Below are 57,671 nucleotides of genomic sequence, written 5' to 3' on the forward strand. Positions count from 1 at the left end.
AGAAGCTAGCGACTTTACAGCCAGATTAAATCTGAGAAATCTACCACCCAACCAACAAATCTTTTATCGGGTGAAGTTCCAAGATTTAAATGCAGATACCTATAGTGAACCTGTAAATGGTAGTTTCCGTACACCGGCTATCACTGGCAGAGATATATTATTTGTGTGGGGTGGAGATACTGCTGGTCAAGGTTGGGGTATAAATCCCGACTTTGGGGGTATGAAAATTTACGAAACCATGCGCCAACTACAACCAGACTTTTTTGTTCATTGTGGTGATACAATTTACGCTGATAATCCCATTGTTGCCGAAAGAACTCTTGATGATGGCACAATTTGGAAAAATATTACTACAGAAGAGAAATCAAAAGTTGCTGAAACCCTCAAAGAATTTCGTGGTAACTATCAATACAACTTGCTAGATGAAAACGTTAAGCAGTTTAACGCTGAAGTTCCTATGCTAACGCAGTGGGACGACCATGAAGTTACTAATAACTGGTATCCTGGGGAAATACTCAATGATGCCCGTTATACAGTTAAGGATGTGAACTTGCTAGTACAAAGAGCAAGACAAGCATTCTTAGAATATATGCCCATTGCCTACACAACAAATAATACAGACCAAGCTAGAATTTATCGCAGTTTCAATTATGGCCCATTGTTAGATATTTTCATGTTAGATGAGCGTAGCTATCGAGGGCGAAATACTCCCAATAATCAGCCAGTACCCGGTAAAGATACTGATATGTTGGGTAAAAAACAAATCCAATGGATCAAACGCCAATTGCTAACATCTAAAGCTACATGGAAAGTAATTTCTAGTGATATGCCATTAGGATTAATAGTCAGAGATGGTAGTACAGACTTTGAAGCTTGGGCTAATGCAGATAATGGCGTGCCTTTAGGTAGAGAATTAGAATTAGCTGACTTACTGCGATTTATTAAACAGAGAAATATCAAGAATGTTGTGTGGATAACTGCTGATGTTCATTACGCAGCAGCCCATTACTATAACCCCAACAAAGCACAGTTTCAAGACTTCAAACCTTTCTGGGAATTTGTCGCCGGGCCTCTCAACGCCGGAACATTCGGGCCAAATCAATTAGAAAATACCTTTGGGCCAGAATTAATATTTCAAAGTCTTCCTGCCGGTACAGCAGCAAATAGACCCCCAAGTGAGGGTTTACAATTCTTTGGGGCAGTCAAAATTGATGCTGTTTCCAAACTGATGACTGTGTCACTACGTAACTTAGTAGGGGAAGTAGTTTACAGTGTAGATTTACCACCAGAAGCGTAGTTAAAGCCCAGATGAATTATAGCAGTTGAGATATGTTAAGCGATCGCTCTTGGAGATGAGGGCGATCGCTTAATTTTAAGTTCTTACGTTCAAAATTTTACTCATCATCGAATCCTTACCACAATCGCCTAATTGAATAGACATCCAACGCAACATCAGCACTGATAATGGGAATGTCCTCTGTAATTGCCTGTGCAATTAACAAACGGTCAAATGGATCTCGATGATGAAACGGTAGGGTGGCAACAATTGCAAGATGAGGCATTTGTATGCTTAGTAAATCAATACTATTCTGCTGTATCTGCTGTTCAACAAAAGTTTGAAGTGGTAAATTGAAACTCAACTTGCCAAGGCTGCATTTGATTGCCATTTCCCAAACACTGGCAACGCTTAAACATTTCTCGTTGTACTCCCCTTCAATCAACAATTTTGCAGTACTACTAAGTTGTGGACTATCAATGACAAACCAGATAAATGTATGAGTATCAAGCAGAAATTTCATTCCATATATTCCTTAAAATCCTCAAGCGGTTCGTCAAAGTCCTCAGACATCCAGACTTGCCCTTTAGCACTACCAGCTTTAGCAGGACGACGCTTTTGTACTGATGCAACTAAAGCCAGCTTTACTACAGGTTGATTATCTTTGAGGATGATAATTTCTTCACCCTGCAAAGCAGCCTCAACCAACCGCACTAACTCTTCTGATGCTTCTGCAAGGGGTATTTGCACGATAAACTACCTTTGAAAACTATATCCTTATTCTATGTCTTAACACGATATTACTTAAATTTGCGAGATATAAAACACGATAAAAAAGCCACAGCAAATGTTTATACACAAACTGCGGCGATAATATGTATTGATGTTGATATCAGTGTGAGTTTTTGTCAGTTCGTCTGTATCTCAATTGGCTATTTTTCTAGATGATGAAATAGGTAATATTAGTGTTTAGCCCCGATTTTTAGTACCTATCTCTACATCAAAATAGATAGCAAATAATTGAGAATTACTATAAACTAGACTTAACTACATCACTTATGCCTCATCGTAGGGTTCTAAGTCTAAGAGATGGATGTAGGGTTCTACTAGTTCAGGACGCTGAAACGCGATCGCTCGCAGTAGATGCCAGTCATTTAAACCCTCAAAAGCATTGCTATAATTATCCATTTCTAGACGAGTAGCTAGTTCATCTACCTCTGCTGCGGTCATGGCAGCGATTTCTTTCTTGGAAATGCTTAGAGTTGTCATCATGCTTGCCCCTCCCATATGCAGCATCCACACCCAGCACGGGTTAGGTCGCACTAAAATAGTGCCACTGAATCTATATTACTCACTAGATGGCATGGATTTTCTAAAATTTTTCAGGATTTACACTATATTTTGTCAAAGATTTGTAACCCAGACTAAACAATTCTGTTCAAAATAAAATTCCGTGCCACGTCTAACATTTGCAAGTTGATTTCATGTCCTGTATCAAATTCATGATATTCGGCTACAACCCCCAAGGAAGCTACCGTGTCCCTGGCTGTGGCAGCAGCTTGTAATGGTACAACCTCATCGCGTCGGCCGTGCATAATTAAAATTGGCGGCAAATTACTCTTGGTTGAGAGGGCATCAGGATGTAAATAACCACTCATCACCACTAAGCCAGCTAAGGGCAATTTTGAGCCGACATCTAAAGTCATAGCCCCCCCTTGGGAAAATCCACTCAACACAGTCCGGGATAAGGGTACGCCTGTACTAGCTTCTAAAGACAGCAAAAACTTTAATAAGATTTCCCGACTTTCTTGTAATCCTTGATAAATATTCTCAACACTCAAGTCATACCATGCCCTTCCCACAGGAGAATGGGGAAAAGGAAAAGGTGCATTGGGCAGTACAAAATGATAATTAGGTAAATTGATATGGGGTACTAAACCTGCCACATCTTCAGCGTTAGCTCCCCAACCATGCAATGTCACAACTAACCCTGTGGGTGGTTGGGAATTAGCTGGGGGAAGGGTAATGTATTGCAAAGACAGAGGCTTACTCCTGAAATTTAAACTCTACTGATAGATTTTATCTCTTTAATTTAAGAGGGAACAGGGAACAGGGAAAGTCTTAGTCAAATAGGAATTACAGTAAATTTCAATATTTGCAACGGGTTCAGGCAAAATATAGCATCACAATTATCCCACATGGTCTTGAAGTGAACCCAGGGTTATGTAAAAATTGGGGTCTTTGGCATCTGAGGAATTGAGACATGGCGCGTCTAGCACTGCTGAGTGTATCTAACAAAACTGGTTTAATTGACTTAGCCCGTAGCTTGGTGGAAGAATTTGGATTTGATTTAATCAGCAGTGGGGGAACAGCCCAAGCCCTCAAAGATGCGGGTATACCTGTGACAAAGGTTTCTGATTATACAGGTTCACCAGAAATTTTAGGGGGACGGGTGAAAACTCTCCATCCCCGTATTCATGGTGGGATTTTAGCCCGGCGGGATGTACCTGAAGATGTGACGGATTTGGAAAATAACCAAATTCGCCCGATTGATTTGGTAGTGGTGAATCTTTATCCTTTTGAGGCGACGATCGCTAAACCAGGGGTAACATTAGCAGAAGCGGTGGAAAATATTGATATTGGTGGCCCAGCAATGTTACGGGCATCATCGAAAAATTTTGCTCATCTGACGGTATTATGTGACCCAGGGCAGTATGACGAGTATTTAGCAGAATTGCGGCAAAATAACGGCGAAGCATCCCTACAATTCCGGCAAAAGGCAGCTTTAAAAGGATTTTTGCATACAGCAAGTTATGATCAAGCGATCGCTTCCTATCTGGCTGAACAATCTGCTACATCCCTACCGCAACAATATAATCTCAACGGCACAGAATTACAATCTCTGCGTTACGGTGAGAACCCCCATCAACCTGCGGCTTGGTATCAAAGCGGCACTACCCCCACAGGATGGGCGGCAGCAACGAAATTGCAAGGTAAAGAACTCAGTTACAACAACTTAGTAGATTTAGAAGCTGCCCGTCGGATTATTACCGAATTTCCCGATACACCAGCCGTTACCATTATTAAACATACCAATCCCTGTGGTACAGCATTAGGCAATACCTTAGTAGAAGCTTACCAAAAAGCTTTTAATGCTGATTCTACCTCTGCCTTTGGGGGAATTGTTGCCCTCAACCGTACCATAGATGCAGCCACAGCCACCGAACTCACAAAAACGTTTTTAGAATGTATAGTTGCACCTGATTGTGATGCAGAGGCGCAAAAAATCCTCTCTAAAAAATCCAATGTGCGGGTTTTGACTTTAGCAGATTTGAGCAGTGGCCCTAAAACTCTAGTCAAACAAATTGCCGGTGGTTTCTTAGTGCAAACTGCCGATGACTTGATTGCAGATACCAGTAAGTGGCAAATTGTCACCGAACGTCAACCCACACCCGACGAATTAGGGGAAATGTTGTTTGCTTGGAAAGTTTGCAAACACGTTAAATCTAATGCCATTGTACTCACAAGCGATCGCACTACTCTAGGTGTAGGTGCGGGGCAAATGAACCGCGTCGGTTCAACCAAAATCGCCCTAGAACAAGCCGCAGAAAAAGCCCAAGGCGCAATTCTCGCCAGCGATGGATTTTTCCCCTTTGATGATTCTGTCAGAACAGCCGCCGCCGCCGGTATCACTGCCATTGTACAACCAGGAGGAAGCTTACGTGACCAAGATTCTATTAAAGCCGCTAATGAATTGGGTTTGGTAATGGTATTGACTGGTGTACGTCACTTTTTACACTAAGCATGGGGCATGGGGCATGGGGCATGGGGCGTATCAATTCAAAATTCAAAATTCAAAATTCAAAAATTTTTCTGCCTCTGCTCCCCTGCTCCCCTGCTCCCCTGCCCCTCTGCTCCCTTGTCTCCCTCACTTTGTCCACTTTATAAAGTGTCACTTATAACACTAGCTTTTATATCAACGCAGTGCTATTCTCTAGGGGTGTGTGAGGAGCAAGTTGAAAAATTAAGAGTGCTTGGAGTGGAAACACGGTAACACTTCCAAGCACTTTTTAATGTTTACCACTAATCAGCTAATTCTAAACCCCTACCCCCTGCCCACAAATTTAGGTTTTTTACCAAGCAGTGAGTAATGACTCTCAGACTAACGAAAGAATCATCGTTTTACTAACCCCTACACCCCTACACCCCTACACCCCTACACCCTGCCCCCTGCCCCCTGCCCCCTGCCTCTACTCACAACCACGCCCTGTCATATTGTATTGGCCAATGTTTCTCATAGCCTAGTTGTTTAGCGGCTAAGTGCGGCCAGTAGGGATTGCGGAGTAGTTCACGTCCTAAAAGTACCATGTCGGCTACACCATCACGAATGATTTTATCTGCTTGTTCGGGGGAGGTGATTAAGCCAACTGCACCGGTGGGGATGTTGGCGGCTTGACGAATACGTTCGGCAAATTGACTCTGATATCCTGGTTTGACGGGAATGTTGATGCCGGGTATGATTGCTCCTGAAGAACAATCGATCAAGTCTACACCCAAAGATTTTAGTTCTTTACTTAAGGTAATACTTTGTTCAATATCCCACCCTTTATCTACCCAATCTGTGGCAGAAATGCGGACAAATAAAGGGTGTGTTTGTGGCCATATTTCTCGCACGGCTGTGACGACTTCTCGCAAGAGGCGAGTACGGTTTTCAAAGCTACCTCCGTAATTGTCTTGGCGTTGGTTGACTAGAGGTGAGAGAAATTGATGTAATAGATAGCCGTGGGCTGCATGAATTTCTATAACTTTGAAACCAGCTTGTAGGGAACGTTGCGTAGCTTCAACAAAGGCTTGAATAACTTGTTTAATTCCTTGTAGACTTAAGGCTTCGGGTACTGGGCTATCTTTACTAAATGCGATCGCACTACTCGAAACTAATGGCCGCCAACCTTCTTGAGATTCATCTAATACTTTTCCGCCACGACTCGGTTTAGCAGTGCTAGCTTTTCTCCCGGCATGGGCTAATTGAATCCCAGCTACAGCCCCAAAATTATGTATCAATCCCACAATTTTCGCTAAGTATTCTATATGATCATCTGACCAAATTCCCAAATCTTGAGGACTAATTCGGCCACGAGGTTCTACAGCCGCCGCTTCTGTAATAATTAAACCTGCACCACCCACCGCACGAGATACTAAATGAACCAAGTGCCAGTCGTTAGCAAATCCATTCGTACTGGAATATTGACACATGGGTGACATGGCGATGCGGTTGCGAAAGGTGACTTCACGAAGTTTGAACGCTTCAAATAGGTGTGCCATTGATACTAATTCCGTCTCTGGTTTGGTGAAAAATTAGGAATGGAATTGTTGGTGTTACACCGCAGGCATTGATATTTACAGCACTTTTGAAGTAAGTCAGGTACACCATGAGTATTAAGTAATAAGTAATAAGTAGTGAGTAATAAGTAAATTTCTGACTCATTATTGATTACTCATTACTTTTTTCAATCAATTGCTGTACCTCATAAACATCGAATCTGCTGTAGTTAATCATCACTCAAAAATTACTCTCCCCCTTGTCTATCTTAGTATTAAGTAATAAGTAATAATTAGTGGTTAATAAGTAAATTTTTTACTCATTACTCATTACTCATTACTCATTACTCATTACTCATTACTTTTTTCAATCAGTTGCTGTCACTCATCAACATCGAATCTGCTGTAGTTAGTCATCACTCAAAAATTACTCTCCCCCTTGTCTACCTTGTCTCCCCAGTCTCCTCTATGCTCCCTAACTTTTTCTACTACCAGCAGACTATTGTGGTGATGACATTCCCAAATATCTCGGTTTTCTTGTTCTTGATTTATTAGTAAGTATAAATTCTGTGGTAATTGGGAATTTTCACAAATTCCATATATTGCCGCCGATAACATTTCTCTTTCAATTTGTCCAAAAAACATAGCTACAATCTCCCTTGCTCAAGGATGCTGAATTTTCTCTCGGAAATTTGCTGGTAATTACAACAATTCTTAATATTCAATTAATATATATTTCGGTCAAAAAATGTTATCTAGACAGTATTGGAGTCTAAATCTAAAAACACAATTGTGATGAGTTATCCTTTATATTACAACCTGATTTTACTTTTGATAGCATTAAGAACAATCACAATTTTAAATATTTAATAAAAAAAATATCGAAAATGTAGGGTGCGTCAGCATGAATAACTTCTGGGTATAGTTAGGTTTTCTCAAACTGAAGCAACCTAGCAACCTTTTCCCTGTTCTAAAGAAATTGTTCAGCAAGCCCTAAATAAAAATAAAGGACAAGAATTATACTCTTGTCCTGGATAATCAAAATAGCAAATGGTGTGTCGAATACGTAAGATGCGCCTGATGATATCAAAATTGCGTGGTCGTGTTTTCATAAAATGATTAGCGACCAATACCGATGAATTTATCATCGGCTTGCTTTCCAGAAGGAAAAGCTGTTACATCAAATAAATATACCTCATCATAGTCATAATTGCGAAACCAAACCCCGCTTTCTCTGAAAAAGACGCTTCTCAATCCTGTAAATATTAGCGATCGCCTGCCTGTGAAAATCCTTTAGAATGGCAATAACCTACTGAGATATCAAGAAACACAGGGGTATAGGGGTGTAGGGGAAGAAAAAAGTTTTCCTCTGATATTTTGCTGAGGTACAGTCGCGCTAGTCAGAGGCTTAAAGGTTTTCGGGTGGTGTGGGTGAGTGCTGCAACGAGGATTAACTGGCACTTTTATCCTAACTCTGATGAAATAGTGGTTTATGAGGGAATACTAACATTAGCTCATCAGTTATACACATCTTTGAGGCGTAGCAGTTATGTCAGAACTCAACATCAGTCAATCTGTAGCTCATTCCTTAGCCAGATATCGTAACCATTTGGAGTTTAACGGTTATCATGTTGAGGAAGATGACGAATTACTGTTTTGTCGTCATCCTAGAAAGCATAATTTAATGATTAGAAATATTGATGGTAGAGGAGTATTAATCAGAACAATTTATTCCTGTGAACCAGAGATTAAAAGAATACATCTTTTAGAGTATGTTAACGAACTAAATTCAGAATTTATCTTCATGAAAGCCTATATTTATGGAGAAGAAAATGATTTGTTTCTAGAAACTTTTTCTGAAGGCGAATATGATAGAACCAATTTTTCTATTATGTTAGAAAATATTGAATACGATATGGAAGTACTGATTAACCACAAGTTAACCAAAGATTACTTACAATAAAATTATCACCATAATTTAGTGCAGAATGGTGAAGAATTAACGGTGATCATGTGAACTGCTGGATCTAATTCCCCAGGATACGCTATCAGGACTAATAACTGATAACTGATTCAACACCATTCTAATTTTCATGTCCTAGGTGGTTGGTAGTGATAGAGCCAATCTTGAAACTCATCATCTTTGAAGTGCGATCGCGTAGTGTTTTCTGGGGAGACGCCCTCAAGGTTATAATACCGCATTTCGCCTATGGCACTCCGAGCTTGAATGACACTTGTACGCTGGATGCGCTTTTGTTCATAGTTAGTTAAAGCCTCTGTCAAACTTGCAGCTTGAGATAAACACCCTTGCAATTCGCAGACATCTTCAAAAGTGCTATTTGCTCCTTGTCCTATCGCTGGAGCCATTGGGTGTGCTGCATCACCTAATAGTGTAACTCTGCCTTTGCTCCAGTGAGTTAACGGAGGGCGATCAAAAATTGGCCCTTCCCAAATTTGTCCGGCTGGTGTCGCTTCTACCACAGTGCGGAAGGAATCATCCCAGCCTGTTAATTCCTGGAGAATGCGCGCTTTCACTGCTTCTGTATTTGGGGAAAGCTGATAATCTGGTGTAAATTTACGACTAATCCAACTGGTGTAACCTTCTCCCACGTTGAGAAGATACATAAACTGTTGATTACCTTTGACAAATACTAAGTCATAGGCATTAAATAATTCATGGTGATATTCAATTACAGCACGCCAACACATACTGCCAAGATAATTTAGCTTACCTTCGTTACATAAATGTTCTCTGATGGTGGAATGTACTCCGTCTGCGCCAATCAATAAATCTGCATATACTGTTTTGCCATTGTCAAAATAAATTTCTACACCACTTTCATCCTGTTCAAACCCAACGCAACGATGATTGAGGTGAATAATTTCTGATGGTAATCTAGCAACTAAGGCTTGTTGTAATCGCCACCACCAAACAGTTAATAATGGCTGTCCGTATTTTTTTAAGAAAGTGCTGGAGTTAGTTCTGATGGTTTCTCCGGTAATACTTTTGAGAATTGTCTGGTGAACTGGACAACCTGACTTGGTAAGAGTGCTAATAATTCCTGGTGATATGACTTCCAAACAATTCAAACCATTAGGCGCAAGTCCCAAACCAGTCCCAGCCGGACGGAAATCTTGAGCCTTTTCATATACTTGCACATCTAGACCCAGATGGGAAAGAGCGATCGCCGCAGCTAAACCACCAGGGCCAGCACCAATAATTGCAACTTTTTGTATCAATAATTGAGGATTTATATTTTTTGCAGGCATTTTTTTTATCATCACTATATTTGGAACATTAATTAAAAATGTTGTAAAAATTCAGTTCCAAAAGAGAGATAATGAAAGAGATTATTTAATATTGCATTAAAGTATATTTCTGGAAAATTTATCTACCATGAGTAATAAATCTAGCAATGAAGAATTGAAAATATTCAACCCAGAGGAGGTAGAAATCTCATTATTGGTCAATAATGCTTCTCTCTCATTAACAATAGAACCCCGTGTAACTTTACTGGATGCACTGCGAGAAAAAATAGGTTTAATGGGGACAAAAAAAGTGTGCGATCGCGGTGAATGTGGTGCTTGTACAGTATTGGTAAATGGTCGCCGTATTAACTCTTGTATGACCTTAGCTATTATGCACACAAACAACGAAATTACGACCATAGAGGGATTATCTCAAAACGGCGAACTTCACCCCATGCAAACAGCATTTATTAATCATGATGCCTTTCAATGTGGTTACTGTACCTCTGGTCAAATAGTTTCAGCCGTAGGGATGATTTGCGAAAACGTACCGCGATCGCAAACAGAAATACGCGAAAAAATGAGCGGAAATTTGTGCCGATGTGGTGCTTATCCCAATATTATTGCAGCAATTCAAGAAGTGATAGAAGGAATAGAAGATGCAGCCATTTAGTTATGCCAAAGTAGTCAATAAAGACCAGGCTATCAAGACATTAACACAAGACCAAACTGCTGCATTTATAGCAGGTGGTACAGACTTATTAGGCTTAATGAAAGATAGAGTAAAAACGGTCAATCAATTAATTGATATTAACAGTTTACCATTAGCTGATATTGAAATTTCCGCCGCAGGAGTTCGCATTGGGGCATTGTGTCGGCTAACAGATGTGGCTTTGCATCCTCATATTCAAGAACACTATCCAGTAATTACCCAAGCCATCAATCAAAGCGCATCACCACAACTAAGAAACATGGCGACAATAGGCGGTAACTTACTGCAAAAAGTCCGTTGTCCCTACTTTCGTGATCCAGCTTTCCCATGTAATAAACGTACCCCAAATATAGGTTGCTCTGCCATGAACGGCTACAATCGGATGCACGCCATTTTCGGCACAAGTCAAAATTGTATAGCCGTCCATCCCTCAGATTTAGCAGTAGCTTTAACAGCATTAGATGCTGTAATTTATATTCAAAGTGCTGAACAAGAACGCCGAATTTCCATACATGACTTTTACTTATTACCGGGAGAAACACCACACAAAGAAACACTATTACAACCAGGAGAATTAATTGTAGCAGTGGAAATCCCCAAAACCAATTGCAGTAACAAATCCCAATATTTAAAAGTCAGAGATAGAGCAGCATATGAATTTGCTTTAGCATCTGTAGCCATTGCCATAGATACAGAAGAAAACATAATTAAAACTGCAAAAATAGCCTTGGGTGGAGTAGCCACAAAACCCTGGCGATTGTGGGAACTAGAAGAACTTCTCCAAAATCAACCCCTCAATGCCAACACATTCACCACCGCCGCAGAACTAGCAACCAAAACAGCCAAACCCCAACAACACAATCAATTCAAAATTGAACTAGTCAAACGTATTTTAATTCGCGCACTCAACAACAATTAAACTTACCATTTTTGAAACCTTTGCGCCTTTGCGCCTTTGCGCGAGCCAAATTAATCCCCAACACCCAGCGAAAAAAATGAAAATCATCGGTAAACCCCTAAACCGCGTAGACGGCGAATTAAAAGTAACCGGAAAAGCCCAATACACAGCCGACTTCCCCATAGAAAAACTAACATACGGAGCGATATTGCAAAGTGCGATCGCTAAAGGTAAAATCATCACCATAGACACCACCACAGCTAAAAATTCCCCTGGTGTCATAGACATTATCACCTATCATCAAACCCCCAATTTAATCAAAGTTCCTTCCTTTTCTGCCCCAACAAATCCACCAGAAAAAGATGATAATATTTATTATTATGGGCAACCCTTGGGTATTGTAGTAGCCGCCACCTTAGAACAAGCCGAATATGCTGCATCCCAAGTAAAAATCACCTATGAATCAGCACAGCCAACCGTGACAATGGCGCAAGCCACACCAGAAATATTTGAGCCAGAATCCATATTTTTTGGCATTATGCCCGGAAAAATCACCAGAGGCGATATTGAACTAGGTCAAGCACAGTCAGATATCTTAATTGAACAGGTGTACACCACACCCATAGAACATCACAATCCCCTAGAAACTTCCGCTACCATCGCTATTTGGGAAGGGGATAAGTTAACTATATATGAAACCACTCAAGGTATTTCCGGCACACAAAGAAACCTTGCTAAAGTGCTGAATCTTCCCCAGGAAAATGTCCGCGTCATCTCCAAATATTTAGGCGGAGGATTTGGTTGTAAAGCCTTGCTCCGTTCTCATACTATCTTAGCAGCGATCGCCTCTCGTCAAATCCAGCGTCCAGTGAAACTTGTCTTAACGCGATCGCAAATGTATACTAACTGCGGCTATAGATCCCAAACTCATCAACAAATCACCCTAGGCGCAACCACCCAAGGACAGCTAACCCTGATTAAACACATCGGGACATCCTTAACTTCTATGTTTGAGGACTTTGTAGAACCCGTAGGTGCAGCTACCACCATGATGTATGCTTGTCCTAATTTACAAGTAAAATACCGTCTAGGGCGAATCAATGCCGGTACACCCACCTTTATGCGTGCGCCAGGGGAAGCACCAGGGATGTTTGCTTTAGAATCAGCAATGGATGAGTTAGCCTACGCCTTAAATCTTGATCCCATCGCCATTAGATTACGCAATCATGCAGATATCGACCCTCAAACAAGTTTACCTTGGTCAAGTAAATCTCTCAAACAATGTTACCAAAAAGGAGCAGACATTTTCGGTTGGTCAAAACGCCACCCTACACCCCGTTCCATGCAGGATGGTAATTTCCTGATAGGTTGGGGAATGGCGAGTGCTACATTTCCCACCAATGTCATGTCTGCAACTGTGAAAATCGAAGTTTTTGCCACAGGGGAAGTCAGGGTGCAAACGGGAACTCAAGACATTGGTACAGGTACTTACACAGTCATGACTCAAGTTGCGGCTGAGGCGTTGGGTTTATCTTACTCATCACAGAATATAGAAAACCCCTCCCCTACCAATGTAGAGACGTTTCATGAAACGTCTCTACATATTCCCCCTTCCCTGGTAGGGAAGGGGGTTAGGGGGTTAGGTCATCAGCCAGTACAATTTACTTTAGGTGATAGTAATCTTCCCCCAGCACCCATTGCAGGTAACTCTATTACCGTGGCTAGCGTTTCCCCGGCTGTGCATCAAGCTGCTATGGCTGCGCGAGAAAAACTCATCCAAATGGCTATCACAGACACAAATTCACCGCTTTACGGGTGTGAAATTGCAGATATCAGCGTTGAATCAGGAGAGATATTCTTAAAATCAGCACCATCCAGACGGGACAGCTATACAGAGATTTTACAACGTCAGGGGTTAGAAAGTTTAGAAGTCACTGAAACCACCACACCCAACCCAGAAAGTAAACAGTATTCTAAACATTCCTTTGGTGCGGTGTTTGTAGAGGTAGCCGTTGACGAGTTGTTAGGGGAAATCAAAGTGAGAAGATGTGTAGGCGTTTACAGTGCGGGACGCATTCTCAACACCAAAACAGCACGCAGTCAGGTAATTGGCGGGATTACCTGGGGAATTGGTATGGCATTAATGGAAAAAACCGTTATAGATGATCATAGCGGTAAAGTGATTACTGCTAACCTATCCGATTACTTGATTCCCACCCATGCAGATATACCCAATATAGAAGTGCAATTTATTGAGGAAAATGATCCTCATGTCAACGTATTAGGAACAAAAAGCTTGGGTGAATTGCCAATTGTGGGAGTAGCAGCTGCGATCGCTAATGCAGTTTATCACGCCACAGGTAAACGCATCCGTGATTTACCCATCACACCAGACAAACTTTTATGAACTAGTGAGATATATACTCAATACGACTTACGCAACTGGCATATTTTTTATGTAGTAGGGTGTGTGACGCTGCGAAAGTATTTGAACGTAGTCATAAGACTTACAGCGTCACGCACCAAACATCGATTGTGAAACTAGCCTAAGTCCTGATATTTTTGGTATAAAATCTAATTTTTAAGAGTTAATCAGTAATATAATTAACCTAGATTCCAAATATTAATTCATGCGTCGAGATTCAATTTTTTACAAACTTTTTCAACAATCGCCGACACTTTTGTTTCAATTACTAGCAACACCCCCAAGTAATGCAGATGCTTACCGATTTGATTCAGTAGCCGTCAAAGAACCCAGATTTGAAATTGATGGTGTGTTTCTGCCACCAGAAAATCAAGGTGCAGGAGTGGTATATTTTTGTGAAGTGCAATTCCAAACAGACGAACAACTTTATGAGCGAGTCTTTGCCGAGTCTTCACTATATTTTTACCGCAATCGTCCTAGATTTAGTGATTGGCAAGCAGTAATTATTTATCCATCACGTAATATTGAACAAAGTGATATTCATCCCCATCGCTCATTACTGAACGGTGAGCAAGTCCATCGAGTGTATTTGGATGAATTGGGAGATATTCGTCAATTACCTTTATGGGTAGCACTGATGGTACTGACAACTGTAGAAGAAAGCCAAGTACCAGAAGAAGCTAGGTATTTGTTGACCAGAAGTCGTCAAGAAGTAACTGAGTCAGCGAGTCAAGCCATAATAGAGATAATGATCACAATTATGGCGTACAAGTTTGAGCAATTGAGCAGAATGGAGGTTGAGTCTATGTTGGGCATCACACTCAAAGAAACAAGACTTTATCGAGAAATTAAGGAAGAAGGACGCGAAGAAGGACGTGAAGAAGGACGTGAGGAAGGACGTGAGGAAGGACGTGAGGAAGGACGCGAGGAAGGACGTGAGGAAGCAACAGTTCAACTCGTTATCCGACTCTTAACTAAGCGGTTTGGCGAACTTTCTGAGGAAATACGTTCGTCAATTACTGGTTTACCTTTACCTGTGTTGGAGGACTTGAGCGAAGCATTGTTAGACTTTACCAGTGTCGCTGATTTACAGGCTTGGCTAGATAGACGATAGTTTCAAATCAATATTAATCCTGAATCAACTGCTCTAACGCCACCTGTAAATCTTGCGTCAAATCACTGACGGCGCGTTTAGCTGCTTGACGGTCATGCTGTACTTTTTCCCAGCGTTGAGTGACAGAAATGGGTTCACCTACTTTTAGTATGGCCTTTCGGAAACCTAAACGCGATCGCCCTGGTAATGTAGATGATTGAATACGCGATAACATATCAAACATCAGTAAAGCTGTCTCTGCTAATCTGTCAGCAGTAGGTTGTGCTTGAATATAGTTGGCGTGAACCGCTACAAAACTTTCAACTAGCCTCATATGCTGTACCCTCAAGTCTGCTTCCTGGGCTACCCAGTCAGCTAATCCCCGTTTAAAGGGTGATAATGTCTTTATATCTGGTAAATCGTCCCGATAAATCAGATTCCAGCTAGCTTCTTCTAAACGACGGCAACGGTCAATAAAATTACCTTGGGGTTGCACGCCAAAATATTCTTCAGCCACTTGTAAAGCTTTATCTAGTAAGTAATGTAGCCTATTTATTAATATTTCATTGGGATTTGTAGAGGTTTCAGAGGTAACAGTTTTAGGGATATCTTGATGATAGAAGCGGCGATAAAATTCTTCCATCTCAGTAATTAGATATTCACCCAAACGACAAATCCGTTGATAGTAAATTTCTGGTTGATTTACCTCATCACCAACAGACTGCACAGGTAAACCGCTATCAGCTTCTAACTTACTTAATAACTGATCTAGTTTTGCCCAAGGTGGCTGAATATATTGATATTGAATGGAAATCGGCACGATAATAACAGTTTCATCGCGGTTAGCCTTGTGCAAATCTTCTACACACCAAAACCCCATTTGTGCGACACCAGGTTCTAGAGGACTAACAACCCCACTGTGACCATTATTACCACCTTCTGGAGCAATGGCGATGGGTAATTTACCGTTTGCAAACAAATTCCGTGCCGTTTGAAGGGCTTGCTTATCTAATCGCCGTCCCCGACGTACCGGCACACCACCCAACCGTGAAAACAACCACCCCAACCAATTCCCAGCCCAGATAGTCATCCCCCTATCATAGAGAAAATGACTGTGAAGGGGATATTGTAAATTAATACCTTGCTGACGAGCTACCCGTGGCACAATCCGAGATAACATATACAACGCACATAGGGGATCTTCTACCTCCGGGTGACGACAAGCCATTAACAGCCGAATTTTACCAGCTTGGAATTGTGCATAGAGTTGTGCCAATACCTCTGCATTTTCCGCTTCCACTCTGACAATTCCCGCCGGTAGCCAAGGCCGAGTCCGAAACCGCAGTATAAAAGGTATTGCTGCGTGAACAACTCGCACAACAAGCGGGTTGAAACGGTGAGGGATAAATTTTAGTGGCGGTTGCACAGAGGTGATAAATTTAGGCAAGGGATTCTCCGGGGGTTGGGGGCAGGGGAGCAGGGAGCAGGGGGAGACAAGGGAGAGAATAACTCTTGAATTTTGAATTTTGAATTTTGAATTTTTCTACCCTATGCCCCATAACTATTGACCAATTTGAAAAATTTGTGCGGCAGTTAATTTTAGTTCGGGAAATGTGGGTGAAATAAGTATATCGCTATCTCTAAATTGATTGACTTGATACTCACCTTCTATTAAAGTGTAAATAGATATGGTGGGTTGTTTGGGATTGCCAATAAACCGTCTACCACCCAATCCTAAATAATCAACAATCCAATATTCTGAGATTCCCATCACCTCATAATCACTAGCTTTTTTGAAATAATCATCTCGCCAGTTGGTACTGACAACTTCGATAACTAAGGGAACTGATGCGGGTTGGCTAACTGTTGATGCTGTTTTCCATAGAGGTTCATTGACTAAGTTGGGACGATTTACTAGCACCACATCCGGTGAATATGCCGATTTGTTTTCTAATGGTTTAATTAATGCAGTTTTCGGAATGAAGTAAGGTCTTTTTAAACGCTTATATTCTGTAACTATTTCCTCAACCAAAAATCCAATTATCTCTTCATGTTCTCCTGTAGCTGGCGGCATTGCAATAATTACTCCATCATGCAATTCATAACGTCGCTGTGGGTTGTCTGGATACCAAGCGACGAATTGATCAAATGTTACTAGCTGCTGTAAGGCTTGAGTCATAGCTTCACCTCAAGACGAAATTAATATAATATAGTCGGGCGATCGCTGTTAGCTTAATGATCAGATGAATATCTCAGACTCACTACAATATTAAATGAATACACCAACAGACTCACGCAAATACGCCCCAGCAACACAGCGCAACCGTGAAGCGATTTTAGAAGTGCTTTTGCAAGTCTTACCTCCCAGTGGCACTATTTTGGAAATAGCAAGCGGTACAGGAGAACATTCTATATTTTTTGCCCCCCGCCTCAGCCCCCGTCAATGGCTACCCTCAGATCCTAACTCTGAATTACGCGCCAGTATTGCAGCTTGGGCAGAACATTTCCCCAGTGATAATCTCTATCCACCTCTAGAACTCGATGCAACAAAACCAACTTGGCCAGTAGAGATAGAGCAAACCAGCAATTATTCCCCTATCGTTGCCATTGTCAATATTAATATGATTCACATTTCTCCTTGGTCAGCCTGTTTGGGACTAATGGCGGGTGCTGGGCGCATTTTACCCCCAGGCGGTATCCTCTACTTATATGGGCCATTTAAACAAGGTGGAGAACATACCGCACCCAGTAACGCCGCTTTTGACGAATCATTACGCACTCAAAATCCAGAATGGGGTGTACGCAACCTAGAGGATGTAATAGCATTAGCTAGCAAAGAACATCTCAATTTCCAAGCCACTTACCAAATGCCAGCCAATAATCTTTCAGTAGTGTTTAAGCATCAATAATTTGGATATAAATTTTAATCACTCTTGTGGTGTGGGCATCTTACGTTAAGGCGGATGCCCATCCTACGACAAAATTTGGGATGTTTTTTTGATTTGGAAGTCCCTATCCCGACCCTATACCCTACATTCAATCATCATCATGCTGAAAGTATTGTTAATATGTATTTCCAGATATTGAGTACATTACTAATATTTGTGAATAAATATATTTTTGTGGATGAGATAATAGTGTGCGAAGTATTCTGTCTGCTAAATCAATAGCCACTAGCCACATTTAATACTGATATAGTTAAGCATAATTCTTAGGGTTAATTTTCTACACTGAAATTGCATATAAAATTGCCAACTTCCTGGCTCTGGCTATTTTTGATGTTTTTATTCATGGGTTCTCTGCGTCTAAATTCGAGCAATTATTCAAAATTTAACTACACAGCCAAACTCAGAAAATCTGATAAAAGTTGGCTGTCTTAATTTTGAAGTTTGAATTTTGCGGAAAGTGCGATCTTGCGCTTTGCACAAGAGGAGCAACTTTCCCAGACGAATTGTGAATTGTTGAGACAGGGAGACACATTAATGAATAAAACCTTTGCTACGATTGACGGTAATGAAGCTGTTGCCCGTGTAGCTTACAAATTAAATGAAGTAGTCGCAATTTACCCCATCACACCTTCCTCTGCAATGGGTGAATGGGCAGATGCTTGGATGGCGGAAAGTCGTCCAAATCTTTGGGGAACTGTCCCCAGTGTGGTGCAGATGCAAAGCGAAGGCGGGGCGGCTGGCGCGGTGCATGGCGCATTACAAACGGGGGCTTTGAGTACCACATTTACAGCTTCCCAGGGACTCTTATTAATGATTCCCAACCTCTACAAAATTGCGGGTGAATTAACTAGCACTGTAGTTCACGTTGCGGCTAGGTCTTTAGCTACCCATGCCCTATCTATTTTCGGAGATCATAGTGATGTAATGGCGGCGCGTGGTACTGGTTGTGCATTGCTGTGTTCGGGTTCAGTGCAGGAAAGTCACGATTTTGCATTAATAGCCCATGCAGCAACTTTAGAAGCGCGAGTGTCCTTTTTACACTTCTTTGATGGTTTTCGTACCTCCCATGAAGTGCAGAAAGTAGAGCTACTATCAGATAATGATTTGCGATCGCTCATTAATGAAGATAAAATTTTCGCCCATCGCGCCCGCGCCTTGACTCCAGAACGCCCGTTACTGCGTGGTACAGCCCAAAACCCTGATGTCTACTTCCAAGCCCGTGAAGGCGCAAACCCATATTACAACGCCTGTCCTGAAATTGTCCAAGGAATTATGGATAAATTCGGGGAACGCACAGGTAGATTTTACAAGATTTATGAGTATCACGGCGCGAGTGATGCCGATCGCGTAATTGTCATTATGGGTTCTGGTTGTGAAACCGTCCATGAAACCGTAGATTATCTCAACGCCAAGGGTGAAAAAGTCGGCGTTCTCAAGGTTAGACTCTATCGCCCCTTTGATGTAGACAGATTTATCCAGGCTTTACCTAACAGTGTAAAGGCGATCGCAGTCCTCGACCGCAGCAAAGAACCAGGAAGCGCGGGGGAAGCTTTGTATTTGGATGTAGTCGCAGCGTTGCATGAAGCAGGGGAGCAGAGAGAAGTCCGAGCGGAGGCTTCCTCCGATCGGAACTTCCCTGCGGGACGCTACGCGAACGGAGGGAGCAGGGGAGCAGGGGAGATGTTACCCAAAGTTGTCGGGGGACGTTACGGTTTATCATCGAAAGAATTCACTCCGGCGATGGTGAAAGCCGTATTCGATAACTTAGCTCAAGCTACACCGAAGAATCACTTTACTGTCGGGATTAATGATGATGTTACCCACACATCCCTAAGCTTTGACCCGAATTTCTCCACTGAACCCGATAACGTTGTCCGGGCGATGTTCTATGGTTTGGGTTCTGATGGTACTGTAGGAGCTAACAAAAACTCCATTAAGATTATTGGGGAAGGAACAGACAACTACGCCCAAGGCTATTTTGTCTACGACTCCAAAAAATCTGGCTCAATGACCGTTTCTCACCTGCGTTTCGGTTCTCAACCCATACGTTCAACCTATCTCATCGACCAAGCTAACTTTATCGGTTGTCATCATTGGGGATTTTTGGAACGCATAGATGTATTAAAAGCTGCGGCGACTGGGGCAACCATTTTAGTTAATAGTCCCTACGATGCTGATAGTGTTTGGCAACATCTACCCCCGAAAGTCAAGCAACAAATTTTAGAAAAGCAACTGCAACTTTACGTTATCAACGCCAACCAAGTCGCCCGTAACAGTGGGATGGGTGGCAGAATCAATACTATTATGCAGGTGTGCTTTTTTGCGTTGGCGGGGGTATTGCCACAAGAACAAGCGATCGCCAAAATTAAACAAGCGATTGAAAAGACTTACGGTAAAAAAGGCGCGGAAGTTGTCCGCATGAACCTACAAGCCGTAGACCAAACCCTAGATAATTTACATCAGGTACAAATCCCTGTTGAGGAAAAAGGCAAATGGATAGACGTAGAAAAATCTACCCAAAACCCCTTTCCCAGCAGCGTCCCGGCATTTGTACAGGAAGTTCTGGGGAAAATTATGGTGTGGCAAGGTGATGACTTACCTGTAAGTACACTACCACCTGATGGCACATTTCCCACGGGTACAGCCAAATGGGAAAAACGCAACGTTGCTCAAGAAATCCCCGTTTGGGATGGGGATGTCTGCGTTCAATGTAGTAAATGCGTCATGGTTTGTCCCCACGGGGCAATTCGTTCTAAAATTTATCAGCCGAGTGAATTAGTTAATGCGCCCTCTACCTTCAAATCAGTCAACGCCAAAGATAGAGACTTCGCCAACCAAAAATTCACCATCCAGGTAGCCCCAGAAGACTGTACAGGCTGCTCTATTTGTGTCAATGTCTGCCCAGCCAAAAATAAATCTGAGCCATCTTTAAAGGCGATTAACATGGCGCAGCAGCTACCTTTACGGGAGCAAGAAAGAGAAAATTGGGATTTCTTCTTGAGTTTACCCAACCCTGACCGACGACAGCTAAAACTCAACCAAATTCGCCAACAACAACTGCAAGAACCATTATTTGAATTTTCCGGTGCTTGTGCTGGTTGCGGTGAGACACCTTATCTAAAATTATTAACACAACTATTTGGCGATCGCGCAGTTATTGCCAACGCCACAGGTTGTTCCTCAATTTACGGGGGAAACCTCCCCACCACCCCTTGGACGAAAAACGCCGATGGTAGAGGCCCCGCATGGTCAAATAGTTTATTTGAAGATAACGCCGAATTTGGTTTTGGCTATCGTCTCTCGATAGATAAGCAAGCAGAATTTGCGGCGGAACTCTTACAACAATTCAGCAGCGAATTAGGAGATAACTTAGTTAATTCCCTCCTCAAAGCCGAACAAAAAACCGAAACTGATATTTGGGAACAACGGGAACGGGTAAGCTTGTTAAAGCAACAGCTAGATCAAATCCAGACTCGTGACTCCCATCAAAAATCCAAAATCCAAAATCTCAAATCCTTAGCTGACTACCTAGTCAAAAAAAGCGTCTGGATTATTGGCGGTGATGGTTGGGCTTATGATATTGACTTTGGTGGGATTGACCATGTGTTAGCCAGTGGTCGCAATGTCAATATTTTAGTCATGGATACAGAAGTGTATTCTAATACTGGCGGACAATCTTCCAAAGCCACCCCCCGCGCCGCCGTCGCCAAATTCGCCGCCAGTGGTAAGCCAGCACCGAAAAAAGATTTGGGTTTAATGGCAATGAATTACGGTAATGTTTACGTGGCGAGTGTAGCGTTAGGTGCGAAAGATGATCAAACACTCAGAGCCTTTTTAGAAGCCGAAGCCTTTGACGGGCCATCATTGATAATTGCTTACAGCCATTGCATCGCCCACGGTATTAACATGACTACAGGGATGAATCACCAGAAAGCCTTAGTAGACTCAGGACGCTGGTTATTGTATCGCCATAATCCATTGTTGCAAGAACAGGGCAAAAATCCCTTACAGTTAGATATGCGATCGCCTACGCAATCAGTAGAGCAATCAATGTATCAAGAAAATCGCTTCAAAATGCTCACCAAGAGTAGACCAGAGTTAGCTAAACAACTCCTAGCACAAGCACAAGCCGAAGTTGATGCCCGTTGGCAAATGTATCAATATTTGGCAAGTAAATAATAGTTAATGGGTAATAGGTAATGGGTTGTTGCCTATTACCTATGACTATTTTCGTCTGACTCTAGACTTGTAAAATTATTGGATGCGGAATGTGTATTAAAATGCGAATATTGCATTTTTACAGGAGTTGCATTCCATTTCTCTTAATCCCCAACAACTACGTCAAATTTATACTATTGCCAGCAGCTATGACAACTTTCAATGTGTAGAATGTAGTCAAGCCATCAAAGACTACTTAATTTCCGAAAGAATCTCTGGCAAGCTGATTAAGTTATATACAGGAGCATCCACAGGAGCAAACAGCTTTATTTATGATGAAACATTTCCTGAAGAAGCCATCTCTACCAATGGTCGTCATCAAGGTATTTCCGTTATTATTAATGATATAGAAACAGTTTTTGATAATCATCATCCAGCAGGCATTTCCAGAGATAAATGGATAGCAAATCTTTTATTTCAGGGCTTAGTACATTTTGGTCAGCAATTTCAAATCACAGAAATTAAATTTTAAGGATATTGAGAGATATGTTAGATGTCAAAAATGAATACCTTTATCATCTATTAGAAAGAATTAAGCAAAGACCAGGAATGTATATAGGACAATGTTCTATTACTAGATTAAATATGTTATTGGTCGGTTATAGTCAAGCAAGAATGGAATTAGGATTACCCCGTACCGAACAAGAAAAAAACTTCGATAATTTCCAAGAATGGATACAAAGTAAATTTAATATTAAGTCCAGTCAAAGTTGGGATAGTATTATTCTCTCAAATTCCACTGATGAAAAAGATGCTTTTTATAAATTTTTTCAGCTATTTGAACAATTCCTTCATGGAGTAACAAACACTGCAAATTTAGAATTAACCACTAAAAGCACTCCAGATTATTCAAACATTTAATAATCTGACATTTTCATCAATCAGATATTTCAGTGTCATGTATTTCTTTCTTAGCTTGTCTTGCGACTCGGAGTTGGCGAAGTTTTTCTGATATTGGTGGCGGATTAAGTCGCTGTTGTTCTCTCATTGTATGGCCATTTTCTAGCCAGTTTCTCATGTAAGCACTGACAGTTTCTTGGTTTTGCAAATAGTACAGAATAGTCGCATATACTTGTTCTAAAGAAATTGATTGATATATTTGAGCAATTTCCTCTGGAGAGCGTCCACAATCAATGTATTCATAAAGAATGGTTCCAATCCCTATTCTTTTTTTAATCTAATATCCCCAGGAGAGAGAAAGTTAAAATACTCTGCAATATTCTTTGTATCTTGAACTTTATTTGTATTCATAGTTTTATAATCTCACATAAAGCTAATCCAAAGATTAGTATCAATAATTATCTTGATTGCTTTGTTTTCCGGCATAAATTTGAGAACGAGCGATTTCTACTTCCTCTGTAATTTCCTCTAAAGATAATTCATCAGTTTGAAATGTTTCTAGTAACTGGGTTAACTTCTTATTCAATGTTTCCTTTTCTAGCTCTTTGCTGAGTAAAAGCTTTTCTGAATCAGACAGTTGTTTGACTAGAGTAAGAATTTGTTCAAATGTCAATTGTAGTTGATAAGTATTTTGTAACATAGTGTCAAAGATTCTTCTATTCTTGATTATATGTTAATCACTATTTTTACATTTTATTTTACCGCCGAAACCAAGAGCGAAGCCAACGCCACAACCGACGCAACCACGCCCAAAAACCACGGCGAGTCACTACAGGCGGTTGTGGTTGCGAAAGACGCTCAATTCTATCATTGCAAGCTTCCACATCGGCATCGAGTCTCATTTTCTGATATAGTTCACGAGCATTGTGATCGCACACCCAGCGCGTTTAATTCTCGGTTAATGATGAAATCTTACAATTCCTCGTTAGACAATAAAAGCTATAATTATAGTTTAGCTGAATCAAATTCAATACCACGCCGTGCAAAATATTTATCAATGTTAATCTGCACAAATAAATCCTTGAGTTCTTCGGCAATCTCTTGAGGTGGATTTCCTGATAAAGCTATTGCAATTAAACGTTCTGCTGCTGCAATTTCTCCACAGTCAATCGCTAAAGTTGCGGCACTACGATGTAAGACTGAACGTGTTGGTTCTGCTGCCAGATTATTGACAATTAATTCTGCTGCTAACCGTTCTTTTTCAAATGCTTGTTTGGAGAGTTGCAAGGCTAAAACAGAGTCGCCTTTTAGTTTAGCAACTTGTGCCATTTCAGCTAAATCCATTGCTTGTTTATGTAAATCTTGAATCTGATTCATTTTTGCACTACAAAACACAAAGGTTTACTAAACTCAACAACCACAATGTAAACTGGTAGATTGCCATCAACAGAACTTACCTGCTCCAGTTTTTGTTTAGCTCTGCTTCTTATTTTACTGTCATCACCCTGACGGATGCCTGAGACTTCTAGCCTAACTGCATTTTGGAATGGGAGTTGATTATTGTCACCTTTCTTGCCTAACCAATAATCAAATCCTGTTCCTCTGCGAGAACGTTCAATAACTGTGTATTCAGTCAGTTCTTGAATAATTAACAGGGTAATTCCATAGGCTGCCTGTTCTGTAGTGTATTCATTATCATTCCAACATCGCAACATTTGATCTGTGACTTCTTGCCAATAAGTTTTGAAAACATCTGTTAAGTCTCCTTTAATTTGAAGTTCTACACCTTGGATATGTCCTTGATCATTCAAGCAAACAGCACAAGCTTCTGCTAAGGCTGCACCAAATGCCGGAGTAATAGCGGGTAATCCCTGCTGCAATTTGGTGATGATCAGTTCTTTTGGGTTTAGAGCTGATTCGTAAAGAAAACCTTAAGGAGACTCAACTGATTACTAGGTCTAAGTTTCAGCGAATAAGTGCTGTATTAACTCAAATTCCTGAAACCCTTACAAGGTAAGTATTTTACTTGAGTTTACAAATCAGCTCTTAAATTCATTAAATAGTATCTATATAAAGTTTCTTCTCTGTGGCTCTGCGACTCTGCGTGAGATAAAATCACCGCCGCAACCAAGAGCGAAGCCAACGCCACAACCGACGCAACCACACCCAAAAACCACGGTGAGTAACTACAGGTGTTTGTGGTTGCGAAAGACGCTCAATTCTATTGTTGCAATCTTGCACTTTAGCATCAAGCCCTATTGTTTGATATAGTTCACACGCATTGCGATAAACACCAAGCGCATCTGATTCTCGATTGACATTTTCTAATGCCAAACCTAAGTTACACCAAGCGTTTGCTTGCCCTCGAATATCCCCAATCTCCCTTTTGATATCTATTGACTGCTGGAAGAATCCTATGGCCCGTTGGTACTCTCTCAGGAAACCGTAAGCATTGCCTAAATTGTTTAAGGAACTACCAACGCCTAAGCGATCGCCTATCTCCCTAGCGATTGCTAAAGACTGCTGATGGAACTCAATCGCCCGTTGGTACTCTCCCAGGGAGGCGTAAGCATTGCCTAGATTGTTTAAGGAACTACTAACGCCTAAGCGATCGCCTATCTCCCTAGCAATTGCTAAAGACTGCTGGTGGAACTCAATCGCCCGTTGGTAATCTCCCAGGGACTCGTAAGCATTGCCTAAACCCGTTAAGGAACTACCTTCCATTGGAATATTGCTTATCTCCCTAGATATTTCCAAAGATTGGTGGTAAAAGTTAATCGCCCGTTGGTACTCTCCTAGGGACTTGTAAGCATTGCCTAAATTGTTTAAGGAACTACTAACGCCTAAGCGATCGCCTGTCTCCATTGATATTTCCAAAGACTGCTGGTAGAACTCAATCGCCTGTTGATATTGCCCTAGGTAGTAATAAGCATTGCCCAAATTGTTTAAGGATAAGCATTCACCGTGGCGATCGCCTATCTCCCTTTCAATTTCCAAAGACTGCTGATAGAATTCTATGGCCCGTTGGTACTCTCCTAGTAAGTTGTAAGCATTGCCTAAATTGTTTAGGGAACTACTTACACCATTGCGATCGCCTATCTCCCTTTTGATATCTAAAGACTGCTGGTGGAATTCAATTGCCCGTTGGTACTTTCTTAGAGAGGTGTAAGCATTGCCTAAACCCGTTAAGGAACTACTAACGCCGTGGCTATCGCCTATCTCCCTAGATATTTCCAAAGACTGCTGGCATAACTCAATCGCCCGTTGGTACTGTCCCAGGGAGGCGTAAGCAATACCCAAATTGTTTAAGGAAATACCTTCGTTATTGCGATCGCCTACCTCCCTTGATATTTCCAAAGATTGCTGGTGAAACTCAATAGCCTGTCGGTACTGTCCCAAGTAGTTGTAAGCATTGCCTAATGAAGTGAGAGAAACTTTATATTTCTGATTTTTTCTATCCCCAATTTCTGCCCATTTACTTACCAACTGCCCATATAGTTCTACCTTGTCTATGTAATAACCCCGCAAGGTTAAAAAATCATTACAAACCCAAATGCTATCAAAGGCAGAGTCATAATCTTGCAACTCATAACAGTGATGAAAGATTTCCAAATATTCTTTAACATCATCTCTTGTTTGCCAAGGCGGTTGTTTAGCAATTGAGCGATAATAATCAATGGCTCGTTGATGAGCCTGTGTCTGATCACCTGCTTTATACCGCACATACGCTAAAACCACGGGCTGAAATTCAAAACTTCGCCTACCATTCAGCTTTTCTTCCAACAAAGAACGCTTTACCAGATTCCTCAATTCTGCTTCAATCTCTGGTTCTGCATTTCCTGGAAACACCGCCACGGATGCTGTACTATCAACCGCACCACGATACACACTAATATTCAGCAATAAAGCTTTTTGTAAGTCATTTAACCTATTAAAACTCGCATCCAACACCAAAACCATTCCCACATTTTCCCGACGATGCACACCTTCCACTTGGGGATCTGTTAACAACTGCCGCAAATTTCCTAAGCCTAAGTCTGCTAGTCTTTTTAAATCGGGGTCTTGAGGATATTCGTCTTTTAATAAGTCTCCCACCAATTTCAACAGTAGAGGATGTCCATCTACCAGTTCGACAAACTCGGCTAAATCTCCGCGAATGCCTAATACAGTTAACAGTGCTACCCCTTCTTCTACTTTTAAACCCTTCAAAGGTAGCCACTCAAAGCCTCTTAATTCTGGTCTTTCCCTGGTGGTGACTAACACTTTACTATTCCCGCCAGATTCCACCCAGGCTTGGAAAAACTCACCGTAAAATAGACTTCCCCATTGTCTATCGGGTTGTAATAAACTCTCCAGGTTGTCAATAATCAGTAAAAATTGCCCAGAACGCAAGCACCTAACTAAGGCTTCTACTAACTGCGCTTCTTGTTCTGGCACACCAAAGCCGAATTGTGTTAATACTTCTCTGGCTACATCGCTAAAACCTGCCCCATTACTGACATCAGCCCAAAACCGCTTGGAGAAACCCGCGACTGTATCATAAATTTTAGCTGCCAGCATTGATTTACCTATGCCGCCGATGCCTTCTATGCCAATTAAAAAGGTATTTTCATCAGTTAACCATTGCTGTATTTGAGCGTATTCTGTTGTTCGTCCTTGCCAGCCATTCAAACTTTTAGTTGGATTCCCGGCTTTGAGAACCCCCGGCGATTCTGCTTTGGTACTGCTTTCTAGATGAACAAGAAATTGAACTTGTTCAGCGTTCAGATGGAAATTTTCTGCATCAACACGACCAATTTGAGTTAACTTACTCTCATCTTGAGCAGTTCCCTCTAATTTAATGATTTCCCGGTTACTGGAATTTAGTTCTTCCGCCATAATTAGTCAGCAGATAGAGAAATTTTGCTCAATGTTGATGTTTGGAACTCGGATGTTGGTGTTCAGAACTCAAAAGTTGGTGTTCGGAACTCAAAAGTTAGTGTTCAGAACTCGGATGTTGATGTTCGGAACTCAAAAGTTGATGTTCAGAACTCGGATGTTGATGTTCGGAACGAGAACGTTTTTGTTTGGAATGAGAAATTTTCTGCTCAGAATGAGAATGTTTCTGTTCAAAATGAGAACGTTACGCCGTGTGCAACTTTTTTTTAAACCTAACCCCCAACCCCTTCCCTACAAGGGAAGGGGAGGAAGAATCAAAACCTCTAACGCCACTTTCTACAAGTCGGGAAGTTAAAAGCTCACCTCATTAGCCTCAATCTTCCCGACTTGCTTCACCGTACTGTTGTCGTAAGCATTAGCACCCATCTGAATATTATCCCCTGGCTTGTCAGCCGATGCCTGCAAAATCTTGGCTATTTCCTCAGCCAGTGATGTATCTGCATCTAAAATCTTCTTCAATTGCACTCGCAGACTCGCTTGTAAATCCTCATCGTCTGGATTCTCAGCTACATCTGTAGCCACTTCTTTGGCGGCTTCTTTTGCCTCTACTTTAGGCTGAAGTTTCCCCCAAATCGCCTTAGCTTTCTGCTAAACATCCTCACCAACTTTCAGCGATGCGCCTTCTGCAACTTTATTCAACAGAAATGGCAGACAGGGAGCAAGAATTTTCACTATTAAACCGATATCCATTAATTTACGCAGTGAATTACAGTTATTAATACAAGCTCATGCTAGCGTATTCCTCTATACAGCAAAATTTCAGCCTGACCTCGATGTTGAAATATTAACGAGAACAGTGCAAAAATTCGTTAGAGTTGGATATGCGATCGCCTACGCAATCAGTAGGCTGTGGTGGCTGTTAAATGAAGATTAAACTCAAAACAATTTTACGCTGGGTAATTTTAGGAACAACGCTAGTTTTTGTTGGCAAAGCGTTGCAGAATAATTGGTTAGAAGTGACAGCTATTCGCATTGATGAAGGCGGATGGTCAATTTTAGCGATCGCTACTGGGGTGACTTTACTAGGGCATATCTGGGCTGGCTGGATTTGGACTTGGGTTCTCAAAGAATTAAAACAATCTGTACCATCTAGTCGCTTTATCCAGGTTTATCTAAAAACTAATCTGGCTAAGTATTTGCCTGGTAATGTCTGGCATTATTACGGCCGGATTGTAGCGGCAAAAAATGCTAATGTTGCTCCTGGTGCAGCCACCCTCAGCGTTTTGTTAGAACCTCTACTAATGGCGGCGGCAGCTTTAATTTTTGTGGTTTTATTAAGTAATCAATTTGCGCCTACCAACAATACATTAACGCTACAAGCTTTACAAATAATCAGTTTAATTATCATACTTTGTGCAGTCCATCCCCGCTTTTTAAATCCGGTGATTGGCTCATTGCACAAATTAAAACTCAAGAAGCCTCAAACTCAGCCAACGGATAAACTTTTGATTCGACGCTATCCTTTAAAACCGTTGTTGGGAGAGTTAGGATTTGTCGGACTTAGAGGTATGGGTTTTATTTTAACTGTATTTGCAATCATCCCCTTAAATCCGAGTCAAATTCCTTTATTATTGGGGGCTTTTAGTTTAGCTTGGTTGTTAGGGTTAGTTGTTCCCGGTGCGCCTGGTGGGTTAGGTGTGTTTGAAGCCACAGCGATCGCACTTTTACAACATCGCTTTCCTACTGCGGCTGTAATTAGTGCGATCGCCTTATATCGTCTCATCAGTATTATCGCTGAAACCCTTGGTGCAGTCTTAGCATCTTTTGATGAACGTCTGGCTAAGTAATGATTGGGCATGGGGCATTGGGCATGGGGCATTGGGCATTGGGCATGGGGCATTGGAGTAAATATTTCTACCTTGTCTCCCTTGTCTCCCCCTGCCCCCCTGCTCCCTGCTCCCTGCTCCCTGCCCCCTGCTCCCTGCTCCCTGCTCCCTGCTCCCTGCCCCCCTACTCCCAATTTCCCATTAACCATCTTCCCCAGGTAGTACTTGATTCATCCCAATCACCCAAGGCATACCTTGATTAACTGGAGAACTAATACTAATTTTGGCTTGGTTTGCAAATAGTTTTAATTTGCTAGCCAAATACGGAACATTCATCATTACGTTCTGATAACTTTCGATATCATGACACACCATAATTAACATGAGAATGCCACTATTAACTTTAAAATACCAGTGACAACTGGATAACAAAATACGTACTTTATGTCTACAAGCTAAATAAAACCTTTTTTTCGTTACTTCTTCAAGTTGACTGAGTAATACTTCACTAATGAGTGAAGTTTTATGTGTGGGCAAATCGTCGGGAGATAGATATGGTTGCTTCATAGATTTTCGCCCTAATTGCAAAGGATTAATAGATTGATGTAACTTCAACAATCTTAATTAATTTCTCAGTTACATCAGGTAGAAACATAACCTTTCGTGTTCTCCGTTCACTCCCTTACAACTGGTTATAAGTTGAGTTTAACTGCACTCTCATTTTCCTTAGATTTCTTTAGGAATTAGGCTACAAAAGTAAATATTCGTTCTTTTTTCGTGACATTCGCTGGCTAGGGGGCTTCCTGAATGAGTAATGAGTAATGAGTAATGAGTAATGAGTAATGAGTAATGAGTAATGAGTAATGAGTAATGAGTAATACCATTTCTCTAAATCCCGGCTACAGATAATTCTTCCCCTACACCCTTACACCCCTACACCCCTACACCCCAAAACCAAGGTTTTTGGTACACACCGTAAAAAACCTACGCCTATCAGCTGCCCCCTGCCCCCTGCTATCGGAGAATTGGTATAAATATAGATTTTTGTGCCTGCAATTACATTTTTTGTGCAAAATTCACAGTAAATTCTTTAATATATATGGTATTTTGCCGAAATCCATAAAAAAAGGGAGTACGTAGAATTACCCCCTAACTTTTTGACACAAACACTGCTGTTTTACACTTGAACTGCTAACTTGGCTTCTTTTGCTGTTAAACGCTCGTAAGCAGCACGCATTTTCAAACCTGTCAACACTTGGAATAAGCCAGTACCGTTGTTAGAGCCTGGATACTCACGGTGTTGTAATAACAAGTGAGTCATTTCACCTTGGTATTTGGTGGAGGTGTTACTCAAGTGGTTTTCGATGTAAATTACTTCTTCGAGGTTGTCAAATTGTCCGTCTACTTCTAGCACAGACACATAACGACCGTAGTAAACATCAGAACCATAGTAAAGTTGCATACCTGGGTAAGAACAGGTGAGCTTCCGTCCACAAGGAGTCCAGTGAATGGTTGAGCCTTCATCAAAGAGGTAGCATGGCTCAAAGCCTTCCTTACCTTCCCGTTGTAGCATCCGCACCCGCAATACTTTACGGTCGGTATCGTTTTTAATTAAGTTGGTGGGTAATACTTGTAGAACCACATCCGCAAATTCTCTTTGTGGTTCAATATATTTTTGGAAATCGGGTTTGCGGGAGTTGATGGCAGCTAGGACATCTTCATAACGGTGGCCTCTTTCTGCCATGTCACGCTGGATTTTCCAAGCAATTTTGACTTCGTCGCTGATGTCGAAGTAAACGCTAAAATCAAGGAGCGATCGCACCCGTTCATCATACAGAGGATGTAGACCCTCAACCACTACAATATGATTTGGCTTGACGATTTCGGGAGGATCGATCATGCCGGTTTCGTGGTTGTAAATCGGCTTATTAATCTCTTGACCTTCTTTAAGAGCTTTGATTTGCTCATACATGAGGTCAAAGTTGTTCGCTCTGGGGTCAAGTGCTGTAATACCAGTTTCTTTACGTTGTTTGCGATCTAAACAATGATAGTCATCTAAACAGATAACTGTCATGAACTCTTCACCAAACAAATCTATCAAGCGACGCAAAAACGTAGATTTTCCGCACCCAGAGTCTCCGGCTACTCCAATTAGTACCACGCGTTCCGGCTTACTTGTCATAAATCTCCTCTAAATAGTAAATGTGTCAATCAATAATTTTTTTCACACAGCAGATGTGAAGCCAGGAGTTTACCCGTTTGGTTTGTCCTGCGTTCTTGCTACTCAGCAACATATAAGATTTATCAAATGAGTAGACAACCAAATCATTGGCTGTGACTCGTCTGAACATCTTGCCTTCAGGACTGGCTAAGTATTTAATCCTAGTGGTATAGTTGATTTTATCAGAATCGTGTAACCCATACAATATTTACTGGGAAGAAACACACAGATCAACAACAGGGTGTAGGGGGTAGGGAAAACACAGTTGGATGGAGCTTGAACTCTAACCAAAGCAATGAATAAGAATCTAACCTCTATTTCTCAGGGCTGCTAAAAGCCCCGGAATTGTATTCGGGGGTAATGGGTTACAGCACGAAAGAAAAGATTAAATTGACTCATTATTAACATTATCCAATAGAATTATCCTTTAACTTAAAGGGTGAACAGGTGTGTTTATTACTAACCCTCCATGCCCTTGGTCAGTGTATTAATGCAAGGCATTATTTGATAGTGCCACTTTCTCAGAACGGTAGTTTTAGGAACACGAAATCCGATAAACTAAAGCTAGTTTGTGATGGGAAAAGTTTTTTTTGAAAAACGGTTAAGTAAATATCGGAGTGGTAGAAAGAATGTACAACCAAGGTGCTTTTGACGGTGCTGCCAACGCAGAATCAGGTAGCCGGGTCTTCGTTTACGAAGTGGTGGGTCTGCGTCAGAACGAAGAAACTGATAAAACTAACTACCCAATTCGTAACAGTGGCAGTGTGTTCATCAGAGTACCTTACAACCGCATGAATCAAGAAATGCAGAGGATCACTCGCCTAGGCGGGAAGATTGTGAGCATTCATCCTGGAACTGGTCTACAACAACTTAATGGTAAAGTAGCCTCCCAGGAGAATAGTAGCACTCAGGGAAATGGTCAAGCCACACCTGTAACAGCAAATGGTGAAGTAGAAGGCTTCGCTCAAAAACCAGCTGAAGAACAGCAGACTAATAAGGATAATAAAGGCAAAACCATGACTCAAGCGAAAGCCAAAAAAGCCCACGCTGACGTTCCTGTAAACACCTACCGCCCTAATGCGCCATTTATTGGTAAATGTATCTCTAATGAAACATTAGTTAAAGAAGGTGGAATTGGGATTGTTCAGCACCTAAAATTTGACCTGTCTACTGGTAATTTGAAATACATCGAAGGTCAAAGTATTGGGATTATCCCCCCTGGTTTAGACAAAAACGGCAAGCCAGAAAAGCTCAGACTGTATTCTATTGCATCCACTCGTCATGGTGATGATGTGGATGATAAGACAGTCTCCCTCTGTGTCCGTCAGCTGGAGTACAAGCATCCAGAAACAGGCGAAACAGTCTACGGTGTTTGCTCTACCTACTTAACTCAACTCAAGCCTGGGGATGATGTCAAAATCACAGGCCCAGTTGGTAAAGAAATGTTGTTACCTGATGACCCAGAAGCTAACGTTATCATGATGGCGACTGGTACAGGTATTGCTCCTATGCGTGCTTACCTCTGGCGGCAATTTAAGGATGCAGAAAGAGCTGCTAACCCAGGATATCAATTTAAAGGATTTTCTTGGTTGATTTTTGGTGTACCTACAACTCCCAACATTCTTTATAAAGAAGAATTGGAAGAAATGCAGCAGAAGTATCCTGATAACTTCCGCTTGACCTATGCTATCAGCCGGGAACAGAAAAATCCCCAAGGCGGTAGAATGTACATCCAAGACCGTGTAGCAGAAAATGCTGATGAATTGTGGCAGTTGATCAAAAACGAAAAAACCCACACTTACATCTGTGGTTTACGCGGTATGGAAGATGGTATTGATGCTGCTTTAACTGCTGCTGCTGCTAAGGAAGGCGTAACCTGGAGTGACTATCAGAAGGAACTCAAAAAAGCAGGTCGTTGGCACGTTGAAACATACTAAGTTAGTCAATAGTCAATAGTTGATTAGACTAGGACAACTAACACGAGATAATCTGTAGGGTGGGTAAATAATCCACCCTACAATTTTTTTGTATTGGGTTTTATAAATAAATAGCTGAGACAAGCATGATTAGCAGCAACTAAACGCTCTGATCAGGGTGTACTCAGGAATTAATATAGAGTTTGGGGTTAATTTTGTGGGTGTAAAGCTGGGAATTTTAGGTTTAGGTACTGTAGGGACGGGAACTGTGCAGTTATTAAAAGATGCTGCTGGTCGTCACCCGTTATTACAAGAGATTGAAATTTATCGAGTGGGAGTGAGATCCCTTGATAAGCCCCGTGATGTGAATTTACCTGCCGAAATCATCACAACAGATTTAGATGCAATTGTCAACGACCCGGCAATAGATATTGTAGTCGAGGTGATGGGGGGATTAGAACCGGCGCGATCGCTAATTCTCCAAGCCTTAAAGAACGGTAAACACGTCGTTACCGCCAATAAAGCCGCAATTTCTCGTTTTGGGGCGGAAATTTTCACCACTGCTAATCAGGCCGGTTTATACGTCATGCTAGAGGCGGCTGTGGGTGGTGGTATTCCTGTAATTCAACCCTTAAAGCAGGCTTTAAGTGTCAACCGACTACATACCGTAACTGGCATTGTCAATGGCACAACTAATTACATCCTCACCCGGATGCAAACCGAAGGCAGTGACTTTGCTGACGTTTTGGCTGATGCCCAACGCTTGGGTTATGCAGAAGCTGATCCTACAGCAGATGTTGATGGTTTAGACGCAGGAGATAAGATTGCTATTTTGGCATCCTTGGCTTTTGATGGCCGGATTCATTTAAAAGATGTGTATTGTGAAGGGATTCGCCAAGTTAGTAAAACAGATATCGCCTATGCTGAAAAATTGGGGTTTGTAATTAAATTATTAGCGATCGCTACCAATCACGTGAATGATAACTCTCAGCTATCTGTGAGAGTACATCCCACCTTAGTACCCAAGGCACATCCGTTGGCAAGTATTAACGGTGTTTATAACGCCATCTTGGTAGAAGGAGAACCCATCGGTCAAGTGATGTTCTTTGGTCCTGGGGCGGGTGCGGGTGCTACTGCTAGTGCCGTCACCTCGGATATTTTAAGTTTAGTAGCAGCACTAAAAAGCAATACCGCCGCCCCAAATCCTCTGTTAACCTGTAGGCATGAGGATTATTGCCAAATTGCCCCCATATCAGACCTAGTAACCAGATTTTATGCACGATTCCTCACCCAAGACCAATCAGGTGTGATTGGTAAACTAGGTACTTGTTTTGGTGATCATGGTGTAAGTTTAGAGTCAATCGTGCAAACAGGTTTTCAGGGAGGACTAGCAGAAATTGTAGTTGTTACCCACGATGTGAGGGAAGGCGATTTTCGCCAAGCCTTAGCAGAAATTCAGAGTTTAGCAGCAGTTGACAGCATCCCCAGCATTTTACGGGTGTTGTAGTGAATGGGGAATGGGGCATTGAGCATTGGGCATTGGGCATGGGGCTAATCAATTCAAAATTCAAAATTCAAAATTCAAAATTGAAGAATTTTACTCCCCTTGCTCCCTGCTCCCTGCTCCCCTGCCCCCTTGTCTCCCTTGTCTCCCTTGTCTCCCTTGTCTCCCTTGTCTTCCCCGCCCCCCGCTCCCTCTGCTTTCCTGCTCCCTAGTCCTTAATTACGAATTACGAATTACCATGACAAAACCTTCATCACATCAAGATTCATCTTCATCAACATTTCTAGGCTTTGATGAATTGATTGCTATTTTCGTAGCTTTCCTGACTATTGGAGGCGTTCTATGGTGGTCAATTTCTCGTCAAGAATCTGGTTGGAAGTTAAAGGAGATATTACCTTTAAATACTACTTCTCCAAGCGTTCCCAAAAATAACCCATTGCCATTGAGTCCTCAATTGCAACCAGATGCAGGGGCTAAAGTCAAGGATTTTTCATTTTCTCTAGATGTAGATGTGACCAATCCTCAGAATACTCCTTCACCCAATGATGAGGAACAAGCAACTTCAGAACTACCTCTCAATTTAGAGACTTCCAGATAAAAAATCTTTAAGATGTAGGGTGCGTCAGGTTGAGACAAATTAACTACAAAAATAACTTCCTGATACTAACGCACCATTTCCAGATCAAGCGGTTTAAGAAGAAACTTCTAAGTCATAATTTTGATAGATACTTAAAAGTTTTGTTTTGATCAGCGATCGCACATTCTCAGGCGATACAATCACACAATCGGGGGTATATTGCATCACCTCTCGAATCAACCAAAATGTATTATGTACACGCCTGACAACTCGCCGCACTCGTTGTTTGTCTGGTATCGTTTCCGCAGTTAGTTTGATTTTTATCACGCAGAGGCGCAGAGGCGCAGAGAGAAAGAGAGGTAAAATTTTAGATACCATAATTTAGCGATCGCTCCCCATTTGTGAAATACTATCAACAACAAGCTAACGCCTTTCCCAGTGACTATCTTAAGCACTTGTGGGGAGAAATCCACGCTTGTCCTTACTTTGCTGTCAACAACCTCAACCGCGATTTTGTGGGGACTAAAGGTTTCTCTGTGGTGTTTCAAAAATCGCACATATCTAAGGTAGAGCAACAATTCCCCTACTTTAAGCCTTACTTAGATTTGGCTCTTTTGCCTGAATGTAACGCTTTTTACCTGAATCCTCTACTACTGAAGGAAGGCTCTCGCGTTGATCCGCATATCGATCGCTCTCTGCGTTCTTATTGTAAAACTATTGAGCCACCTGCGGTAGTTAGTGTCCTGTATGTGCGCGTACCACCTGAGATGGAAGGGGGGGAATTAGTTCTTAAATCCCACAAACGCCAACTTGGACAAATTAAACCGCAAATGAATACATTAGTTTACTTTCAAGGTGATTTAACTCACTCTGTCAATGCTGTCAAAACCCCAGGAAATCGCCTAAGTTTAGTTTGTGAGCAGTATACTTTAAGCGGTACTGAACTCGTAGAAATACCAGGGTTTACAGTAGAGTCGAGAGTTGCTCAGTCTACGACTAAAAAACGAAAATATGCCTCACAGTCTACTTATTAACCTGCTTCCTCAGTCGCCAATTCCGCCGCACTATGTCACAGGTAGACATTTACACGCTTTATTTTTAAGATGATTCCACCGCAAATAAAGCCTTTACTTATTACTTATTACTTATTACTCATTACTCATTACTCATTACTTATTACTCATTACTCATTACTTATTACTCATTACTCATTACTCATTACTCATTACTCATTACTCAAAAACAATCAAAGTCGGGGATTTAAACCCTTGAGGCGATAAATCCCCACTTGTTAATGAGAGTCTCAAACCATCTCAGAAGAAGGTTGCGCCATTGGCTGCGGCTGAGGCTGGAACATGAACAGCGAGTAAACCACATCCCGGCGGATGTTGACCATCATATCCAAGAACAACTCATAACCCTCGCTCTTATATTCAATAAGCGGGTCTTTTTGTCCATAACCACGCAAGCCAACCGACTCACGCAAAGCATCCATTTGTTGCAGGTGTTCCCGCCATAGGGTATCAATGCGCTGCAAAATAAAGAACCGTTCAGCTTGACGCATCAGTCCTGGCTGAATTTGGTCAATTTGCGCTTCCTTGAGGTCGTAGGCAATGCGTACCTGTTCATGGAGGAAGGCTTTAATTTCGCCGACTCCCATGTCTTCTAATTGACTCGCCTGCATATCAGACAGCAAATAGACAAACTCTTTGACTTTTTCTACCAACTTTTCTAATTCCCACTCCTCTGAGGGCAAATCAGGGTTGATGTAGTAGTCAACGATATCGTCCATCGTTTTTTCAGCGTACTTAATCACCTGTTCTTTCAAGTCTTGACCTTCCAAAACTCGGCGACGTTCAGCATAGATAGCGCGGCGTTGGTTGTTCATCACCTCGTCATACTCAAACACCTGTTTACGGATGTCGTAGTAGTAGGTTTCAACTTTCTTTTGCGCGCCTTCCAAGCTACGAGTCAACATTCCCGACTCAATGGGCATATCGTCTTCTACGTTGAAGGCTTCCATTAAACCGGCAACGCGATCGCCTCCAAATATCCGCAGTAGGTTATCCTCTAAACTCAGGAAGAATCTTGTTGAACCAGGGTCGCCTTGTCTGCCGGCGCGTCCCCGCAACTGGTTATCAATGCGGCGTGATTCGTGGCGTTCTGTCCCAATTACGTGCAGACCACCCCGTTCTATCACTTCATTATGTTCGCGGTCGGTAAATTCTTCGTATTCCTGCTTCACCCGTTTGTAAGCATCCCGCAATTTTTGAATTACGGGGTCATCTGTGGGTGCTTTTTCGGCGGCAACAGCCACTTTCTCTTCGGCTTCGAGTTCTGGTAAACTGCGATCGCCATACTCCCGCACCGCAAAATCTACAGCTTCTTTTAATAACTTTTCGGCTTCCTTAGAAAGTTGGGTGGGGAAAATCTCTGGTGAGGCTTTCCAGGTTTTGACTTTTTTCCCAGGAGTGAAACCTTGACCGCCGCCATGTCCCCCAGGTAAACCAGCCGCCCTTTGTACGCCAAATATGTCTTCGTCCTCTGGTCTAACAATGCGTGGCATCAAGTATTCCCGCAGTTTTAACCGTGCCATGTATTCGGAGTTACCACCGAGGATGATATCCGTACCACGCCCCGCCATGTTAGTAGCAATGGTGACAGCACCCCTGCGTCCTGCCTGAGCGACAATTTCCGCTTCCCGTTCTACGTTCTCTGGTCTAGCGTTAAGTAATTCGTGGGGAATGCCTTGTGCTTTGAGTAATTGGCTGAGATATTCTGATTTTTCTACACTAGTAGTTCCCACGAGAACAGGTCTACCTTTTTCGTGCATTTCGGCACATTCACTAGCGATCGCTCGCCATTTACCTGTTTCTTTCTTAAATACTAAATCAGATAAGTCTTCCCGTTTTCTGATTCTGTTGGTAGGAATGACTGTAACTTCTAATTTGTAAATTTTTTCAAACTCGGCTTCTTCTGTCTTCGCCGTTCCTGTCATCCCTGATAGTTTGGGATATAGCAAGAACAAGTTTTGATAAGTAATTGTTGCTAAGGTTTGGGTTTCCGGCTGAATGTCTACGTGTTCTTTAGCTTCAATTGCCTGGTGTAAGCCATCACTCCAACGCCGTCCCGGTAACACCCGTCCGGTAAATTCATCAACAATTACAACTTCCCCATTGCGGACGATGTAGTTGACATCCTTCAGGAACAGTTCTTTAGCTTTAATCGCGTTAAAGACAAAGTGCGCCCAAGGATCTTCCGGGTCAAATAAATCTGTAACTCCTAAAAGTTGTTCTGCTTCCGCGAAACCTTCATCTGTTAACAGCACGTTACGGGCTTTTTCGTCCACCTCGTAATGTTCTTCGTTTTGCAAAGTCAAAGCGATTTCCGCCGCTTGCAAATATTTCTCTGTAGGTCTTTCTACCTGACCAGAAATAATTAAGGGTGTCCGCGCCTCATCAACTAAGATTGAATCTACTTCGTCAATTACACAGTAGTTAAAAGGACGCTGCACTACATCAGCCATTGATGTAGCCATGTTATCCCGCAGGTAGTCAAAGCCAACTTCACTGTTGGTAACGTAAGTTATATCACAATCATAATTTCTCTTACGTTCACTGGGAGTCATGCTCGCCTGAATTAACCCCACACTTAAACCCAGAAAACGATGCACCTGTCCCATCCATTCTGCGTCCCGACGAGCCAGGTAATCGTTCACCGTGATTACGTGTACTCCCTTACCTGAGAGAGCATTTAAATAACTCGGTAAAGTGGCTACCAGGGTTTTACCTTCACCGGTTTTCATTTCCGCAATTTGCCCAGTGTGCAGAATCGCACCGCCCAATAGCTGGACATCAAAATGTCGCAACCCTAAGACTCGCCTTCCTGCCTCTCTGACCACAGCAAAGGCTTCTGGCAGAAGGTCATCCAGGGTTTCGCCTTTGGCAAGCCTCTGTTTAAACTCTGCTGTTTTGCCTTTCAAATCCTCATCAGAAAGAGCTTGAATGTCTTCCTCTAAGAGATTAATGTCTGTAATGTAGGGTTGGTATTTTTTCAGCTTACGAGCGTTGGGGTCGCCCAACAAGAGTTTTAGCATGGCAGATTATGGAACTAAATTGAGGGGATGGGAATTAAAAGGGTTTGACTATTCTATTGATTATAGGAATTTAACCCAACCCAGCCATTGTAATTAATGGATGGGTCTGAGATGAAAATTAACTCAAAAACAGCAAAAATGTGATGCAATCTATGTATTTAGACGATCCTTTTGATTTCGCAGTTTAAATTAGAAACTCTTTTAATAGTATCATTTCACCCTCATATGAGGCAGAGAACTCCGACTATGCTCAAGTAGCGATATCCGTTGACGAAGAAAGGCAGAAGGCAGAGGGCAGAGGGCAGAAGGAAAGAAAAATGCTTGTTGGGTTCAAGCCCAGCCCCTTGTGCGCGATTAACATTTTTTGGGGAAGGTTCAAGCCCCAACGCCAGTTCTCTCAAGTCGGGAAACCCGCCCACGAGACTGGCTTCCCCTTGTGGGTGGCTTTTTCCTCTTTCTGCCTCCTGCCTCCTGCCTCCTGCCTCCTGCCTTCTGCCTTCGTTTAACCCTCCGAATTTTAGATTTTAAATTTTGGATTTTGGATTGCCGGATTGAATCTAAAATCTAAAATTGACGAGTCCCGAAACCCCGCACCCAATGATTTGGCAAGCTTACAGCGTACCGCAAAGTCAGTGTAGGTAGTTCACCTGACAGAAAACGCTTCGCTAAATCGACGGGTTACAGGTTCGATGATGAAAGTCAAAATTGATTTTTTGCGAGTGACGATTTCACCTGTAGCCGCCATACCAGGAGTAAACTCTACTTCGTCACCTCTAACTATTAAAGAATGTTTTTTGAGTTTAATTCTTGTGGGAAACACTAACCCTAAGTCCTTATCAACAATAGCATTCGGACTAACTTGGACTACTTCACCGTCAATAGTCCCAAATTCTTGGAAGGGGAAAGTTGCCATTTTGACTTTTGCTTTCATTCCCTTTTGGATAAAGCCAATATCGCGGTTGAGAACTTTTACTTCTAAAAGAATTTCTTCCCCTGCTGGTAAAATTGATAGCAATTCTTCCCCGGCTTGTACTGGCCCTTTAGTTGCCTTAATTTTATAGATAGTACCTGCTACCGGGGCTTTAATCGTTTCCCCGTCTTTTTCTTGTCTGGCTTGCTCTAATTGACCAGAAACATTAGCTAGTTCTTCTCGACGTTTATTAATCTGGGTTAAAATTTCGCTTTTGCGTTCTGATGCTACACGCTGGGCTTGACTCCACGCGGCTTGGTAGGCTTGTTGGAGTTGGCGAATTTCTTGGGCTTGTGCTGCTATATCTTTTTGTAAGGATGTGACTTTGTCTTGAGCTTCTGTGAGTCGATTTTTGGCGTTTGTGACTTCATCCCTGGCTCTGGTGATATCTGTCTGGGCGCGAGTTAGTCTTTCTTTGGCTTCCAGATAATCGACTCTGGGGACAGCACCGGGTTTAATCAAGGTGCGGAGATTTTCTTCTCGGCTTTGGGCAATTTCTAAATTACTTTCTACCTTCACACGGATGCTTTGGGCATTAGCCAGATTGGTTTTAGCGTTGATAACGCTGCTTTTGGCACTAGCTAGATTATCTTGCAACCGTGTTAGGCGAACTTTGGCTTGATCGATGAGTGCTTTTTGACGATTGGCTTCAGCTTCGGCCGCGGCTTGACGGGCTTGGTAGTCGCGCAAACGGGATTTTAATAATTCATCTTGAATATTATCTGTACTAGTGGTTTTATCCCCGATGCGTTCTGCTTGTAAACGTTGTAAGTCTTCTTGAATTAAATTTGTAGCTTTAGCCAAGCGTGTGACATCAGTTTGTTTCAAATCCGGGTTACGCTGAATCAGGACTTGATCTTTAGTAACGCGATCGCCTTCTTCGACATTAATCGCCACAATTTCCCCATTACCCAGAGATGTCACCGGTCTTACCTGGGTGGAGGCAATTAATTCCCCTTGGGCAACCGCCACTTCATCGATTTCTGAAAAACCAGCCCAAGCGATCGCGCCAAAGACAACAAAGCTAATCGTTCCTGCTAATAATCTCGTGTAAAGCGGTGGTAATTCCTTAACAGCTTTACCCAGTTCATAAGATAATTGGTCTTCTGGTCTAGCAAATACCTGTTTAGTTTGACGTGCTTGAGCAGCATTGGCTAATAGGGGATGTTTCATAATTGGGTATTGGGGATTGGGCATGGGGCATGGGGCATGGGATTCTGTTATATCCCAATACGGTTCAGTTAGTGAAATTTAAACATTACAGATCCCCCTAAATCCCCCTTAAAAAGGGGGACTTTAATTCTTGTTCCCCCTTTTTTAAGGGGGGCTAGGGGGGATCAAGCCACATTTTACACTCAGCACAAAGATGTGTGTACACGGTAGCTTTTTTAAGGGGGGCTAGGGGGGATCAAAACCTTAATTGAACCGGATTGTGTTATGTCCTATGCCCCATGCCGAAATTCAAACAGCTAAATAGCGTCTTAAAAAACTTTCTAAGGTTTCTAAGGAGAAATTGAAAGTTTGCTCTATATTAGCTATTTCCTCTTTTCTACAGAAAAATTCATTGGACAGTAATGTCCGAAAAGTTCCCAAAGCTTGTTGTGCTTGGGGGTTAATTAATCCCAACACACTCCGTAACCCATCTACAGCCAATAATGGGGAGTTAATTATGATTGGTTCTTGATTAAAGATGCGACTGAAGATTTGGGGAATATCTTCACGCAATAAAATCTCTGGCCCTCCCACGGGAAATATTTGATTGAGTGCGCCAGGTACAGTCACAGAATCTACTACTATCCTGGCTAAATCATCTGTACTGACAATAGACGTGCGATTTTTGGGATCGCCAAGCAATAGATATAAACCTGTGTCCCGGAATCTTTCTGCTAAGGGGAGCAAGTTAGATGCTAATCCAGCCGGACGTAAAATAGTGTAATTTATCCCACTAGCTACTAAATACTGTTCTACAGCTCGTTTAGCTTTGAACACAGGAGCATCTTCGTACCCCCGTTCCGCTCCTAGTACGGATATAAAAACAAAGTGCTGTACTTGATTGGCTTTTGCCTGATCAATAAGTTCAATGTTAGCCCGGTAATCTAGAGCCAGCGCATCACTATCAGAACCGTGGGTACTGATGATATATTCAACACCCTGACAAGCTTTCTTGATATCTTTGTCATACCTTAAATCACCAATAAAAATATCTGCTCCTCGGTGTTCTAATTCGCCATAACGCGAGGTGAGGCGGACAAATGCTCGCACCGACTGCTCCCGTTGGCGTAGCAGTCGCACAACTCGACGGCCAATATCTCCCGTTGCTCCAGTGACCAAAAACATAATAATTAGGGAATAGGGTTAGGGGAATTGGGTACTAGGGATTGGGTACTGGTGATTGGGGATTAGGTAAATTACCTAGTTCCCAGTCATCATTTTTGAATTTTGTAGGCGCAAGCCTTTCCGTAGGGTATTTTGAATTTTGAATTGATTTGTCCCCAGTCCCTAATACTCCATATCTAATCTAAAATCCCAAAGTTAAAATTCTACGATTACTGGTGTATGGTCGCTCGGTTGGGGTAATTTTCTGGGGTTGATGTCGATAGTGCAACTGGCTGCGCGATCGTATAAAACTGGGGTGAGATAGTGATGATCAATGCGCCAACCCTGATTACGACGGAAGGCGGCGGTGCGATAGTCCCACCAACTGAAATGTCCGCCTTCGCTAGTAAATTTACGGAAAGCATCGGCGAAGCCTAATTCTAAAATGTCTCTTAAGGCTTGACGCTCGGCTTCAGATGCCATGATGTGATTTTCAGCTTTGACTTGTTCGTGAATATCTCTCGCTTCTAAGGCAATATTAAAGTCGCCACACATACAGATACTAGGTTCAGATTGCAGCAGTGTTTGTAAATATTGCCGCAGCACTGTCAACCAGCGTAGTTTAAATTCGTATTTCTCACTCCCAACAGATGAACCGTTGGGAACGTAAAGGTTCACAATCCTTACACCATCTATAACACCAGTGATCACCCGTTTCTGCTCGTCCCATACTGGGTCAATATCAGGCAGCACCTTTGTGAATCCGGTAGTTACATTCTCAAGTGGTTGCTGACTAATTAAGGCTACACCGTTATAAGCTTTTTGTCCTGAGATATATAAGTGATAACCTAAATCTTCTAAAGGCGATCGCGGAAAATCTGCATCTATAACTTTGGTTTCTTGCAAACAGAGAACGTCAACAGGATTGTGCTTTAACCAATCAACAACCTGTTCTAGACGCGTGCGAATCGAGTTGACATTCCAAGTGGCGATTTTCATTAGTTAATTAACAACCTCCATATATAGAATAAATTTTCAACAGGAATTTTTTTAGAATCATTTAATATTTATCAAGTTTCTTGATTTTTTCGGCATTTACCCTAAATTGACCTTGTAAAAAATTGATCCCATCTGTGATTTTTAGTATTCTCAGCTACAAAAATTAGCTATATTGTGAGTTCTGCTACAAAATAATCTCATAGTTTATGATCCCCAAGGTAGATGAAAGTGAGAATACATGAGTTATATTTAAAAGGCAGTGGATTAGTGACTATTAATGAAGGCTCTCAAGTTTTTCCTCAATTATTGACGATATAGTTAACCAAGATTACCCTGTTAGGGATCAATTAGGTTAATTTAAATTGCAAAATTGTCAGTAATAATCTTATTTCCTCATAATATTATTGAAGTTTCTATTGTGGGGAGCATCTTACCGACATCAAGCAAAACAATTTATGAAAATCGCTCAAGTTGCCCCCCTCTGGGAGCGAGTTCCACCCGCCAATTATGGAGGGATTGAACTGGTAGTGAGTCACTTGACCAATGAATTAGTACGTCGTGGTCATGAGGTTACATTATTTGCTTCTGGTGATTCTCAAACTCTGGCGAATTTAGCAGCAGTTCACCCACGCGGATTACGTTTAGACAATACAGTCCAAGAGTATGCCGCCTATGAAATGCTAGAACTTAGCCAAGTTTACCAACAAGCAGAGAAATTTGACCTGATTCATTCCCATGTAGGGATTTCGGCTTTACCCTTGGCGAGTTTAGTTTGTACTCCGACAGTACACACTCTGCACGGTAGTTTTACTAAAGATAACCGCAAGATTTTTAGTTATCACCAAAAGCAGCCATACGTCAGCATTAGTAACGCCCAGCGTCAAATTCACCTCAATTATATTAAAACCGTTTATAACGGGATTGAACCAGGAGATTATCCATTCATTGCCCAGCCCCAAACACCTCCATACTTGGCGTTTTTAGGGCGATTATCCCCGGAAAAAGGGCCACAAAATGCGATCGCAATTGCTCAAAAAACTGGCTGGCAATTGAAGATGGCAGGGAAAGTTGATATAGTCGATACCAAATTTTTTGAAAAAGAAATTTTTCCCCATATAGATGGGAAACAGATTCAATATTTAGGCGAAATTAACCATACACAAAAAGCTCAATTACTTGGTAACGCGGCAATCACTCTTTTCCCTATTACCTGGCAAGAACCCTTTGGGTTGGTGATGATTGAATCAATGGCAACTGGTACACCAGTAATTGCGATGAATCTGGGTTCTGTCCCAGAGGTGATAGAACAGGGCAAAACAGGTTTTATTTGTGAAACCTATGATCAAATGGCTCAGATGATTCCAGCAACTCTGGAATTAAATCGTTATGAGTGTAGAAAATATGTAGAAAACAAATTTAGCGTTAACGAAATGGTTAACAAATATCAAGCCGTGTATGAACAAGTGATCAGTAATCAAATTCAATTCAACACTTATATTCATACGGCTCAAATCTAATTTTAAACAACAAATTTTTCTAACATTTTTCAACAAAATTATTTGAGGAGGACATTGGTGATGATAACTACGCGAGCCAACAACTGTCCATGCTGCGGTGGTTCTCTCCTCCGCCATATTCGTCACGGCGAATTGTATTGGTTTTGTTTGTCTTGTCGGCAAGAAGTTCCACTTTTAAATACTAATCGCTTACCAAATGTAGATACTCGCAATACAGGTGTAGTTGCTCAATCTTCTGTGAGTGCTGACTGTTAACTACCTGCTACAATCAGATGAAGTTAGATTATTAGGGTAGAAAGCTTTGTTAGCAGCATTGCTGTATGGTCAAAAAGATTTGCGCTTAGAACAAGTTGCAGACCCCTCGCCAGATGTTGGTGAAGTAGTAATTAAAGTAGGGGTAGCTACAACTTGTGGCACAGATTTAAAAGTTTGGCGGCGTGGTGGCCATGCCAAAATGTTGCAACCGCCAACTTTATTTGGTCATGAAGCCGCAGGAGAGATTATAGCAGTTGGTGCAGGTGTGACGGGTTGGCAAGTAGGCGATCGCATCGTCGCTAATAACTCTGCACCCTGCATGAAATGCTTCTTTTGTCAACATCAAGAATATTCTCTTTGTCCCCATTTAACTTGGAATAACGGCACATTTGCCGAATATTTGAAAATTCCTGCGCCGATTGTGCAGCATAATATGTTGCGCGTTCCCGATGAATTACCGTTAGCATTAGCAGCGATAACAGAACCCTTGGCTTGTGTGCTGCATGGGGTGGCTCGTTCTAACGTCAAACCTCAAGATAGGGTAGTGATTTTGGGAGATGGCGCAATTGGGTTGATGTTTGTCGCCACCTTAGCCGAAAATACTGAGGTATTGCTGTGGGGAGGTAACGACAGCAGACTAGAAATTGGCGAAAAACTAGGTGCGGCTAAGACATTTAACTATCATCAAATATCAGACATTCCGGGTGTAGTCAAAGAACTTACCGACGGTTGGGGTGCAGATGTGGTGATTGAAGCGACGGGAGTACCCAGCGTTTGGGAAACTGCGATCGCCTGCGGCCGTCCTGGTGCTACTGTGAATTTATTCGGTGGTTGTCCTAGAGATACGACAATTACAGTCAACACAGAACAATTACATTACAGCGAACTCACCTTAAAAGGTGTTTTTCACAACACACCTAAATATGTTAGGGCTGCGCTGGCATTAATTGCTAGTCGTAAAATACCTTTTGAATTATTAATTAGTGAACAGCGACAATTACAAGATTTAGAGCAAGTTTTTGAGGATATGAAAGCACGGAAAGTTATTAAAGTAGGTATCATACCTTAATTTTTTGCTGGATAAAGCAGATGATTTGGGTCTAGCCACACAATATAGAAAACCTCTCCAATAAAAAAGCCATGAACTCTACCATGTTCATTTGAGGAGAGAGAAAACTGATATGGTGTATCAACTAATTGTTCTTCGTTAGGTAAGCCAAAGCTACTCTCGCTAGTATCTTCCCACTTCATGGGGTGACATCTCAGGCTACTGCTACGATTGACTAATAATTCTTGAGCCGAAAGACTGGATAAAGCTTTTAACCTATCAAGTAAAGTCAGCCAGTAGATTACCTCTTTTTCACTACAAGAAAACTTGCTGTGACCATCCTGATAATATTTAAAGGAAAAGCTGATGCCTTGAGGTGGCTTCAGCTTTGTTAGTTGAATACCTGATTTACTGGTTTTATTAACCTCAGTCTTCTGAATCTTTTTCTTCCCCACGAGATCCGTAATACTCCTTCATCCATTCCTTCTGAATAACTGCATTGGAAGGTGTATCACAGGGGATATCGCCTCTAGCTAAATTCCAAGGTGCTTCAACATGAGTCATCTGTTCTAATTCATAAGCATCACAAGCAAAATATTCTTGTGCAACTTCATCTAGAAACTCTTGAACATCTTGTGGTAATTCCGGTTTAGCATCTTCTAAAATGGGTTGCCAACCAAAACGCTTATACTTCTGGTATAACTCTGGTATTACGGGGCCATGTATCCAAGCTTCAAAATCTTCTGGGAATAGAGGAGTGTCAGATAGTGCTAAATGCCAAGCTTGTGCATAGTAAACTAGCTTTTGTAGCTTGAGATTACTGATAAAAGAACCTGTTTCATTTGCTAACCAAATGAAGTAATTTGCTACATCAAAACACGACACCACTAAAATCACCCCCTCGAATCTGTCACAAAATAAGTCAATTCATAGAGTTATTACAACCATAACTATAACAACTATTTGTGATTATATAGTTTAATTGTACTATATTTCTTGTCTAATCTGCAATATAAACAATCTCAATAATTAATTATTCAGGATTGGGGTTATATTCACGCCATGATTGTAAACCATATACTAACCATGAACCTTGAAGCTGATTGCATGAAGTAATAAACCTCTCGGATCTTTTCCTTCTTTGTTTAATCCAGATATAAAAATCTGGTTCAGCCCCAAGTTCTACCATCAGAAGTGCTTGATAACGTCCACTAATATCAACGATGCGATGACGCAAGTAGCGTTTTTTAAATTCCCAGAAAAAGGCAAAATTTTGGACTATAGTTAAATCTTTGGTTGTGAGTTCTATCCGAATAATTTGACTTCCTGTAAATGTACATATATATCCTATCCCTGCCAAGAATACAAAGATAGCGATCGCATTCCATAAACTCCCTCTTGCAATTAAAATCTGAATAGCGATCAAAATTCCCCAACCAAACATAAAATAACCAAATAGTACAACCAGATTTCTCCCAAAATTAGAACGCTGAGGTAAGAAAATAATACTGCGATCAATCTCATCTTTTAATGTTAAATTTAATTCTGGATTGGGAACGCGCCATCTCCAAATTTCATTATTCGCTTGAGATTCCTGTTGGTAATCTGTGACTGTTTCTTCTTGATTGATGCGATGCGATACATCAAATAGATGAACTATATTTGCTACTAATGTGATAATTCTCAGGACATCCATACAAAGTAAATTTATATACCATCGCCAAATAAACCTAGTATTATATTTGCTAATACAATTAACCACAGTAGATTCAACTATCTAAAATTGTCTTGCTTGAAAATTTGATCGATTAAAAGGGAACAATGCCATAATTTTTCTGAAAAACGGGAAAACTATGATTACTCCCTTGTGGGGTAATTTCTCTGTAATTCCCGTATAGAAAAATGCTCAAAAAATCTCAGCTTAACTTGTTGGTTTGCGCCTGTACTCTAGTTTCTGGGCTAGGTGTGGGAATGCTATTTGATACCAAAGCCAATGCTTTACCAGGACAAAGTACAGAGGAAGTTGGTACTTGGATGAAAGCTCATCCCACACTACGCCCTAGTCGTGGAGAGAAACTATATGTGCAGAAAAGCGATACAGCAGCCCAGCGATTTACTTTTCAGGCTTCCGTTTTACCTCCTGGTAGAGTAGCATTCACCAAAGATAGAAGTAGAATCCGCTATGAGCGTCTAGCGATGTATGATGCCATTAACGGCATGAGTTTTCAGCGTTTGCAAGAGTCTTTAAGAGTAATTTACGGTTTAGATATTTATCAAGACTTTAAAAACGCCCAAACTGTATATGAGTATCCTAACCAGAGTGCAATTAACTCAGCGCGGTTTGCCAAAACTCCCATTAGAGAAGCTTTAAAAGGAGAATTACGAATAGGCGATCGCTACGCCTATTGGGTAGAAATTGCCCAACCACGCAACGGTAAAGCTTTCACCGGACAAATGACGGTTTTACTCAAAAGCGACTTAGATAAATTAGAAGCAGAACTGCGAAATCGTTAGCGAGGATACGCCATTAGCAATATTAAAACTAGATAACCTGAGTTCGGGATAAGCTCAAGCCATGATTCTATCGCTGCCTAAAACTCCTATTATTTCGTATAACTAGCAGCGAAATGTCTTAACCCGAACTGATGTTGCTTTAATTAAGAAAATACCGCAGGTTTTGACCACACATAAGGTTGAAAGGCCTTATCTAAAGGAGTTTTAGCAATGTGATTAGTGTAGTTGTGGATAATTTTGACAGCAATTCCTAAAATGACCTCCAAAACCTGCTGCTTTGTGTAACCTGCTGCTAGAAACTCTTCGATTTCCGGCTCACTCACCCAACCTCGCGCCTCAATCATCTGCTTAGTAAACAGGCGCAATGCTTGTAACTTTTGATCCGCCAAAGGTTGACCTTGACGCAAAGCCTCAATGTCTTCCTGAGTCATCCCAATCATTTTTGCTAAACCTGAATGAGCTGCCATGCAGTAGCGGCAGTCATGTTCGTAATTAGCAGTCAGATAGATAACCTGTTGTTCGATAGGTGTAAAACTGGTTGTTTCAAATAAATCCCACAATGCTATGCCTGCCTTCAAGGCGGCGGGAGCTTCTGCCAGAATACCCTCTAGATTTGGAATCAAACCAAATGTCTCTTTAGCATGGAGCAGAGCTTCCTTTGAGGCTTCTTTTGCAGTTTCAATGGTATAAATCGTAAAATCCATTGCTTTACTCCTCTTAATCACCTTCTAAGTAGACAAGTCTGTCTACTAATAACAGGTGCTAGTATAGCTCTATGGAGACAAACTTGTCTACATAAATTTATGACTACAGAATCGAGTACGACACGCCAACAAATTTTAGAAACTGCTTCTGAACTGTTCTATCACAAAGGAATCCAACACGTAGGAATAAATGAAGTCATTGCCGCATCTGGTGTGGCAAAACGAACTCTTTACCGATGGTTTTCTTCAAAAGATCAACTGATTGAAGAAGTAATGAAATTTCGCGCTATTCAATGGTTAAGTTGGTTTGAAGATGCAGTTGCAGATCAAGGAAACACTCCGAAAGATAGGTTATTGGCAACCTTTGATGTTCTCCAGGGTTGGTACGCTGAACCTAACTTTCGGGGTTGTCCATTTATCAATGCAGTTTTAGAAATCGCTGATGCTGCTCACCCAGCTCATCAAGTCTCAGTACAGTTAAGAGAATCTATCCGCACTTACATCATACAGTTAGCATCCCAAGCTGGTGTGCGTGACCCTGAATCATTTTCACACCAGTATTTGCTTTTAATTGGTGGAGCTAGTTTAATGGCAACAATTGAGGGAAATCCGATTGGAGCGCAATATGCCAGAAATGCTTTGTCTGTATTGATTGATGCTAGTGCTACTTAGACATAGAACGTGGAAAAATACTTTCAAATCTTGAAGTTATTCCAACTTTTTAATCTCTAAAAACTCCCAGTTGGAGGAGTTTGCCAAACACCAGAAAAAATACTTTCCACAGCTAAAGCAATTCTCACTAAATCTTCCTTGAGTAATGGTGGCCAATCTATACCCACCCTGCGTCCAGCAATAAATAACTGTTGCGTTTTCACACTTAATTGATAAAGAGCAAAAGTCAATTCTCTGTCTAGACTGGGAGATTCTTTCAAGGCTTCAAACACAACTTTTAAAGCTAACAAAATTGAGGTAATTTGACCAGGCACGGGTGGTTTACCCTGTTTCATTCGCATCAACAGGGCATCCGGGTTTTCCTCAGTTGCGATTGTTTGGCCTACTAGGAGTTTGCGAGCTGTTTCGTAATTCATCTATCCAGCGTAGCGTGGGTTTTTAGACAATATACATAGATGGTTATGCGCTATCTTTTGCTATCTGGAATGTCACCAATTAAGGCAAAAGTAAAGAAAAAGAAAATGGTTTTCATCTCCTAATTGATTGATAAACATTATCTTTTTACTTTTTAGTGTTTGGTGCTAAGTCCTGAAAGGCATTGTCTGACGACAAGCCAATTGTAATCTAAGCACCGTATCAATCAAGGTTAAATATATCTTTAGATATTGGGTGTAGCATTAGTATTGTGCCTGAATTTGTCTAACTACTGTCAAGGCGGAATAACTTACCCCGGCTGTACCTTCCCCTGGATGGGTGGAGTCACCAACTAACCATAAATCCTGAATGGGTGTACGGTTGGCAAAGCCAAAGGGACCAAAGGTGGGGATTCTTTGACCGATACCGCCAACTATACCGCGATCGCGCCCAGTATAGTAAGCAAAAGTTCGGGGTGTGGCGGCTTCTTGATAAACTATGGTTTCCGGTTTGAGATAAAAGTATTGGGCTAGTTTAGCGATCGCATCTTGGGTATACTGCTGTTTTAATCCTTGGTAATCTTCAGTACGCCACCACTGTTGAGGGTCTACAAACGATGAAGCGATAATTGTGGCTTTCCCTTTCGGTGCGCGTCCATCACCCCCATGACTCACAGAGACAAATAAAGAATTATTCTCCCCAATGACTCCATCTGCATCATACATAAACTGTAAGTGCGGTGGACAATCGTAAGGAATCGCACTAGCATCTACACCCAAATACACTACAAACGCGCCGGATGCTGGGGGTAGCTTTTCCACACGTTGTTTATAGCCAATGGGGGCTTTTTCTCCTAATAGTTGCACTAAGTTCTGTACAGTGACATTAGCAACTACATGATCTGCTGCTTCCGTCCAGACTTCGCCTGTTTTTTGATTTCTAATCACCACAGCCGTAGCTTTGCTTTTTTCAACTTTGATTTGTTCGACGGTGTGGCGCATTAATAATTTACCACCGTCTCTTTCTAAGGCTGAGACTAGGCGATCGCTCAATACTTGCATACTACCTTGGAGGTGAAATAATCCTTGGGGTAGTTGGGACACACTCAAGGCTGTAGCAGCGTATAGTAAAGCTGTTTCTTCCGCGTTGACTTGAGAATATAACTTGAGTTGTAAATCTAAAAATGTTCGCAGTCGGCGGTCATTTCCCAACCCAAATAACCTTAAAGCATCACCTACAGTGAACAAAGTAAAAGGTGCAGTAATAAAGGTACTCGGACGCACTGCTTGAATTAACTGCCCTAAATCCCATAAATTACGGGGTGGTAGCACAGGATCACGTCCCTGGAACTCCCAACTAGCGTTAAATAAAGTCGCCATCAGTTGCCAAAATGGTTCGCTACCAGGAAACTGTCTTTGTCGTTCTTCCCGCCATTTCTCAGGATCGCGCCAAACATTAATCGGTGTGCTTTCCCCAGGTAAAAAGACTGCACAAGCAGGATCACAAGGGGTAGCCTCTGGTAAATCTATTTCTAGTTCCGCAAATATCCGATGATGAATACCCCCTGGTTCTAAGCCTGCAACTTGGGTTGCACCCACATCAAAGGTAAATCCTTGGCGTTTAAATGTCGAAGCACATCCACCTGGAACAATGGCTTGGTCGAGAATTAACACGCTGTAACCACGATGGGCTAACAATGCACCAGCCGTCAGTCCGCCAATTCCTGCACCGATGACGATTACACGAGGTTTATTTTGGTTAACAACAATATCAGACATTAAGATTAGCTTTATAAAAATTAATATTCCTACTCATAATTTTACACTTTTTAATTTAGTCTCTGCATTTATTTATTTTTGTTGGTAAATTTTTAAATCCTATGAACAGCCACTCAATTGTGAGTAAAGCAGAGATGACATTGGTTTAAAATGATGAATACCTGATTGAGCCCTGATATCTTACATCCTGATCAAAAAAACTTCTGCTATCCTCAGACAGAATAAATACTTGGCTTTTTAGTTTAAATTAATACTTTAAGATTTGAGGTATCACAGTGTACCTAGACAAATATCTTCATCCCTCGATTCAGCCAAACCTGAGTTTGGCAAATAATTCCACAGCCACCATTCCCACTCAACCGGCGGGGGCAATTCTGGAGCAACCACTGCCATTAATCACAGATATCATTCATGATGTGGCAGATTGTGGGAGTTGGCTGAGTGTGCATCAGATTTGGGGACAATTGCCACCAGAAGCACTACAAGCGATCGCCAATTCGTTTCATTACTTTCGCGTCGCACCCCAAACCCTCATCTACCAAGAGGGACAAACCCCCACAGGTCTTTACTTGTTAAAGTCGGGCAAGGTGGAGATTTTTCGAGAATCTTTGATTGGTCAATTGCTGATTCGCTATCGCCATGCAGGGGATTTGTTTGGTTATACTTTAATTGCGAATGCAGTAGAGGGACATTATCAAACAAGTGCGATCGCTCTCACGCAAAGCGAAGTTTTATTTCTACCGAAAGCAGCATTTCAGCATCTCATTGTTGAACACCCTGCAATTCAACAGGTGATTCATTCCCAGCTTTCTCAAGATTTGCATGAGTATGCCATTCGGATTGCTTGGTCACAGGTGCGGATTCAATCGTTACAATCTTACATCCAGCCAGTACCCAGTCAGACAGATATTATCGGCAGTAGTAAAGCAGCACAAAAGCTGACACAACAGATTAATCAAGCAACCGCAAATCTCAAGCCTGTAATCTTACAAGCACAGGTAGGCACAGGTAAAACATTCGTGTCAGGATTAATTCATGCTCACTCAGAACTAGCATCTCAACCCTTCGCGGAAATGGACTGTGCAAATTTACCGCGTGCAGAAGATGGTCGGCTAAATACAGATGCCTTGTTTGGTAGAGTAGGGCAACAACCAGGGATTTTAGAACTTTTGGAGCGAGGTACACTGCTGTTAGATAATGTGCAGGTATTGAGTGAAGGCGATCGCACTCGCTTAATTCACTACCTCAAAACCGGATTAATTCTACCCAATCACGGTATTGTCGGCAAAATTAATCTCGCTACTACACCTCCCCAACCTGTTCAATCTTGGGTGCGCCTCATCTTAGCATCACCCAACAAACTAGAATTACCTGATATTGATGGCATCACCATCAAACTTTTTAACCTACCCCAACGCAAAGCCGACATTCCAGATTTCGCCCGCCACTTCTTGAATCAGTTTTGCCGGGAACAGAATCGCCCCTTGTTAAAACTAGATCAATCTGATCTGCGCCGCTTGATTAGCTACGACTACCCCGGAAACTTGGCGGAACTAGCAGAGATTTTGCACCGAGCCGTGACTATGACACCACAGGGACATTCAGTCATCCCAGAACAAGTATTATGGTCGGTGCAATCAACCAAAAACGCTTTTCGGCTTGACTTATTAACTCATGTACCCTGGTTGCGGCAAGTGTTGCTAAGTCGTTGGTATCCTGACGGCATCTGGATATTAATGATGGTAGTTTTTGTACCTGTGATTATCCTGGGTTTTATCGGCTCTCAAGAACGAGATAGCAGCGTCACCCTGAATTTATTTTGGGCTTGGTGGTGGCCTGGTTATCTGTTCCTATTTGCCTTTGTTGGTCGTCTTTGGTGTGCCGTTTGTCCATTTATGATCACCGGAGAATGGATACGGCGAATTTCTCTATGGCTATTTCCCCGCCAACAACTCACCTGGAATACCCAATGGTTGAACCGTTGGGGAGGTTGGATTGTGTTCAGTGGCTTTGTAGCAATTTACCTATGGGAAAAACTCTGGGACTTACCCCACCATGCTTACCTGTCTGCATGGTTGTTGTTGACAATTGCAGCCGGAGCAGTGATTTTCAGCCTGATTTACGAACGTCGATTATGGTGTCGGTATCTTTGCCCCATCGGTGGGATGAACGGGATGTTCGCCAAACTATCAATGATTGAGTTGCGCTCAACTCAACAAGTGTGCGGCAGTCAGTGCAACACCTTTGGCTGTTATAAAGGTACAGAAAAAACCCCTATCACCTTTGCCGAAGCCTTAGAAAACGAAGGACAAGCCACGGGGGGATGTCCACTCTATTCACATCCAGCGCAATTACAGGACAACCGCGATTGTATGCTGTGCATGACTTGCCTGAAAGGTTGCCCCAATCGCTCCGCACAACTGAATTTACGATTTCCGGCTTCGGATTTATTGGACAATCATCAAGGATTTTGGGCAGAAGTCGCCTTGTTACTGTTGTTATTAGGTGGTGTGTTCATGCACCATTCTCAGACCATTCTAGAATGGTTGGGATGGGCTGCTGTTCCTGTGGATGCTGATCATTTGCCGATCAGTATTCCTGTTGCTCTTGTACTCTTGAGTATTCCTGCTGTATTGACTTATTTTACTCATGCGATCGCTCGTCTCCTCGATGCAGAGCAACCGGACTATCTCACCGTCATCTATGCCTATCTCCCCTTAACCCTAGCAGCCAATCTCACTCATTACATCCCTGCTGCGCTCACTGAAGCGGGGCAAATTATCCCAGTGTTAGCCAGGACAGTAGGTTACAGTGGTGCAGGCTTACCGACACTCACCTGGAATTTAGATGTAGCGCAATTCTTGCAAGGTGTGACTCTACTTTCAGCGATGGTGTTTAGTCCTTATCCATTATTGCGGATTACTAGGCGATCGCTATTCCAAAACATTCCCCATCTGTTGCTGATGTTGGGTTTTACAGTCTTCTTTTTTAAATTGATGCTGGCAAATTAAGATCAAGAACTTCCCATACTATTCTGGATAGTAAGTGAATTTGATAGGAACTGCCGATGCAGTCGTTTGAACCGGGCTTTATTGAAAGTCAACCGATTACTCAAAATCTACTGCGTACCATTCGCCTGATTGGTGAGTATAAAGGCAAACAAGATTTATTCAAAGAACAGTCACCTCAAGTATTGGAAACATTACGTCAAGCTGCGGTTATTCAAAGTACCGAATCTTCTAACCGTATAGAAGGTATCACAGCACCCTTAGAACGCATCAAAAAACTGGTAGCAGAAAAAACCACACCGCGCGATCGCTCCGAACAAGAAATTGCTGGCTATCGAGATGTACTCACAACCATTCACACCAGCTATACTCATATCCCTTTCACCCCTGGAGTTGTCTTACAGCTGCATCGTGACCTTTATCAATTTACGGCGGCTGAGGGTGGACGCTGGAAGTCAGTAGATAATGAAATTAGCGAAACTTACCCAGATGGCAGAAAAATTGTCAGATTCCAGCCAGTTCCAGCCTATGGAACTCCAGACGCAATGCAACGTTTGCACGAAAAGTTCAATCGTCCGTTTGAGTCAGAAGAAATCGAACCGTTATTGCTTATCCCCACATATATTTTAGATTTTCTGTGCATCCATCCTTTTACTGATGGCAATGGACGGATGGCACGACTGTTAACACTACTGTTACTGTATAAAGCTGGTTACGAAGTTGGTCGGTTTATTAGTTTGGAACGGATTGTAGAAAGTACAAAAGAAAGTTACTACGATACACTTTATCAATCATCACAGAACTGGCATCAACGACAGCATAGCTTGTTGCCGTGGTGGGAGTATTTTCTGGGTGTAATCATGCTCTCACCGTACCGGGAGTTTGAGCAGCGAGTCGGGTTAGTCAGTTCAGCCAAGGGAGCTAAAACAGCTATGGTGCTAGATGCGATTAGCAATATACCCGGAGATTTTTCGATCAAGGATTTACAAGAACGATGTCCCACAGTGGGAATAGACCTCATTCGCCGCATATTACGCCAGGAGCGTAATGTGGGGCGATTGGAATGTTTGGGTCGAGGCCCCGATGCACGTTGGTGCAAGAAATAGGTACTGTACCTATTAAATAGGTACTGAACGGCTGTCCAGTACCTATTTACTTGAAACACTTGATCTGTTTTCTACATAATGCTCAATATTTTCGCTTAACTCAAGTAAGTTTCATTTTTGACCAACTTTAAACTGTAAGTCCCCTTAAAACTTCACTGGGGTTCTGCTGGCAAATTAAGATATAGAAGTAAGAGCTATCTTCACTCACCACTACCCATGACCTCAACCCTGTTAAAATTTCCGCGTCTTAACGCCCCAAAAATCCATCAATTGCCCAATGGCTTAACTATCATTGTTGAACAAATGCCGGTGGAAGCGGTGAACCTCAACTTGTGGATCAACATTGGTTCAGCAGTAGAATCTGATGAAATTAA

Annotated in this window: 52 protein-coding genes and 3 pseudogenes (2 of these 55 cut by a window edge); 25 read left to right on the plus strand and 30 right to left on the minus strand. The window is 41.9% G+C overall.

What is annotated here, in order from left to right:
• Positions 1 to 1,297, plus strand: the 3' portion of a protein-coding gene (locus ACPZ3T_RS00240) for an alkaline phosphatase D family protein (RefSeq protein ID WP_490272995.1). Its footprint begins 302 nt before the window's first position; 1,297 of the gene's 1,599 nt are visible here — the last part of the coding sequence; its start codon lies beyond the left edge, outside the window; the stop codon is at positions 1,295 to 1,297.
• Between the two features lie 115 nt (positions 1,298 to 1,412).
• Here ACPZ3T_RS00240 and ACPZ3T_RS00245 read toward each other — a convergent pair whose 3' ends face one another.
• The 4 genes from ACPZ3T_RS00245 to ACPZ3T_RS00260 all read right to left on the minus strand — a co-directional run bounded on the left by ACPZ3T_RS00245 (position 1,413) and on the right by ACPZ3T_RS00260 (position 3,312).
• Positions 1,413 to 1,799, minus strand: a complete 387-nt coding sequence (locus ACPZ3T_RS00245; protein ID WP_490272996.1) for a type II toxin-antitoxin system VapC family toxin — start codon at positions 1,797 to 1,799, stop codon at positions 1,413 to 1,415.
• Positions 1,796 to 2,029 (minus strand): type II toxin-antitoxin system Phd/YefM family antitoxin, encoded by a 234-nt coding sequence (locus tag ACPZ3T_RS00250; protein WP_490277417.1) that lies wholly within the window; start codon positions 2,027 to 2,029, stop codon positions 1,796 to 1,798. Before ACPZ3T_RS00250 ends, ACPZ3T_RS00245 begins: the two co-directional genes overlap by 4 nt.
• Positions 2,030 to 2,332: 303 nt before the next feature.
• Positions 2,333 to 2,545, minus strand: coding sequence for a protein IsiD (isiD, locus tag ACPZ3T_RS00255; RefSeq protein WP_490277418.1), 213 nt, complete (start codon positions 2,543 to 2,545; stop codon positions 2,333 to 2,335).
• A gap of 155 nt (positions 2,546 to 2,700) precedes the next feature.
• Positions 2,701 to 3,312: an alpha/beta hydrolase gene (locus ACPZ3T_RS00260; protein ID WP_490272997.1), complete on the minus strand. Its 612-nt coding sequence runs from the start codon at positions 3,310 to 3,312 to the stop codon at positions 2,701 to 2,703.
• 227 nt (positions 3,313 to 3,539) lie between these two features.
• Here ACPZ3T_RS00260 and purH point away from each other — a divergent pair, with 227 nt between their 5' ends.
• Positions 3,540 to 5,078 carry a bifunctional phosphoribosylaminoimidazolecarboxamide formyltransferase/IMP cyclohydrolase gene (gene purH / locus ACPZ3T_RS00265; protein WP_490272998.1) on the plus strand — a complete coding sequence of 513 codons (1,539 nt, stop codon included), beginning with the start codon at positions 3,540 to 3,542 and terminating at the stop codon, positions 5,076 to 5,078.
• Positions 5,079 to 5,530: 452 nt separating this feature from the next.
• Here the strand turns inward: purH and namA are convergent, their stop codons facing one another.
• Positions 5,531 to 6,598 carry an NADPH dehydrogenase NamA gene (gene namA, locus ACPZ3T_RS00270; protein ID WP_490272999.1) on the minus strand — a complete coding sequence of 356 codons (1,068 nt, stop codon included), beginning with the start codon at positions 6,596 to 6,598 and terminating at the stop codon, positions 5,531 to 5,533.
• Between the two features lie 417 nt (positions 6,599 to 7,015).
• Positions 7,016 to 7,240: a hypothetical protein gene (locus ACPZ3T_RS00275; protein ID WP_490273000.1), complete on the minus strand. Its 225-nt coding sequence runs from the start codon at positions 7,238 to 7,240 to the stop codon at positions 7,016 to 7,018.
• A 904-nt stretch (positions 7,241 to 8,144) separates the two neighbouring features.
• Between ACPZ3T_RS00275 and ACPZ3T_RS00280 the strand changes: the two genes are divergently transcribed.
• A complete protein-coding gene (locus ACPZ3T_RS00280) occupies positions 8,145 to 8,558 on the plus strand; it encodes a DNA mismatch repair protein (RefSeq protein WP_490273001.1) in 414 nt (137 codons plus the stop codon).
• Between the two features lie 128 nt (positions 8,559 to 8,686).
• Here ACPZ3T_RS00280 and ACPZ3T_RS00285 read toward each other — a convergent pair whose 3' ends face one another.
• A complete protein-coding gene (locus tag ACPZ3T_RS00285; RefSeq protein WP_490273002.1) occupies positions 8,687 to 9,865 on the minus strand; it encodes an FAD-dependent oxidoreductase in 1,179 nt (392 codons plus the stop codon).
• Positions 9,866 to 9,992: 127 nt separating this feature from the next.
• Between ACPZ3T_RS00285 and ACPZ3T_RS00290 the strand changes: the two genes are divergently transcribed.
• The 4 genes from ACPZ3T_RS00290 (at position 9,993) to ACPZ3T_RS00305 (ending at position 14,993) form a co-directional block, all read left to right on the plus strand.
• A complete protein-coding gene (locus ACPZ3T_RS00290; RefSeq protein WP_490273003.1) occupies positions 9,993 to 10,517 on the plus strand; it encodes a (2Fe-2S)-binding protein in 525 nt (174 codons plus the stop codon).
• Positions 10,504 to 11,475 (plus strand): FAD binding domain-containing protein, encoded by a 972-nt coding sequence (locus tag ACPZ3T_RS00295; RefSeq protein ID WP_490273004.1) that lies wholly within the window; start codon positions 10,504 to 10,506, stop codon positions 11,473 to 11,475. Before ACPZ3T_RS00290 ends, ACPZ3T_RS00295 begins: the two co-directional genes overlap by 14 nt.
• A gap of 76 nt (positions 11,476 to 11,551) precedes the next feature.
• On the plus strand, positions 11,552 to 13,861 hold the full coding sequence (locus ACPZ3T_RS00300) for a xanthine dehydrogenase family protein molybdopterin-binding subunit (RefSeq protein WP_490273005.1): 2,310 nt from the start codon (positions 11,552 to 11,554) through the stop codon (positions 13,859 to 13,861).
• Between the two features lie 223 nt (positions 13,862 to 14,084).
• Positions 14,085 to 14,993 carry an Rpn family recombination-promoting nuclease/putative transposase gene (locus ACPZ3T_RS00305; protein ID WP_490273006.1) on the plus strand — a complete coding sequence of 303 codons (909 nt, stop codon included), beginning with the start codon at positions 14,085 to 14,087 and terminating at the stop codon, positions 14,991 to 14,993.
• A 13-nt stretch (positions 14,994 to 15,006) separates the two neighbouring features.
• Here ACPZ3T_RS00305 and ACPZ3T_RS00310 read toward each other — a convergent pair whose 3' ends face one another.
• Entirely contained in the window at positions 15,007 to 16,419 is a 1,413-nt protein-coding gene (locus tag ACPZ3T_RS00310; protein WP_490273007.1) for a 1-acyl-sn-glycerol-3-phosphate acyltransferase, read from the minus strand.
• 114 nt (positions 16,420 to 16,533) lie between these two features.
• Complete coding sequence (locus tag ACPZ3T_RS00315) at positions 16,534 to 17,151, minus strand: Uma2 family endonuclease (RefSeq protein WP_490273008.1); 618 nt, start codon at positions 17,149 to 17,151, stop codon at positions 16,534 to 16,536.
• 94 nt (positions 17,152 to 17,245) lie between these two features.
• Here ACPZ3T_RS00315 and ACPZ3T_RS00320 point away from each other — a divergent pair, with 94 nt between their 5' ends.
• The 4 genes from ACPZ3T_RS00320 (at position 17,246) to ACPZ3T_RS00335 (ending at position 22,999) form a co-directional block, all read left to right on the plus strand.
• Positions 17,246 to 17,881, plus strand: a complete 636-nt coding sequence (locus ACPZ3T_RS00320) for a class I SAM-dependent methyltransferase (protein ID WP_490273009.1) — start codon at positions 17,246 to 17,248, stop codon at positions 17,879 to 17,881.
• Between the two features lie 573 nt (positions 17,882 to 18,454).
• Positions 18,455 to 22,099 (plus strand): pyruvate:ferredoxin (flavodoxin) oxidoreductase, encoded by a 3,645-nt coding sequence (gene nifJ / locus ACPZ3T_RS00325; protein ID WP_490277419.1) that lies wholly within the window; start codon positions 18,455 to 18,457, stop codon positions 22,097 to 22,099.
• A gap of 127 nt (positions 22,100 to 22,226) precedes the next feature.
• Positions 22,227 to 22,610, plus strand: a complete 384-nt coding sequence (locus tag ACPZ3T_RS00330; RefSeq protein WP_490273010.1) for a papain fold toxin domain-containing protein — start codon at positions 22,227 to 22,229, stop codon at positions 22,608 to 22,610.
• A 14-nt stretch (positions 22,611 to 22,624) separates the two neighbouring features.
• Entirely contained in the window at positions 22,625 to 22,999 is a 375-nt protein-coding gene (locus ACPZ3T_RS00335) for a hypothetical protein (protein ID WP_490273011.1), read from the plus strand.
• Positions 23,000 to 23,015: 16 nt separating this feature from the next.
• Here ACPZ3T_RS00335 and ACPZ3T_RS00340 read toward each other — a convergent pair whose 3' ends face one another.
• From ACPZ3T_RS00340 to ACPZ3T_RS00375, 8 genes and pseudogenes are all read right to left on the minus strand, one after another.
• Positions 23,016 to 23,186 (minus strand): hypothetical protein, encoded by a 171-nt coding sequence (locus ACPZ3T_RS00340; protein WP_490273012.1) that lies wholly within the window; start codon positions 23,184 to 23,186, stop codon positions 23,016 to 23,018.
• Between the two features lie 57 nt (positions 23,187 to 23,243).
• A pseudogene (locus ACPZ3T_RS00345) lies at positions 23,244 to 23,315 on the minus strand (hypothetical protein); the annotation flags it as partial.
• Between the two features lie 114 nt (positions 23,316 to 23,429).
• Positions 23,430 to 23,678, minus strand: a complete 249-nt coding sequence (vap15, locus tag ACPZ3T_RS00350) for a type II toxin-antitoxin system VapB15 family antitoxin (RefSeq protein ID WP_490273013.1) — start codon at positions 23,676 to 23,678, stop codon at positions 23,430 to 23,432.
• 58 nt (positions 23,679 to 23,736) lie between these two features.
• Entirely contained in the window at positions 23,737 to 23,880 is a 144-nt protein-coding gene (locus ACPZ3T_RS00355; RefSeq protein WP_490273014.1) for a hypothetical protein, read from the minus strand.
• A 103-nt stretch (positions 23,881 to 23,983) separates the two neighbouring features.
• Positions 23,984 to 24,355 (minus strand): hypothetical protein, encoded by a 372-nt coding sequence (locus tag ACPZ3T_RS00360; protein ID WP_015138603.1) that lies wholly within the window; start codon positions 24,353 to 24,355, stop codon positions 23,984 to 23,986.
• Positions 24,352 to 24,858 carry a hypothetical protein gene (locus tag ACPZ3T_RS00365; RefSeq protein ID WP_490273015.1) on the minus strand — a complete coding sequence of 169 codons (507 nt, stop codon included), beginning with the start codon at positions 24,856 to 24,858 and terminating at the stop codon, positions 24,352 to 24,354. The genes ACPZ3T_RS00360 and ACPZ3T_RS00365 overlap by 4 nt, the downstream gene beginning before the upstream one ends.
• A gap of 235 nt (positions 24,859 to 25,093) precedes the next feature.
• Positions 25,094 to 27,856, minus strand: a complete 2,763-nt coding sequence (locus tag ACPZ3T_RS00370) for a tetratricopeptide repeat protein (protein WP_490273016.1) — start codon at positions 27,854 to 27,856, stop codon at positions 25,094 to 25,096.
• Between the two features lie 351 nt (positions 27,857 to 28,207).
• Complete coding sequence (locus ACPZ3T_RS00375; RefSeq protein WP_490273017.1) at positions 28,208 to 28,438, minus strand: hypothetical protein; 231 nt, start codon at positions 28,436 to 28,438, stop codon at positions 28,208 to 28,210.
• Between the two features lie 341 nt (positions 28,439 to 28,779).
• On the opposite strand from ACPZ3T_RS00375, the gene ACPZ3T_RS00380 reads away from it, so the two are divergent.
• A complete protein-coding gene (locus tag ACPZ3T_RS00380; RefSeq protein WP_490273018.1) occupies positions 28,780 to 29,703 on the plus strand; it encodes a lysylphosphatidylglycerol synthase transmembrane domain-containing protein in 924 nt (307 codons plus the stop codon).
• Between the two features lie 180 nt (positions 29,704 to 29,883).
• Here the strand turns inward: ACPZ3T_RS00380 and ACPZ3T_RS00385 are convergent, their stop codons facing one another.
• Both ACPZ3T_RS00385 and ACPZ3T_RS00390 read right to left on the minus strand, forming a co-directional pair.
• On the minus strand, positions 29,884 to 30,249 hold the full coding sequence (locus ACPZ3T_RS00385; RefSeq protein ID WP_490273019.1) for a hypothetical protein: 366 nt from the start codon (positions 30,247 to 30,249) through the stop codon (positions 29,884 to 29,886).
• Positions 30,250 to 30,859: 610 nt separating this feature from the next.
• Complete coding sequence (locus ACPZ3T_RS00390; RefSeq protein ID WP_490273020.1) at positions 30,860 to 31,864, minus strand: phosphoribulokinase; 1,005 nt, start codon at positions 31,862 to 31,864, stop codon at positions 30,860 to 30,862.
• Positions 31,865 to 32,532: 668 nt separating this feature from the next.
• On the opposite strand from ACPZ3T_RS00390, the gene cpcD/petH reads away from it, so the two are divergent.
• From cpcD/petH to ACPZ3T_RS00405, 3 genes are all read left to right on the plus strand, one after another.
• Positions 32,533 to 33,840 carry a bifunctional rod-capping linker CpcD/ferredoxin--NADP reductase PetH gene (cpcD/petH, locus tag ACPZ3T_RS00395; protein ID WP_490273021.1) on the plus strand — a complete coding sequence of 436 codons (1,308 nt, stop codon included), beginning with the start codon at positions 32,533 to 32,535 and terminating at the stop codon, positions 33,838 to 33,840.
• Between the two features lie 196 nt (positions 33,841 to 34,036).
• Positions 34,037 to 35,326: a homoserine dehydrogenase gene (locus ACPZ3T_RS00400; protein ID WP_490273022.1), complete on the plus strand. Its 1,290-nt coding sequence runs from the start codon at positions 34,037 to 34,039 to the stop codon at positions 35,324 to 35,326.
• Positions 35,327 to 35,561: 235 nt separating this feature from the next.
• Positions 35,562 to 35,921 carry a hypothetical protein gene (locus tag ACPZ3T_RS00405; RefSeq protein WP_490273023.1) on the plus strand — a complete coding sequence of 120 codons (360 nt, stop codon included), beginning with the start codon at positions 35,562 to 35,564 and terminating at the stop codon, positions 35,919 to 35,921.
• 93 nt (positions 35,922 to 36,014) lie between these two features.
• On the opposite strand, the pseudogene ACPZ3T_RS00410 reads toward ACPZ3T_RS00405, so the two are convergent.
• Positions 36,015 to 36,203 (minus strand): annotated as a pseudogene (locus ACPZ3T_RS00410) (WCX domain-containing protein); the annotation flags it as partial.
• A gap of 98 nt (positions 36,204 to 36,301) precedes the next feature.
• Here ACPZ3T_RS00410 and ACPZ3T_RS00415 point away from each other — a divergent pair.
• Together ACPZ3T_RS00415 and ACPZ3T_RS00420 are read left to right on the plus strand one after the other, a co-directional pair.
• Positions 36,302 to 36,934 (plus strand): 2OG-Fe(II) oxygenase, encoded by a 633-nt coding sequence (locus ACPZ3T_RS00415; RefSeq protein ID WP_490273024.1) that lies wholly within the window; start codon positions 36,302 to 36,304, stop codon positions 36,932 to 36,934.
• Positions 36,912 to 37,001: pseudogene (locus ACPZ3T_RS00420) on the plus strand (CRISPR-associated endoribonuclease Cas6); the annotation flags it as partial. The gene ACPZ3T_RS00415 and the pseudogene ACPZ3T_RS00420, both read left to right, overlap by 23 nt.
• Positions 37,002 to 37,203: 202 nt before the next feature.
• Here ACPZ3T_RS00420 and secA read toward each other — a convergent pair.
• The 4 genes from secA to xth all read right to left on the minus strand — a co-directional run bounded on the left by secA (position 37,204) and on the right by xth (position 44,281).
• Positions 37,204 to 39,996, minus strand: coding sequence for a preprotein translocase subunit SecA (secA, locus tag ACPZ3T_RS00425; protein ID WP_490273025.1), 2,793 nt, complete (start codon positions 39,994 to 39,996; stop codon positions 37,204 to 37,206).
• A 643-nt stretch (positions 39,997 to 40,639) separates the two neighbouring features.
• A complete protein-coding gene (locus ACPZ3T_RS00430) occupies positions 40,640 to 42,139 on the minus strand; it encodes a beta-barrel domain-containing protein (RefSeq protein WP_490273026.1) in 1,500 nt (499 codons plus the stop codon).
• 288 nt (positions 42,140 to 42,427) lie between these two features.
• Positions 42,428 to 43,303, minus strand: coding sequence for an SDR family oxidoreductase (locus ACPZ3T_RS00435; RefSeq protein ID WP_490273027.1), 876 nt, complete (start codon positions 43,301 to 43,303; stop codon positions 42,428 to 42,430).
• 195 nt (positions 43,304 to 43,498) lie between these two features.
• Positions 43,499 to 44,281 (minus strand): exodeoxyribonuclease III, encoded by a 783-nt coding sequence (gene xth / locus ACPZ3T_RS00440; protein WP_490273028.1) that lies wholly within the window; start codon positions 44,279 to 44,281, stop codon positions 43,499 to 43,501.
• Between the two features lie 455 nt (positions 44,282 to 44,736).
• Here xth and ACPZ3T_RS00445 point away from each other — a divergent pair, with 455 nt between their 5' ends.
• From ACPZ3T_RS00445 to ACPZ3T_RS00455, 3 genes are all read left to right on the plus strand, one after another.
• Complete coding sequence (locus ACPZ3T_RS00445) at positions 44,737 to 45,798, plus strand: glycosyltransferase family 4 protein (RefSeq protein ID WP_490273029.1); 1,062 nt, start codon at positions 44,737 to 44,739, stop codon at positions 45,796 to 45,798.
• 63 nt (positions 45,799 to 45,861) lie between these two features.
• Positions 45,862 to 46,053 (plus strand): hypothetical protein, encoded by a 192-nt coding sequence (locus ACPZ3T_RS00450; RefSeq protein WP_490277420.1) that lies wholly within the window; start codon positions 45,862 to 45,864, stop codon positions 46,051 to 46,053.
• Positions 46,054 to 46,099: 46 nt separating this feature from the next.
• A complete protein-coding gene (locus ACPZ3T_RS00455) occupies positions 46,100 to 47,122 on the plus strand; it encodes a zinc-dependent alcohol dehydrogenase (RefSeq protein WP_490273030.1) in 1,023 nt (340 codons plus the stop codon).
• Here ACPZ3T_RS00455 and ACPZ3T_RS00460 read toward each other — a convergent pair.
• The 3 genes from ACPZ3T_RS00460 to ACPZ3T_RS00470 form a co-directional block, all read right to left on the minus strand.
• Complete coding sequence (locus ACPZ3T_RS00460; RefSeq protein WP_490273031.1) at positions 47,119 to 47,556, minus strand: hypothetical protein; 438 nt, start codon at positions 47,554 to 47,556, stop codon at positions 47,119 to 47,121. The genes ACPZ3T_RS00455 and ACPZ3T_RS00460 overlap by 4 nt on opposite strands.
• Positions 47,528 to 47,989 (minus strand): Panacea domain-containing protein, encoded by a 462-nt coding sequence (locus ACPZ3T_RS00465; protein ID WP_490273032.1) that lies wholly within the window; start codon positions 47,987 to 47,989, stop codon positions 47,528 to 47,530. The genes ACPZ3T_RS00460 and ACPZ3T_RS00465 overlap by 29 nt, the downstream gene beginning before the upstream one ends.
• Positions 47,990 to 48,134: 145 nt before the next feature.
• The gene (locus tag ACPZ3T_RS00470; RefSeq protein WP_490273033.1) at positions 48,135 to 48,797 is read right to left on the minus strand and encodes a hypothetical protein; all 663 of its coding nucleotides are present in this window, start codon (positions 48,795 to 48,797) and stop codon (positions 48,135 to 48,137) included.
• Positions 48,798 to 49,003: 206 nt separating this feature from the next.
• Here ACPZ3T_RS00470 and ACPZ3T_RS00475 point away from each other — a divergent pair, with 206 nt between their 5' ends.
• On the plus strand, positions 49,004 to 49,615 hold the full coding sequence (locus ACPZ3T_RS00475) for a hypothetical protein (protein ID WP_490273034.1): 612 nt from the start codon (positions 49,004 to 49,006) through the stop codon (positions 49,613 to 49,615).
• Positions 49,616 to 49,758: 143 nt separating this feature from the next.
• On the opposite strand, the gene ACPZ3T_RS00480 is transcribed toward ACPZ3T_RS00475, so the two are convergent.
• Entirely contained in the window at positions 49,759 to 50,319 is a 561-nt protein-coding gene (locus ACPZ3T_RS00480; protein WP_490273035.1) for a carboxymuconolactone decarboxylase family protein, read from the minus strand.
• 99 nt (positions 50,320 to 50,418) lie between these two features.
• Between ACPZ3T_RS00480 and ACPZ3T_RS00485 the strand changes: the two genes are divergently transcribed.
• Positions 50,419 to 50,991: a TetR/AcrR family transcriptional regulator gene (locus ACPZ3T_RS00485; protein ID WP_490273036.1), complete on the plus strand. Its 573-nt coding sequence runs from the start codon at positions 50,419 to 50,421 to the stop codon at positions 50,989 to 50,991.
• 56 nt (positions 50,992 to 51,047) lie between these two features.
• Here ACPZ3T_RS00485 and ACPZ3T_RS00490 read toward each other — a convergent pair whose 3' ends face one another.
• Together ACPZ3T_RS00490 and crtD are read right to left on the minus strand one after the other, a co-directional pair.
• Positions 51,048 to 51,407 (minus strand): Dethiobiotin synthetase, encoded by a 360-nt coding sequence (locus ACPZ3T_RS00490; protein WP_490273037.1) that lies wholly within the window; start codon positions 51,405 to 51,407, stop codon positions 51,048 to 51,050.
• A 261-nt stretch (positions 51,408 to 51,668) separates the two neighbouring features.
• A complete protein-coding gene (crtD, locus tag ACPZ3T_RS00495; RefSeq protein WP_490273038.1) occupies positions 51,669 to 53,183 on the minus strand; it encodes a C-3',4' desaturase CrtD in 1,515 nt (504 codons plus the stop codon).
• A 275-nt stretch (positions 53,184 to 53,458) separates the two neighbouring features.
• Here crtD and ACPZ3T_RS00500 point away from each other — a divergent pair, with 275 nt between their 5' ends.
• The 3 genes from ACPZ3T_RS00500 to ACPZ3T_RS00510 form a co-directional block, all read left to right on the plus strand.
• A complete protein-coding gene (locus tag ACPZ3T_RS00500; RefSeq protein ID WP_490273039.1) occupies positions 53,459 to 56,194 on the plus strand; it encodes a cyclic nucleotide-binding domain-containing protein in 2,736 nt (911 codons plus the stop codon).
• Positions 56,195 to 56,250: 56 nt separating this feature from the next.
• Positions 56,251 to 57,297: a Fic family protein gene (locus tag ACPZ3T_RS00505; protein ID WP_490273040.1), complete on the plus strand. Its 1,047-nt coding sequence runs from the start codon at positions 56,251 to 56,253 to the stop codon at positions 57,295 to 57,297.
• Positions 57,298 to 57,513: 216 nt separating this feature from the next.
• Positions 57,514 to 57,671, plus strand: partial view of a M16 family metallopeptidase gene (locus ACPZ3T_RS00510; protein WP_490273041.1) — the beginning only. Its footprint extends 1,120 nt past the window's final position; the window shows 158 of its 1,278 coding nt (coding positions 1-158); its start codon is at positions 57,514 to 57,516; the stop codon falls past the right edge of the window.

It is taken from the genome of Aliinostoc maniaoense (assembly GCF_058172895.1).

What these genes read in the sequence shown, in the direction of transcription:
- ACPZ3T_RS00245 (WP_490272996.1), bottom strand. Translation starts at nt 1,799, where the DNA reads ATGAAATTTCTGCTTGATACTCATACATTTATCTGGTTTGTCATTGAT.
- isiD (WP_490277418.1), bottom strand. Translation starts at nt 2,545, where the DNA reads ATGACAACTCTAAGCATTTCCAAGAAAGAAATCGCTGCCATGACCGCA.
- purH (WP_490272998.1), top strand. Translation starts at nt 3,540, where the DNA reads ATGGCGCGTCTAGCACTGCTGAGTGTATCTAACAAAACTGGTTTAATT.
- namA (WP_490272999.1), bottom strand. Translation starts at nt 6,598, where the DNA reads ATGGCACACCTATTTGAAGCGTTCAAACTTCGTGAAGTCACCTTTCGC.
- ACPZ3T_RS00275 (WP_490273000.1), bottom strand. Translation starts at nt 7,240, where the DNA reads ATGTTTTTTGGACAAATTGAAAGAGAAATGTTATCGGCGGCAATATAT.
- ACPZ3T_RS00280 (WP_490273001.1), top strand. Translation starts at nt 8,145, where the DNA reads ATGTCAGAACTCAACATCAGTCAATCTGTAGCTCATTCCTTAGCCAGA.
- ACPZ3T_RS00285 (WP_490273002.1), bottom strand. Translation starts at nt 9,865, where the DNA reads ATGCCTGCAAAAAATATAAATCCTCAATTATTGATACAAAAAGTTGCA.
- ACPZ3T_RS00290 (WP_490273003.1), top strand. Translation starts at nt 9,993, where the DNA reads ATGAGTAATAAATCTAGCAATGAAGAATTGAAAATATTCAACCCAGAG.
- ACPZ3T_RS00295 (WP_490273004.1), top strand. Translation starts at nt 10,504, where the DNA reads ATGCAGCCATTTAGTTATGCCAAAGTAGTCAATAAAGACCAGGCTATC.
- ACPZ3T_RS00300 (WP_490273005.1), top strand. Translation starts at nt 11,552, where the DNA reads ATGAAAATCATCGGTAAACCCCTAAACCGCGTAGACGGCGAATTAAAA.
- ACPZ3T_RS00305 (WP_490273006.1), top strand. Translation starts at nt 14,085, where the DNA reads ATGCGTCGAGATTCAATTTTTTACAAACTTTTTCAACAATCGCCGACA.
- ACPZ3T_RS00315 (WP_490273008.1), bottom strand. Translation starts at nt 17,151, where the DNA reads ATGACTCAAGCCTTACAGCAGCTAGTAACATTTGATCAATTCGTCGCT.
- ACPZ3T_RS00320 (WP_490273009.1), top strand. Translation starts at nt 17,246, where the DNA reads ATGAATACACCAACAGACTCACGCAAATACGCCCCAGCAACACAGCGC.
- nifJ (WP_490277419.1), top strand. Translation starts at nt 18,455, where the DNA reads ATGAATAAAACCTTTGCTACGATTGACGGTAATGAAGCTGTTGCCCGT.
- ACPZ3T_RS00335 (WP_490273011.1), top strand. Translation starts at nt 22,625, where the DNA reads ATGTTAGATGTCAAAAATGAATACCTTTATCATCTATTAGAAAGAATT.
- vap15 (WP_490273013.1), bottom strand. Translation starts at nt 23,678, where the DNA reads ATGTTACAAAATACTTATCAACTACAATTGACATTTGAACAAATTCTT.
- ACPZ3T_RS00355 (WP_490273014.1), bottom strand. Translation starts at nt 23,880, where the DNA reads ATGAGACTCGATGCCGATGTGGAAGCTTGCAATGATAGAATTGAGCGT.
- ACPZ3T_RS00360 (WP_015138603.1), bottom strand. Translation starts at nt 24,355, where the DNA reads ATGAATCAGATTCAAGATTTACATAAACAAGCAATGGATTTAGCTGAA.
- ACPZ3T_RS00370 (WP_490273016.1), bottom strand. Translation starts at nt 27,856, where the DNA reads ATGGCGGAAGAACTAAATTCCAGTAACCGGGAAATCATTAAATTAGAG.
- ACPZ3T_RS00380 (WP_490273018.1), top strand. Translation starts at nt 28,780, where the DNA reads ATGAAGATTAAACTCAAAACAATTTTACGCTGGGTAATTTTAGGAACA.
- ACPZ3T_RS00385 (WP_490273019.1), bottom strand. Translation starts at nt 30,249, where the DNA reads ATGAAGCAACCATATCTATCTCCCGACGATTTGCCCACACATAAAACT.
- ACPZ3T_RS00390 (WP_490273020.1), bottom strand. Translation starts at nt 31,864, where the DNA reads ATGACAAGTAAGCCGGAACGCGTGGTACTAATTGGAGTAGCCGGAGAC.
- cpcD/petH (WP_490273021.1), top strand. Translation starts at nt 32,533, where the DNA reads ATGTACAACCAAGGTGCTTTTGACGGTGCTGCCAACGCAGAATCAGGT.
- ACPZ3T_RS00405 (WP_490273023.1), top strand. Translation starts at nt 35,562, where the DNA reads ATGACAAAACCTTCATCACATCAAGATTCATCTTCATCAACATTTCTA.
- secA (WP_490273025.1), bottom strand. Translation starts at nt 39,996, where the DNA reads ATGCTAAAACTCTTGTTGGGCGACCCCAACGCTCGTAAGCTGAAAAAA.
- ACPZ3T_RS00430 (WP_490273026.1), bottom strand. Translation starts at nt 42,139, where the DNA reads ATGAAACATCCCCTATTAGCCAATGCTGCTCAAGCACGTCAAACTAAA.
- ACPZ3T_RS00435 (WP_490273027.1), bottom strand. Translation starts at nt 43,303, where the DNA reads ATGTTTTTGGTCACTGGAGCAACGGGAGATATTGGCCGTCGAGTTGTG.
- xth (WP_490273028.1), bottom strand. Translation starts at nt 44,281, where the DNA reads ATGAAAATCGCCACTTGGAATGTCAACTCGATTCGCACGCGTCTAGAA.
- ACPZ3T_RS00445 (WP_490273029.1), top strand. Translation starts at nt 44,737, where the DNA reads ATGAAAATCGCTCAAGTTGCCCCCCTCTGGGAGCGAGTTCCACCCGCC.
- ACPZ3T_RS00470 (WP_490273033.1), bottom strand. Translation starts at nt 48,797, where the DNA reads ATGGATGTCCTGAGAATTATCACATTAGTAGCAAATATAGTTCATCTA.
- ACPZ3T_RS00475 (WP_490273034.1), top strand. Translation starts at nt 49,004, where the DNA reads ATGCTCAAAAAATCTCAGCTTAACTTGTTGGTTTGCGCCTGTACTCTA.
- ACPZ3T_RS00480 (WP_490273035.1), bottom strand. Translation starts at nt 50,319, where the DNA reads ATGGATTTTACGATTTATACCATTGAAACTGCAAAAGAAGCCTCAAAG.
- ACPZ3T_RS00485 (WP_490273036.1), top strand. Translation starts at nt 50,419, where the DNA reads ATGACTACAGAATCGAGTACGACACGCCAACAAATTTTAGAAACTGCT.
- ACPZ3T_RS00490 (WP_490273037.1), bottom strand. Translation starts at nt 51,407, where the DNA reads ATGAATTACGAAACAGCTCGCAAACTCCTAGTAGGCCAAACAATCGCA.
- crtD (WP_490273038.1), bottom strand. Translation starts at nt 53,183, where the DNA reads ATGTCTGATATTGTTGTTAACCAAAATAAACCTCGTGTAATCGTCATC.
- ACPZ3T_RS00505 (WP_490273040.1), top strand. Translation starts at nt 56,251, where the DNA reads ATGCAGTCGTTTGAACCGGGCTTTATTGAAAGTCAACCGATTACTCAA.